Here is a 51,782-nt window from a genome sequence, read left to right as displayed (position 1 = left end):
CCGTCACCGCACCCCGAAAGCCCCGCGCAGCGGACAACATCCCGCGCCGAAGGCGCAACGGCGAGCAACCCCCACGGCGTCGCACCCGACAACGTGGGAAGCAACCGCTAAGCGGACTGGTAGCCCTCGATAGAGCGCGGGCTGCGCGGTCCCGGGCCCACGTAGCGGGCCGACGGCCGGACCAGTCGGCCCGTCCGCTTCTGCTCCAGGATGTGCGCGCTCCAGCCGGCCGTACGGGCGCAGGTGAACATGGAGGTGAACATGTGCGCCGGGACCTCGGCGAAGTCCAGGACGATCGCGGCCCAGAACTCGACGTTGGTGGCCAGCACCCGGTCCGGGCGGCGGTTGTGCAGTTCCTCCAGCGCGGCCTTCTCCAGTGCCTCGGCGACCTCGAAGCGCGGCGCGCCCAGTTCCTTGGCGGTGCGCCGCAGCACGCGGGCCCGCGGGTCCTCGGCGCGGTAGACGCGGTGGCCGAAGCCCATCAGCCGCTCGCCGTTGTCCAGCGCCTGCCGGACGTAGGCCGCCGCGTCGCCGGTCCGCTCGATCTCCTCGATCATGCCGAGGACCCGGGACGGCGCGCCGCCGTGCAGCGGGCCGGACATGGCGCCGACCGCGCCGGAGAGCGAGGCGGCCACGTCCGCGCCGGTGGAGGCGATGACCCGGGCGGTGAAGGTGGAGGCGTTCATGCCGTGCTCGGCGGCCGACGTCCAGTAGGCGTCGACGGCCTTGACGTGCTTGGGGTCGGGCTCGCCGCGCCAGCGCTTCATGAAGCGCTCCACGACCGTCTCGGCCTTGTCGATCTCCCGCTGCGGCACCATCGGCAGGCCCTGCCCGCGGGCCGACTGGGCGACGTAGGACAGTGCCATGACGGCGGCGCGGGCGAGGTTGTCGCGGGCGGTCCGCTCGTCGATGTCGAGCAGCGGTTTCAGGCCCCATACGGGCGCGAGCATGGCGAGGGCGGACTGCACGTCGACCCGGATGTCACCCGAGTGCACCGGGATCGGGAAGGGCTCGGCGGGCGGCAGCCCCGGCGTGAACGCCCCGTCGACCAGCAGCCCCCAGACGTTCTCGAAGGACACGTGCCCGACGAGGTCTTCGATGTCCACCCCGCGGTAACGGAGGGCGCCGCCTTCCTTATCGGGTTCGGCGATCTCCGTCTCGAACGCGACGACTCCCTCAAGCCCGGGAACGAAGTCGGACATCAGGCGGCTCCTCAAGATGGGGACGGCAGACGGGCGGAACCGGCTGCCGTGCGGTCGAGTCAAGTTCGGCGCCGGTGCGGTTACGCGGCTGTGTCGGGCAGCTCGCGGTCCGTACCGGTCACCCCGGTGATGCCCCGCCGGGGCAGGGGCCACGCGGCGGTTCTGTCCGCGGGGGGTCGGTCCGCGGACGGGGCCGCCGCGAGTGGTGCGCCGCAGCGGCCTGAGGACGGACACGATAACTCCCGATGTCCGGAGGCCACAGTGGGCCGGGCCATGATTTTGGCGGGTTCATCACCTGCGAGGAAGGGTGACGTCCGGCACACTGGTCAATTCGCCGACGGGAGGGTTACGCACCGGCGACGAGGGGCAGACTTCCAGCCCACCCGGCTGCCCGGCGTGGCGCGGATGCTGCAAGATGAGGCCGTGCATCCCGCCGACATGCCTTCCGCCGAGACCCCCGATCCGTCTTCCATGCGCGCGCATTACCGCCGTGAGGGACTTGCCGAGTCCGACCTCGCCGCGAGCCCTTACGACGAGTTCGCGCGCTGGTTCAAGGACGCGGCAGCAGCCGGTCTGCACGAGCCGAACGCGATGGTCGTCTCGACGGCTGACGCGGCCGGCCGGCCCAGCTCAAGGACCGTGCTCCTCAAGGCATTCGACGAGCGCGGCTTTGTGTTCTTCACCAACTACACCAGCCGAAAAGGCCGCGAACTGGCCGAAAACCCCTATGTTTCGCTGCTGTTCCCCTGGCACCCGCTCGCCCGCCAGGTCATCGTGACCGGCACCGCCGAGCGCATCGGCCGCGACGAGACCGCCGCCTACTTCCGCACCCGCCCGCACGGCTCCCAACTGGGCGCCTGGGCCAGCGACCAGTCCGCACCGGTCGCCTCGCGCGACGAACTGGAGCGGGCCTACGAGGAGTTGGCGGCCCGCTATCCCGAGGGCGAGCAGGTCCCGGCGCCGCCGCACTGGGGCGGCTACCGGATCACCGCCGAGACGATCGAGTTCTGGCAGGGCCGGCTCAACCGCCTCCACGACCGGCTGCGGTACGTCCGCGAGGGAGCGCTCGAGGCCGGGCAGTGGCGGGTGGAGCGCCTGGCGCCCTGACGGCGGCGGGGGCGGTCCATACCGGTCGGCCCCCGCGGCTCGGGCCGCCCGTACCCGCGGTCCGGGCCGGGAACGCAGACGACCCGCGGGCTGTTTCCTCCGCGCTCGGTGGCGCGAAGGGCCGGTCGGACGAACCGGCAGCCCGCGGGTCGGGTGACTGCTGGGAATTGGCCGGCTGCGCATCTGCAGTATGCGCTGGTCCGGCGCTGCACTTCGGTGAAGCGACGGGCCGCTAGCCCGCAGCCACCTCACGCGTCCGGTGCGAAATCATCTGCCGAACCACCTCCCTTCTCGTGTACCCCACACGTTAGGAAGCCGCCGGCCGCCGCACAACCGAATTTTCCGGTGGCCTGTGCCAGGGTCGGCGATTTCCTCGAATCGGGTGTGGGCCACGTCACGTTCCAGTTGAATGCTCCCAGGTGGAGCACGTGCGACCGCGTTCGTAAGGGGTACCAGTGACTGCCTCGTCCGCTTCTTCTGCCTCGTCGGCCTCCTCGTCACGGCGGCACGCCGCGACCGGGCCGGACGGCTCCCAGGGGGCAGCCGCCGCATATCCGCCGGCCGGCGCGCAGGGCGCCCCCGACCGGCCTCCGGACCACGACGACTCCGCTCTGCTCGCCGCCCTCCTGGACGGTATGGACGCCGCCCTGGTGGCCTTCACCGAGGACGGCACGGTCACCCACTGGAACCACGAGGCCGAGTGCATCCTGGGCTGGACCGCCGACGAGGCGGTCGGCCGTAGGGGGCTGGCGGGCTGGGCGGTCCGCAAGGAGGACGCCGACGGGATCGAGGCGGCGCTGGCCGCCGCGATGCGCTCCCCGGGCCGCCAGGTCCACGAGTTCGCCCTGCTGACCAAGGACGGCCACCGCGTCCTGGTCCGCACCCAGTCGTCCGCGGTCCGTCGCCCCGACGGCGGGGTCGCCGGGGCCTACTGCGCGTTCAGCGAGGTGCACGCCCAGATAGACCTGGAGCGGGCGATCGCGCTCAGCGAGGCGCTCTTCGAGGAGGCGTCCTGGGGCGTGGTGCTGATCGACGCCGATCTGCGGCCGGCGGTCGTCAACGCGCACGCCGCCCGCACCCTGGGAGTGGGACGTACCGCGCTGCTGGGCCGCCCGCTGGGCGATCTGCTGGTGCAGGGCGTCGAGGAGCTGGAGAGCGCGCTGCAGCACGTTCTCGCCGAGGGCGCGCCGCCGGCCGTCGCCGAACTGTGGGTGACGCTGCGCGAGGGGGAGGCCGAACTCCCGCGGCGGTGCTGGCGCAGCGGCTTCGTCCGGCTGGCCTCGCCGCTGGCGGAGGAGCCGGTTCCGCTGGGCGTCGCCTGGCTCTTCCAGGACGTCACGGACACCAAGCGGGCCGAACAGGACAACTCCCTGCTGCGCTTCCGCGCCCACCAGCTCCACCGGGCGGGGCGGGCCGCCGCGGAGTGCCCCGACCCGGCCGAGGCTGCCGCCGTCCACCTCGATTTCGCCCTGGCGGGCTTCGCCGACCACGCCCTGGTCGACCTCGCCAGGACACCGGCGCCGGCCCCGTACGGCGCGGTGGACGCGGACGCCGAGTGGGACGCGGACCGGGCACCCCTGGAGGAGGGCGCGGGCGCGGGGGAGTCCCACCCGGGCGGTACGGGCGGCCCGCCGCGGCTGGTGCGGGCGCTGGCCTCCCCGGCCGGTTCGCCCGGCCCCTCGGAGGCGGTCCCGCCGACCGGCATCCCGGTGGCCTACGTACCGGGCCACCCGGCCCTCCAGGCGTACGCGCGGCGCGGCTCGGTGCGGACCAGCGCCGGCCCGGCCCCCGCCGAGGGCTGGGCCGCCGCCCGCAACTGGCCGGACGGCACGGTGCACGGCCTGTGCGTGGTGCTCCGCAGCAGGGGCCGCACCCTCGGCGTCGCGACGTTCCTGCGGGTGCCGTCGCGGCGCCCGTTCGACCGCGCCGACGCGGACTACGCCGAGGAGGTCGCCTCACGTGTCGCCGCCGCACTGGACCTGGCGGGCGCCGCGGGGGCCTAGGGGCGGCTGTCCGATGGGTCAGGGCCGGAAGGGTCCTAGGGTCTCGACGGGCACTGAAGGCGTGGGCGGCGCCCGGGTCCGCTCAGTGCCGGTAGAAGATCCGGTCCGCGTACTCCCGCATCACCCGGCCGTTCCACTCGTGCCCGCCGTCGACGTTCCCGGAGCGCAGCAGCGGCGGCTCGACGCCCCGCTCGGCGAGGGTGCCGGCGGCCGTCGCCACCACCGCCTGCATGATCGCGCTGGTGACGACCGTGGAGGCCGGCGCGAACGGCGCCTCGATGCCGGGCAGGGTCAGCTCCGCGTCGCCGACCGGGATCCGGCTGTCCAGGACGATGTCGCAGTGGTCCTTGAGGTACGTCCCCGAGGAGTGCCGGGACTTGGTCTCCTCCGCATACGCCACCGACGTCAGGCCGACGACCTTGATGCCGAGCGCCCGCGCGTTGATCGCCATCTCGACCGGGAGCGCGTTGCGCCCCGAGAGCGAGATGATCACCAGTACGTCGCCGGCCTCCAACGGGCTGGTGTCCAGGACGGCCGCGGCCAGCCCGTCCACCCGCTCCAGCGCGCTGCCGAGCGTCGCGGGCCGTACGTCCACCCCGACGACGCCCGGTACGGACAGCAGGTTCATGACCGCCAGGCCGCCCGCCCGGTAGACGGTGTCCTGGGCGGGCAGCGAGGAGTGGCCGGCTCCGAAGGAGAAGATCCGGCCGCCCGCCTCCACGGTGTCGGCGATCAGCCGCCCGGCCGCGGTGATCCGGTCCCCCTCCGCGTCGCGGACCTGCCGCAGCAGATCGATGGCGGCGTCGAAGTACCTGTCGGCCAGCCCCTCGCTCCGGTCGCTCTCAGCCATTCCAGCCGGCCCCTCTCGTCGGTCGTCGTCGCGTCTTCGCCGGTTTTGCCGGGTCGTTCGCCGGGTTGTTCGCCGCATCGCGGATCAGTGGCGCGGATCACGTTGCGGTCTGGACCAGTGCGCTGTCAATACGCCGGTCAGTGCACCGGTTCCCCGTCCGGCACGGTCCGCTGCGCGGACGGGGAGGCACCGATGTCGGTGGGATGCGTCAGAATTGGATGCAGGGCCACCGCACGACATATCGAGGGGCACGCATGTCCGGATTGATCGACACCACGGAGATGTATCTCCGCACCATCCTCGAACTGGAAGAGGAGGGTGTGGTCCCCATGCGCGCCCGCATCGCGGAGCGGCTCGAACAGAGCGGCCCGACGGTCAGCCAGACGGTGGCGCGCATGGAGCGAGACGGCCTGCTGACGGTTGCGGGCGACCGGCATCTGGAGCTGACGGAGGAGGGCCGGCGGCTGGCGACGCGGGTGATGCGCAAGCACCGCCTCGCCGAGTGCCTGCTCGTCGACGTCATCGGGCTGGAGTGGGAGCAGGTGCACGCCGAGGCGTGCCGCTGGGAGCACGTGATGAGCGAGGCGGTCGAGCGCCGCGTCGTGGAGCTGCTGCGGCACCCGACGGAGTCCCCGTACGGCAACCCCATCCCGGGGCTGGAGGAGCTGGGCGAGAAGGCCGAGGCCGACCCGTTCCTGGACGCGGGCATGGTGAGCCTGATGGACCTGGACGCCGGGGCCGACGGCAAGACGGTCGTGGTGCGCCGGATCGGCGAGCCCATCCAGGCCGACGCCCAGCTGATGTACACCCTGCGGCGGGCCGGTGTGCAGCCGGGCGCGGTGGTCAGCGTGACGGAGTCCCCGGCCGGTGTGCTGGTCGGCAGCAGCGGCGAGGCCGCCGAGTTGGACGCCGAGATCGCAGGCCACGTCTTCGTCGCCAAGCGCTGACCGATCGGCCGGGCGGCCGGCGCGCTGGGTGGACCGGCGCTTTTCCGCTTTTTCGCACGCCCTTCCGAAGATCCCCGCGAGCCCGCTGAGCTGCGCCGATGCGCGGTTCGGCGGGCTCGTCAACGTCCGGCGCGATGAATGAAGTTGTGCGAATCAGTGCGGTACGGCCGGTCTCGTGTCACCCTGGCGCAGACGCATGGCCATGCGTCGTCACTCACGCGTGATGCGCTGACGGCCTAGGGGGCTCGGATGCGTCCACTGAGTCCGATCGGGGACGGTCAGGGCCCCGGCGCTGCGAGCAGCCGGGGCCCTGCCTCCCCATGTCCCCCCGCCAAGACCCGGAGCCCCGAGCTCCCAGGGTCTTTCCCCACGGGCCCCCTTCCCGGTAGGGCCCGCCTCCCGGCAGATGTCTCCCCGTGGTGGGCGCGGCCAATCCCTGAGCAAGGTCACTCGAAAGTGGGGTATTGGGCGCGACAGCGGTCCGTTCGAATAGAGGTTCGATAGTGTGAGGCGTACGGGGCTGGCCAGGGGACGATTGGGGGTGCCAGGACAGATGGTGCGGCGTATCAACGTGACGGGGTCCGGCGGCGTGCGGCTCGCCGCCTGGGAGTTCACCGACCCGCCCAAGAGCGGTGGCGGGTCGGAGGGGAGCGAGCGCGGCCCGGGGGTGCTGCTGCTCCACGGTCTGATGGGGCGGGCGTCCCATTGGGCGGAGACCGCGCGCCGGCTGAGCGCGGGGCACCGCCCGGTCGCCCTGGACCAGCGCGGCCACGGCCGCAGCGAGAAGCCCGCCGAGGGCCCGTTCGACCGCGGGGCGTATGTCGACGACGCCATCGCCGCCGTTGAGCAGTTGGGACTGGCCCCGGTCGCCCTGGTCGGCCATGCCATGGGTGCGCTGACGGCGTGGCAGTTGGCGGCCCGGCGCCCCGATCTGGTCAGTGCGCTGGTGATCTGCGATATGCGCGCCTCGGCGCTGGGCGCGGCCTCGCAGCGGGAGTGGATGGAGTGGTTCCGCTCCTGGCCGGTGCCGTTCGCGACCCTCGCGGACGTTCGGCGGTGGTTCGGCGAGGACGACCCGATCCTGGAGCGGCCCCGGCCGGCCCGGGGGGAGTTCTTCGCCGAGGTGATGGCCGAGCGCGCCGACGGCTGGCGTCCGGTCTTCTCCCGCCGCCAGATGCTCAGCGCCCGCGAGACCTGGGTGCATGACGCGCACTGGGAGGAGCTCGCGCAGGTGCAGTGCCCCGCCCTCGTGGTGCGCGGCCTGGACGCCGAGCTGGGCCGCGCCGAGGCCCAGGAGATGGTCCGAGTCCTGCCGTGCGGGGAGTACGCCGAAATCCCCGACGCCGGGCATCTGCTGCCCTGGGAGCAGCCGGACGCCTGGTGTCGCGTGATCGAGCCGTTTCTGCGGACGGCGGCGGCCCGTTCCTGACCCGGCGGACCGGCCCCGGCCCGGCTGCGGCGCCCCGAAGGGCGCGGCCCGTGTGGCAGGGCTCCCCGGGGGCCCTGCCGCACAGGCGAGCGGTATCGGTAACCGCCGTACCGTCAGCCGGCGTTGTCGAACTTCCAGATGAGCGGGTGGGGGGCGCCCTCGTCGCCCCAGTGGACCACCAGGGCCTTGGCGCCCTTGGGGATCATGTAGGTCGTGCAGATGACGTGGCTCTGGCCGACCTTCCAGTTGTCGATGTCCACCGGGTCCTCGCAGCCGGGCAGCTTGTGCGGGGCGCCGATGAGCACGCCGCCGCGCTGGCCGTCCGCATAGATTTGCGCGCCGACGTCCGCCTTCGCCAGGCCCTTGATGACGCCGGGCCCCTTGTTCGTGTATTTCACGTACGCGGTGGCGGCGACCAGGCCCTTGGCGCCCTTCGGGTCCTGGACCATTTTCTGCGCCTCGGCCTCGGTTCCGACGTGAACCTTCTGCGCCGCTACCTCATAAGTGGCCTTTCCGGACTCTTCCTTGTACTGTCCGGTGCCGCTCTGGCCCGGCTTCAGCGCATTCCCGGCAGCCGGAGCGGTCGCGCTCTTATCCGACTTCGTCGCGGAATCGGCGGAACTCTTCTGCTGGTCCGGGCTCGGGCCGGCCGCGCCGTTCGAGGCGCCCTTGTGGCCGCCGCAGGCGGTCAGTGTCAGGGCCAGTACGGCAACGGGCGTGGCGGCGCGCAGCCATGCGGTCTTGGTGTGCAGCAAAACGTACCCCTAACCGGTGCTCTCCCCCGTTGCGCAGCACAGTTGCCCGGTGCCCGCGAACGGCTGTGTGAACGGAGCATGAGAGCGCCGTTCGCGCCATGCCGAAACGCAGAACCAGCAAGTCAGCTGGATTTTCAGGGGGATACACAGGGGGATTCGCCGCAATATTTGCGAAACACCCGCGGCGGTACGGATGTACCGCCGCCCAATTGTGCATGGATTCAGCAGTATTGCCGCAGGCGCGGCGCCGTAAAGGTAATTCCTCGCTAAAGACTGCGCCCGACTGCTCTCCAGCGACGCTCGCGCCGCCTCCCGACATGCCAGAGGATCGGCACGGTGAGCTGTCGCCGTCCGGGTGCGGGGAGTTGCGCCGGACGTCAGTCCAACGTCCGGGTGAAGTCGCCCCGTTGGACATGCGCGGCCAGCGAGTCCCCTGACAGCAGCGACCCGTAACCCGTCGCCGCCCAGAGACTCTTCTCGGCGGGCACCTCGAAGTACGGGACGAGGTGGCCATCCAGACGCTGCGTCAGTACCTCGGGCGCGCGGCGGGCTCGTACGGCGCGGAGGCAGGTGTCGCAGGCGGCGACCCGGAGCTGCTCGCGGCGGCCCAGGGGGCGCCAGGGTATGCGGCGCACGGCGGGGCCGTGCAGCGGATGGAAGAAGCACAGCGGGAGGGTGGCCGGAGCAGCGGAGAGCGCCGCGCGGCCCTCGGCGATCAGCGCGAACACGCCTGCCAGGTCCGTGACTCCGCGGGCGCGGTCCAGGACCGTGCCGGCCGCGGAGTAGGCGTCCAGGGCCCGCTCGACCCCCGCCGGATCGCCCTCGGCGGCGCGCGCCTCCTCGCCGAACCGCACCACCTCCTCGGTGGCCCGGTCGCGGAGCCCGTCCTCGTCCGCCTTGTGGGCGGCGGCGAAGACGGACCGCGGCATCGCGAACGGAGTGGCGAGATCGCGCAGCCGCGAGCGGCGCCGCAGCAGCAGCCAGGCCGCGGCCAGCACCAGCAGCGGACCGGCGACCAGGGCCACGATCCGTACCACCGGCGAACCGCCGTGCGCGGCGGGCTTCTTCGCCGTCCCGCCGCCCGACGACGTGCCGTAGCGGGCGGTGAGCCGGTCGTAGACCTCGTCGCCGTCGCCGGCCTTGATGATGTCTATCGCACGGGAGACGCGCTTCGTCAGCCCCGCGCCCTTCATGGCATCGTCGAAGAACACCGAGGCGGCGGCGCGCCCCGCCTGGTGGGCGTTGGAGGGCCACTCGTCGGCGGCGATGTCGTCCGGATAGCTCCCGGGCGTGATGAGGATGGCCGGCCCGCCGCCCATCCTGTCGTGCACCACCTGGGCGAGCTGCTCCGACTTGCCACCCCAGCTGTCGCCCTCGACCAGCGGCACCAGCACGACCTCGATCGGCAGACGGGTCTGCTGGATCTGGGTCACCAGCCTGCGCTGATCGTCCGGCCCGACCGCCGACGAGAGGGACGGGTCGACATAGACGGGAGAGGTGCGCAGCGCGTCGGCGATCTTCTGCCCGGGGCTCTCGGCGGCCGTCCCCGGCGCCGCGGCGCAGAACAGCAGCGCGACGGACGCGGCACCGACGGCGAGGGCGGACCGCAGCGGACGGCGGCAACGAGGGTCACTGGACACCGAAGTACTCCCGTACGTCGCGGGTGAGTTGATCTATTCGGGCGCCGTCGGCGAGCGTGGCCAACGGGCCCGGAAGGGTGGAGTACGGGGCGTAGCCCTGGCGCCCGTGTCCGTCGGAACCGCGCAGCCGCAGCACCGCACCGGGCTTCTCCCGGCACGCCGCGCACACCGGCAGCGACACCGGCCTGCCGCCGCCGGCCGGGCGCTTCTGCTCCCGCTCGGTGGCCGCACCGTGCAGCGGATTGCGGTGGCAGACGTACTCCGCGGCGGCCGGGTCCTGGACGGCGGCCCGGCCGACCCGCGCCAGCGTGATCGCACAGGCGAGCCCGACCGGAGTGGCATCGGCGTCGATCCGGCCGTCGCTGTCGCCGTCTATCAGCAGCGCGGCGGCATCCAGGCACTCCCACGCGCGGCGCCGGGACTCCTCCGCCATCGCGGTCGGTTCCAGGGCGGTGGTGAGGGCGGCGACCTCCTGCTGGGCCGTACGCCGCAACCACGCCGACGTGGGCTCCGCCGGCGCCTCGGACGGCACGCCGGAACCCGCCGGCCGGCGTAGCCCGGTCAGCCACCGGACGATCACCCACACCGCCACCACCAGACCGAAGAACAGCAGGGCGGCGAGGGAGCCGCTGAACAGCCCCGGAGCGAAGTCGCTGGTGAACAGTCCGGGCAGCTTCTGCGCAGCCACCGGATCGGCCGCCGGTGACGGCGCGTCCGGAGAGCCCGCGGTCGTGGACACCGGGGCCTTGTCGAGGTACGTGAGCAGCTTGCTCAGCCGCGGGCCGAGCGTCGAGCCGTCGCCCCCGCTGTACTGGAGGTCGTGCGGGCGGTCGAAGAGGTATGCGGCGTCTACGTGGGTGCCGTAGTTGACGATGTCGATGGAGCCGGACGTCGGGTTGGCGAACACGAAGAGGGCGTTGCGCCGCAGCCGGTCGTGCAGCGACTTCGCCAGCAGTTCGGTACGGCCGCCGGACTCGTCGTCCATGGACGTGGGCAGGGCGGTGACCAGCGTCGGGACATGTAGTGCGCCCAACTGGTCGCGCAGTAGGCTGCGTTGGGCAGTGTCGAGGGGGGACGGGCTCTCGGGGTCGACATAGAGCGGGTCGTGCCGCAGACCGTCGGCCACCCGGTCTGCGCGGGCCCGCATATCGGCGGCCGTGGGAACGGAGCCGTCGCCCGAGGTCGTGTCGTGGAACACCAGCGACGCGCCGAAGGCCAGCAGCCCGGCCAGCACCAGCGCACCCAGCCCGAGAGGGAACGACCGTTCAGGTGCGAACGACCGCTTGCCGGGGCCGGGGCCGGGGCGGGAGGCGGTGCGGCCGGGGCGACTGACGGCCTTGGGGGCGCCGGGTTTCCTACTGCTGGGTTTCGTGCTGATGGGTTTTGTGCCGATGGGTTTTGTGTGACTCGCCTTCGTATTGCCCGGTTTCGTGCTGCCGGTCGTGGCGGCGCCTGGTTTCGTAGCGCCGGCCTTGGCCCCACCGGCCTTCTTCGGCTCGCCCTCCTTGGCGAAACTCACCTTCGCGTCGGGCGACTTGGTGGTGGCGTTCTTCTTCCCGCGGTCGGAGCCGCCGGAACTGCCGGAGCCGCTGGAACTATTGGATCCACCGGGTCCGGTCGGACCGTCGGCGCGGCGGGCGCGGCGGCGACGCATCGCGTAGTTCGTGATCAGCAGCGCGGCGAGCGGTACTCCGGCGACCACGGTGCCGGTGAGAAAGCTCTGGTTCTGACGGTCGACCGAGTCGGTGTGCAACTTGGGCGGCTCGTGCGAGTTGTACGCCCCGCCGTATTCGTCCCGGCCCTGCTCGGCGCGCTGATGCGCCTGCCCCGAGGTGAGCACGTCGACGAAGCGCTGGAACGATTCGCGGGGCGTGGCGTCGTGAGGCATTTCGTACATGGTGGCCGTGCGGGCGTCGTCGGCGCCCGGCACGCTCACGCCGTACGCCTGGACGTTGTCCAAACCCAGCTCGGACAGGGAGACATACAGCCCCTTGCGCCCCAGCCGGTCGTGGACCTGGGCGAGCAGACCGGAATCCAGGCCGCCGACGGAGGTGTAGGGGAGGATGACCACGTACGTGGGAACGCCGAGCCGCCGGGCTTCCTTGGCGAAGGCGGGTGCCGTCGAACGTGGCACCACGCGGGGCAGTTCGTCGCTGATATAGACCGGATTGTCCCGAAGCTGCTCGGCGAGATACGCGGCCTGGGTCGGGGTGTCCGGCGCAACGGGCGCGGCGTGCACCGCCCCGGCGGCGAAGAGCACCGCCAACCAGCCCGTCACCAGCACGATTCCGGCGCGCAGCACCGCCCCCACCACCCCTCGTTCGTGTTGTCGCCACGACGCTACAGCTCCCGCACGCCGGCCGGTGAACCCTGTGGATAACTTCCCGGCAAAGCCCGTGAGCTGGGGGTTGGCGAGGCAGCGGCCGGGACGGGCGCTTCCCCCGCCCCCTCCCCCTCTCCCCCTTCGGGGGAGGGGGCGGGGGGTGGGTTCGGGGGTGGGGGGAGAGCCGTACCACGTACGGGGGTCAGGCAGATCAACAGCGCGAGGCTCAGGGAGAGGGCCAGCAGACCGGGCACGTCTGGTCGGCGGGTGGGCTGCGGGGTGTCCCGCGGGAAGCGGCGGGCGCCCAGGAGGAGGGCGGTCAGGCCGATCGGGACGTTGATGAGGAAGACCCAGCGCCAGCAGACCTGACCGAAGTTCCGGGACGCGGGCGGATGGGGTGCCGGCCGGGGCGGCCGGCCGACACCCCGAACCCCAGGGGCCTCAACCAAACTTGATGTCAGGGAGAACGAAGGACAACAAGCAGAACAAGGAAGAACAAGGAAGAACGAGGAGAGTAAGGAGAACGGGGAGAACGGGGAGAACGGGGAGAGCAAGGAAAACGAGGAGCGGGCGCCCGAGCGCCCGCAGCCTCACCCCTTGCTGACCGCCGCCAGGATCTCCGGGAGCCGGGCCACCACCCGGGGAGCGGCCAGGCGCAGCCCCAGGGCCGCGATGCCGAGCCCGTATACCGCGCCGGCCGGCAGCAGGACCCACAACAGGCTCTGCATGCCCGCTATATGGAGCCAGACGGTCAGCGCGATCAACGGGAGGCACAGCGCGGCGGCCGTCAGGAAGCCGCCGAAGAGGCTGATCCAGGCGATGCCGGCCTGGCCGGGCGCGACGTTCTTGTTGCCCTCCGAGGGGATCGAGTACGGGAAGAGCGCCGAGGCCATCGCTCCCGTGGCCAGCAGAGCGCCCAGGAGGGCCAGCGAGAGGCCGTAGACCTGCGGGAAGGCCGACCACGGGCCGACGAGGGCCGCGGTGCCGAGCACGACCAGGGTGACGTACGGGACGGCCACCAGCGCCAACGTCACCGCGCGGGCTCGCAGTTCCTGATGGGCGTCCCGCGCGCTGGAGATCGTCGAGGCCACCATCCAGAACGCCGAGGTGTCCTGCCCGAACTGGTTGTACATCATCATTCCGAGCAGCGCGGACGACGAGAAGGCGGTGTAGATGCTGCCGTTGCCCTGGACGGCCGAGATGATGGGGACCAGCAGGCCGAAGCCGAGCGCCGACGCCCAGGACATCTTCGACTTCGGGTCGCGCCAGGCGTAGCGCAGCGAACGCAGCATGACCGTGCCCGTACGGCCGCCGGGCAGCAGTCGCGCGAGGCCGCGCTCCCCGCTGCCGGAGCGGCGGGCGCCGTCCTTGTCCGCGGTCTGGAGCGTGGAGGAGTCCGGCGCCGTCATCAGGGTCGTCAGCATGCGCTGCCACCACCACAGGAGCAGGGCCAGGGCCGCCGCGGTCAGGGCGAGGCCGGCCGCCGCGCGCCCGTAGGCGGCGTGGCCGGCGTCGTCGACCGCGCTGATCGCGGAGGCGGGCGGCACCCAGCGCAGGACGTTGCGCAGCGGTTCCAGCATGGACAGGCCGTCCGGGCTGCCCAGCCGGCGGGCGGCGAGGTTGACGGCCTGGGCGCCGATCGCGATGAACAGGCCGCTGAGCACGGCGAGATCGCGGCCCCGGCGGCTGGTCAGCAGCCGCACCGAGGCGGTGGCGACGGCCCGCGCCAGGGTGACGCAGACCAGTACCACCAGGACGACGGCCAGTACGCCGACGGTCGCGCCCGCCGCGCCGTGCGCGACCGAGATGACCGAGCCGGTGACCAGCGTGAGCGTGAAGAGCGGGCCGATGCCGACCAGGGACGCCACCAGCAGCGAGCGGACCAGAGGGCGCGGTCGCAGCGGCAGCATGACCAGCCGGGTCGGGTCGAGGGTCTCGTCACCCGCGGGGAAGAACAGCGGCATCACCGCCCAGGCGAGGGTGAGGATCCCGGTGAGCAGGACGGTGAGCGCGCCGGCATGGGCGTTGCCGCGCAGCGCGATCAGCCCGACCACGAGACCGGCGGCGAACACCAGCGCGCCGACGAAGGAGATGACGTACGCGGCGGTGCGCCCGGCGGACTGGCGCAGGCCGTTGCGCAGCAGCGTCAGCTTGAGCCGTATGAAGACGGCGGTCGGTGACGCGGGGGCGGGGGCGGCTGCGGTGCTCATCGGGCGCCGCCGCCGAGCCAGTCGAGGTTCTTCCCGGCGCCGCGGTTCGCGCCGACCAGCTCCAGGAAGGCGTTCTGCAACGAGGGTGCGTCGCCGCGCACTTCGGCGATGGAACCCTGTGCCCGGATGCGCCCGGCGGCCATCACCGCGACCCAGTCACACAGGGACTCGACCAGCTCCATCACATGGCTGGAGAAGATCACCGTCGCCCCGGAGGAGGTGTAGCGCTCCAGGACGCCGCGGATGGTCTGCGCCGACACCGGGTCGACACCCTCGAACGGCTCGTCCAGGAAGAGGATTTCGGGGTTGTGCAGCAGCGCGGCGGCCAGCCCGATCTTCTTGCGCATACCCGTGGAGTAGTCCACGACGAGCTTGTGCTGCGCGCCGGACAGGTCGAGGACGTCGAGCAGCTGGTCGGCCCGCTTGTCCACCTCGCTCCCCGCAAGACCGCGCAACCTGCCTATGTAGCCGAGGAGTTCGCGTCCCGACAACCGCTCGAAGAGGCGCAGCCCCTCGGGCAGGACGCCGATCCGGGACTTCACGGCCACCGGGTCGCGCCAGACGTCGTGCCCGCCGATCTCGACCAGCCCGGCGTCCGGCCGCAGCAGGCCGGTCACCATGGACAGGGTGGTGGTCTTGCCCGCGCCGTTGGGGCCGACCAGACCGATGAAGTGGCCCGCCGGCAGCGTCAGATCGATGCCGTGGACGGCGGTCTGCTCGCCGAACTTCTTCCACAGGCCCTCGATGCGGACGGCGGGCGGGCCGCCTGCGGCGCTGCCCGGGGTCGTGACCGACCCGTCCCGTTCGTGCATTTCTTCCGGTTCGCTGGCCACGGCCTGCCCTTCGACGTCCCCGCGCAGGGGCCCGGTCGTGACCCCCGTCCGTGTCCACGATACGGGCAGGCGCCGACACCCCGACGGGGGCTGTGGATCAGCGGCTCCGGGCGGCCGCCGCGTCCCGCGCGCAGGCGTACGCCAGCGGGCTGATCAGCTCCTCCGCGTCGGGCAGCCAGCGGTTGCTGGCGGTGGGGCGGCGCGCCCACTGCACCGAGCCGTGCGGCCCCATGCGGGTCGGCGGGGCTGCGATGTACTCGCCCTCGCCGCGGCAGATCAGGTCCAGGGCGGCCGGCGCCCAGCCCAGGTTCCGCACCATGTCGGGCACCTTCGCCGCGGCGCCGGGCAGTACGAGGAAGAGCATCCGGCGATCGGGGGTGCGGGTCACCGGGCCGAGGGTCAGCCCCATCCGCTCCATACGGGCCAGCGCCAGGCACCCGGCGGTCTCGGGAACGTCGAGCGCCTCGAACGTCCGGCCCGTGGGCAGCAGGATCGACGCGTGCGGCTGCTTGCTCCACATCCGGCGGACGGCGGACGCGGTGCCGCTGGCCAGACCGGCCCAGCCGGGCGCGGTCGGATGGGCGCCGGGCGAGCTGCAACCGGCGGCGTCGCACGAGCAGCGCGGCCGCTCGCCGTCGTGCTCCAGCCATGCGCCGGGGAACACGTCCCAGTGGCGTTCTTCCGCGTAACGCACCGCAGTGTCGAGCAGCTGCTCGCCGCGCTGCTTGGGGATCTGCGAGGCTCCTGTGACTCCGATGGTCTCTTCCACGCAGAGGACAACTGCCCCTGTCACCAACGGTTACGGCCGAACGGGTGACAGCCCCGGCGCATCGTTCTCGCACGTGGGGCGCATGGATGCATCGATGGGGGCGCGTATGCGGCCGGGGGCCGGGGAGCGGGTAGCCACCTGCATGACGGGCGGAGAGGCCGCCCGGCGGCAGCCCGCGGGCAAAAGGGGAGCTCTGCGCCGCGGCGCCGCGACCGGTGCACGGACACCGCACGCCTTCCCCTCTCGTGGATCAGCGCTTCGCACCTCGGACTTCGGCCGTGGGACTTCGCTCGACGGCGCACGGGCTTCGTGCAATTCGCCTCGTATCCCGTGCATCCGCTGCAAAGCGCACGGCCCTGGTTCGTACCCCGCATATCCAGGATGTCTCGGATATCCGGGATATGTACGGGGAATTGATCGCGGGGAACGGCGTTCGCCGGTGAACGCGCAGCAGTAACAGCAGTACAGGGGGTACCACATGGCCGCCAGGCCACTCGTCGCGCGCCAGCCCAATGAGCGGCTGCAAGCGCTCATCCAGGAAGCCGCCTGCTCCAACGCGGGGCTGGCCCGTCGCGTCAACATGTGCGGCGCGGAGCACGGTCTCGATCTGCGCTACGACAAGACCTCCGTGGCCCGTTGGCTGCGCGGGCAACAGCCACGGGGCCGCGCCCCGGCCGTCATCGCGGAGGCACTCGGCCGCAAACTGGGACGTACGGTCACCATCGACGAGATTGGGATGGCCGACGGCAAGAACCTCGCGTCCGGGGTGGGGCTTCAGTTCTCGCCGACCGTCCTCGGGGCCATCGAGCAGGTCTGCGAGCTGTGGCGCAGCGACGTCGGGCGCCGGGACTTCCTCAGCGGCTCGACGGTCGCGGCCTCCGCGCTCGTGGAGCCCAGCCGGGACTGGCTGATCACCGGGGCGGACACCCAGGTCGCCCGCAACGCCGGTGCCAGAGTGGGCATTTCGGACGTCGCCGCGGTGCGTGCCATGACCACGGCGCTCAGTGAGCTCGACCACCGCTTCGGCGCCGGGCACGTCCGCCCGGTCGTCGTGCACTACCTCAACAGCGTCGTCTCCGGCCTGCTGGCGGGCTCGTATCGCGAGGCGGTCGGTCGGGAACTCTTCGCCGCCGTCGCGCGGTTGACGGAACTGGGCGGCTACATGGCCGTCGACACCGGCCAACCGGGCCTGGCGCAGCGCTACTACATCCAGGCGCTGCGGCTGGCGCAGGCGGCCGGCGACCGCGGCTACGGCGGCTATGTGCTCGCCGCCAGCATGAGTCATCTGGCCGCGTCGCTGGGTAATCCGCGGGAGATCGCACAGCTCGCGCGGGCCGCCCAGGAGGGCGCGCGGGGGCAGGTCACCCCCCGGGCGGAGGCGATGTTCTGCGCGGCCGAGGCTCGCGGGCACGCCCTGCTGGGCGACGGCCGGGCCTTCCAGACGGTGGCCGGCCGGGCGCTGTCCGCGATGGAGCGCGCCGAGGCGACCGCCGGCACGGGCGACGACCCGGACTGGATCGGGCACTTCGACCGGGCGTATCTGGCCGACGAACTGGCGCACTGCCACCGTGACTTGGGGCAGCCGGGACCCGCCGGGCAGCGGGCCAAGGAGGCGCTGGACGGCCATCCGACGGACCGCGCGCGGCGGCGGGCCATCGGGATGGTGCTGCTGGCCAGCGCCCAGGTGCAGCAGCGCGAGATCGAGCAGGCATGTCACACGGGCACGCAGGCGGTGGAGCTGCTGACCGGGCTGCGCTCGGACCGGGGCACGGAATATCTGGACGACTTCCAGCAGCGACTGGAGCCGTATCAGGACGAACCCGTCGTAAGGGAATTCGCCGCACGAATGGAGCTGCGCGCCGCGGCGGCGTGAGCAACGCCTCAGGAGCGCCGCGGAAGAGAGCGGAGACACGAGGAACAGGACAGAGAGGAGGAGGGGGCGCGAGGCGCGTTCGGCCCTCCGCTGCCGGGGCGGACCGGGATTCCGGCCCGCCCCGTATGCGGACGGCGCGCCCGGGCGGCGCCCGTGGGGGCCGAGGGGGTGGTGACCTGGACACATGGTCGAATGTCGCTGCGAACCGGTAGCGTGCAGCCGACGATCCCGTAGGTCTGCACGATGGTAGGAGTCCCGGTGACGCAGAGCGGACAGGGTCACGACCCGCAGAATCCTGCGGCCGGCCCGGCCAGAGAGGGCGTAGTGCTGCCCGCGAGCGGCGGCGACGGATGGGCGCCCGACCAGCAGGCCGCGCCGCCGGCCGGACAGCCGTGGGGCCAGCCCTGGGGCCCCGGCCAGCAGCCGCCCGCGCAGCAACCGGGATACGAGCAGGGGCAGCCGCAGCCGTACGGGCAGGCGCCGGGTCACGGCTTCCCCTCCGCCCCGTCCCCGGGACTGCACCCGGCCGCCCCGGCGCCGGCCCCGCTCCCGGAGGCGCAGCAGCAGCCCGCCGCCTCCCTGCCGCCGCAGAACCAGGGCTTCCCGCAGGGGCAGCAGTCGCTGCCGCCCATGCCGAGCGCGCCGCCCGCGACGCCGCCGCAGGCGCCCGGGCAGCAGGCCCCGGCGCCCGCCGCCCAGCACGCCGGCGCGCCGCTGCCGCCCGCCGCCGCGGACGCCGAGGCGACCGCCCTCATACCCTTCGGCGCGCAGGACTCGCAGCAGGCGTTCGCCGACCAGGGCGCGCCCGGCGCTCCCGCGGCCCCGTTCGGCGCCCTGCCGCCCGAGAGCGGACCGCCCGCCGCCCAGTCCCCGGCCCAGCAGTACCCGCAGCATCCGGACCCGTTCGGGCCGCGGGCCGCGGACCCGTCGGCCGCCTCCGGTGAGCTGGTCCGCGCGACCCGGCAGACCGGTGCGCCGCTGCCGCCCGCCGCCAACGAGGCGACCACCGTCCTTCCCCCCGTCACCGGCGGCCCCTCCGGTGCTGCCGCGCTGCCGCCCGAGGCGGCCGGCGAGTCCACCCAGCTGCTGCGGCCGGTCCGGCAGAACCAGCGCCCGGCGCAGGGGCAGCCGCTGCCGCAGTTCCAGCCGATGCCCGGCGCGGCGCCAACGGACGCTGCCGAAGCCACCCAGCTGCTCCCGCCGGTCGGCGGCGGCATGCCCGCCCCGCAGCCCGGTGCCGCCCCGTACGCCGCCGCTCCCGGTGCCCCCGGCGCCCGCGTGACGCCCGCCGAGTTCGAGGGCCTGTTCCGCGCCGAGCCGGCCGCGCCGGGCGCCGTCCCCGCGTCGGACTCCACCGCGCAGCTGCCGCGCTTCGAGGACCCCGGCCGCCCGGCGTACGGCCAACAGGGGGGTTACGGGCAGCAGTTCCCGCCCGGTGGCGGCCTCGACCAGCCCGCCGCCTACGAGGACGGTGGCGGCCGGGGACGTGGCAAGCTCCCCCCTGCCGTGATCATCGGCGTGATCGTCGTGGCGCTCGCGGGCGCCGGACTCGGCCTCGGCTGGGCGCTCAGCGGCAGCGGCGGCGACGACCCCGGCAAGAAGCAGGACCCCGGCACGAGCACCGCCAAGTCGGCGAAGGACAACGGGTCCAAGGCGACCGGCGACCCGGCCGAGGCCCAGGCCAAGGGGCTGGACGCGCTCCTCGGTGACAGCAACAACAGCCGCTCCTCGGTGATCGGCGCGGTGCAGAACATCAAGAGCTGCACGAATCTCGACGGTGCGGCCAAGGACCTGCGGTCCGCCGCCGGCCAGCGCAACGACCTGGTCACCCGCCTCCAGCAGCTCCCCGTCGACAAGATCCCGAACAGCGCCCAGCTGACCGCCGCGCTCACCAAGGCATGGCAGTCCTCGGCCGCCGCGGACAACCACTACGCGGCCTGGGCCGACGAGGCGGCCGGCAAGAAGGGCTGCGACGACGGCCACCCCAAGGGCGGCAAGGAAGCCGGGCAGGGCAACGCGGCCAGCGGCGACGCGACCAAGGCCAAGCAGGAGGCGGCGGGCATCTGGAACCCGATCGCCCAGAAGTACGGCCTGACGCAGCATCAGCCCGAGCAGCTGTGAACCACCGTACGGACGGGGCGGCTTAGGGGTCGCCCGGCCGGATGGAACCGCCCGGCCGGATGGAACCGCCCGCCCCGGTGGGCCCGTCCGGCCGACTGTCAGGCGCCGTCGTCCGTGCGCCGCCGCTCCAGCGTCAAGGTGACGTTCACGAAGCCGTCCTGGGCCGCGACCAGTTCGCCGTTGCGGACGACCTGATACGTCACCATGCCGTTGACGATGCGCGGGTAGTCCGTGACGGCCAGCATGTCGTCGTTGCGCCAGCGCAGCTTCGGCGTGAGACCGCCGGTGTCGATGGCGCGGTCGCCGCGGTCCAGAGTGGTCTGGAGGGCGTGCCCGGTGATGTCCTCGACGCCCGCCTCGTCGAGCTGCCGGATCACCGCGCTCAGCACCGTGTAGGCGATCCAGGTCGTCTGGACGCCCTGGTCGGCCGGGTCGATGCGGCTGTCGTCGAAGGCTTCCTCGTTGATGACCCGGCGCATCGGCAGCCAGCGCGGATCGCCGGCGACCGGGTACCAGCCGGTGATGTCCGCGCCCTCCAGTGGGCCGGAGGCGCCGCCCGTGCGGTTCACCGTCGACTGGTCGACGCTGCCCAGTACGGATGCCACCCGCACCTTCGGGCTCTGCTCCTGGAGCCGCCGGAAGGAGTCGAAGAAGGTGTCCGTGTGGTCGCCCAGGGAGGCGGAGACACAGGAACCGGTCGCCTCGCCGCCCGCGTCGGCCGTCCCGTAGACGGCCGGGTCCGCGCCCACCGCCTTCAGGGCGGCGGTCACCTGGGGCGAGTAGTCGGTGCCGTCCTCGGGCGCCTTGACGTCCTTGGCCGGGGCGCGGCTGCCGCTCTGCAGCCCGGCGTCCAGCAGCGACGGCATCTGGTCGCCCTGGATGCTGTCCGGGCGGACCAGCGCCACCCGCTTGCAGTCGCCGGCCAACTGGCGCCCGTTCCCGGCCAGTAGGGCGGCCTGGCCGCCGTTGATCGGATACGAGAGCGGGCTGGCGAACTCCTCGTCGGAGGCGCCGTACCCGCCGATGAACGGGATGCCCGCGACCTCCAGCGGGGACATGAACGAGCGGCCGTACTGGCTGTACGAGCCGACGACCGCCACCGCCCCCGCGTCCACCGCGCGCTGGGCGCACCGGGTGGCCTGCGCCGAGTCGTTGTGCTCGTTGCAGGTGAGGACCTTTAAGGGGTGGCCGGCTATCCCGCCGTGCGAGTTGACCCAGCGGGCGTACGCCTCCGCCATGCCCGGCATGCCCGGCATGTTGGTCGTCTTGGTGCCCTCGGGGGCCCAGGTCATCACCGTGACCGGCTCCTTGTCCCCGGAGCCCCCTCCGAGGACGGAGCCGCAGCCCGAGAGCAGCGACCCGACGACCGCCGTGCACACCGCTGCGGAGGCGACCGCGGAGGTGTGGGGGAAGGGGCGGGGGGAGGGGCGTCGCCGACCGGTCATGACTCGGCAGCCTGCCGCTTTGCCCGGAACGTGCGAGTGACGTCCGGGTAACGGGCAGTGACGGAGAGGTGAACTCCGGGGGGCCGCTTGAGATCATTGGGGCGGAACGTACGATCGAATGCTGTGCAAGGTTCGGAGAAGTCTTCCCGTCGCGGGCACCGCTCGACCACCATGGGCGGTATGCCACTCACTGACATGCCGTGGTGGCGCTGGCGCAGCAATGTGCGCTCCGCGCTGCACATGCTCTCCGACCCCGTCTTCCAGCAGCAGACCTGGCTGCCCGGTCGGCCCGGGTACGGAGACGTCACCGACGCCGTCTACCGGCTCGTCGAGGACACCTGGCTGGACAACTGGTCCGCCGACAAGTACGTCGGCACGATCTTCCGCGATGCCCAGGAGGCGCAGCTGGTCGACGCCGCCGTGCTGCGGGTGCTGCGGATCATGCACCAGGTGGGGGCCGACGCCCCGGTCACCGCGTACATGGAGCACCCCGGCTGGCCCGACGCCGTACGGGCCGCCCGCGAGGCGCATGTGCACCTGGCGGTGGCGGACGGCGAGAATCCGGACACCGTCCCGCACTCCCTCGAAGCGCTGGCCCTCATGACCGGCGCTCTTCAGGCCCCGGCGTGACCGCGCTCAGGACGCCCCGGTCCGGCCGGGTCCGCGGATATGCGACCCTATGAGGTCATGAGCGAGTCGCAGCCCACCCAGCCCGGTCAGCACGATCGAAACGACCAGTACGTCCTCACCCTGTCCTGCCCGGACAAGCAGGGGATCGTGCACGCCGTGTCCAGCTATCTCTTCATCACCGGCTGCAACATCGAGGACAGCCAGCAGTTCGGCGACCGGGACACCGGGCTGTTCTTCATGCGGGTCCACTTCAGCGCGGAGTCGCCGGTCACCGTCGACAAGCTGCGGGCCAGCTTCGCGGCGGTCGGCGACTCCTTCGCGATGGACTGGCAGATCCACCGGGCCGACGAGAAGATGCGGGTCGTCCTGTTGGTGTCCAAGTTCGGGCACTGCCTGAACGACCTGCTGTTCCGCTCCCGGATCGGCGCGCTGCCGGTCGAGATCGCGGCCGTGGTCTCCAACCACACCGACTTCGCCGAGCTGGTCGGCTCGTACGACGTCCCCTTCCACCACATCCCGGTCACCCGCGACACCAAGCCGGCGGCCGAGGCACAGCTCCTGGAGCTGGTGCGCAAGGAGGGCGTCGAGCTGGTCGTGCTCGCCCGCTACATGCAGGTCCTCTCCGACGACCTCTGCAAGGCCCTGTCCGGCCGCATCATCAACATCCACCACTCCTTCCTCCCGAGCTTCAAGGGCGCCCGCCCCTACCACCAGGCGCACGCCCGCGGGGTCAAGCTCATCGGGGCCACCGCGCACTACGTCACCGCGGACCTCGACGAGGGCCCGATCATCGAGCAGGAGGTCGAGCGCGTCGGCCACGAGGTCACGCCGGACCAGCTCGTGGCGATCGGCCGGGACGTCGAGTGCCAGGCGCTGGCGCGCGCCGTGAAGTGGCACAGCGAGCGGCGCGTGCTGCTCAACGGNCCACGAGGTCACGCCGGACCAGCTCGTGGCGATCGGCCGGGACGTCGAGTGCCAGGCGCTGGCGCGCGCCGTGAAGTGGCACAGCGAGCGGCGCGTGCTGCTCAACGGAAGCCGCACGGTCGTCTTCGCCTGACGCACCCCCTCGCGACGGCGCGGCCCGTCCCCAGGCCCGGGAACACCCGGCCAGGGGACGGGCCGCGCCACGTGTGGACCGCGGCCGGCCGCTCAGAGGCGGGACAGCGCCGCCGTCGCGAACAGCACGTCGCGGATCGCCTCGCGCTCGCCGTCCTGTCCCACCGCGGTCTCCTCGGGGGAGATGTGCCCGGCGGCCAGCTGGCAGAACTCGTCGCTGTCCAGGGCGATATGGGCGACGGTGCACTCCGGCGAACCCAGCGCCGCCGGGGAGTCCAGGGCTATGTACCAGTGGCCGCCGCCGTTGCCCTCGACCTCCAGATGGAGCGTGCGGCCCGGGGCGCCGGCCGCCACCAGCCCCTGCGCCGGCGCCGCGAGCCCGGCCCGCCGGCGGTCGGCCAGCGTGACCGGCAGCAGCCGGGCGGCGAGGTCCACCAGCAGGTGCAGATGCCCGGCGGCCGGCGGCTCGTACGGATAGTCCACCGCCTCCGCGATGTCCCCGGCGTGCACCCAGCACTCGAAGGCGCGGTCCAGGAAGGAGTCGCGCAGGGCGAGGCTGAACCTGCCGTAGGGCACGTTCAGTTCGGCGGCGCCGCCGCCGGCGAAGGAGACCGTTCTTATCAGGGCCTGGCTCTGCTCGCGCCACGGATCGTGGACGCCGAGCGGGCCCGTCTCCTCGCCCGCGCTGCGCCAGTACGCCTCGGTGCGGCGCCGCGGGCTCGGGGTGTCCGGCGGGGCCGCGGCGCCCAGCGGATCGGGCAGTCCGAGGGCCGTCGCGACCAGCCCGTCCACCGCCATCAGATGCCCGATGACCCCGCCGACCGTGGTCTCGCGCTCGACCGGCCGCTCACCGTCGAACCAGCGCAGCCGCACCGGCGCCCGCCACTCCGACTCGCCCATGTCCCGCAGCAGCGCGTCCAGTTTGGCGGTCTCCGCGTCGTACGGTGTCGCCCACTCGGGCACCGGAATGCGCGCCGGACGGCGGCCCAGGCAGCCCTCCAGCACCCGCGAGCGCAGCAGCGGATCGAGATCGAGGCTGTCCGCGGGGTGCAGCAGCCCCACCGCGTCGCGCAGCCGCAGCGCCTCCTCCGCGCAGGCGGCGCAGTCGGTCAGATGCCCCTCGACCGCGGCCGTCTCCTCCGGCGAGCAGGCGGCCAGTGCCCAGGCGCCGAGCAGCGACTTGAGCACCTTGTGCGGCGGGGCGCTGCCCGGAGCAGGGAGGGGCGGGTGGTGGTGCGGGTCCCGGTCGTCGTCGGTCACGGGGTCGTCATCGCTCTCGTACTCCGGATCGACGTCGTGGGGCGGGGCGGGGTCCGGCTCCGGGGCGGCACCGGGGTCCGGGGCGGGGTGGGGCTCCGGCAGTCCGTGCGGCAGGCCCGTGGTGGCGTCGCCGAGCATCTCGGCGAACGACGCGGGCGGGCCCGGCGGGGTGTCCGGCAGCGGGCCGCGGTCCTCCGCGGCGGGCCGCGGTGACGGTATCCGCGGCCGTTCACCGTGCTCTTCGGGGTGCTCCCGGTCGTCCCACTCGTCCGGGCCCCTCACAGCGACCGCCCAGGGCCCGGACCGGGCGGTGAGTACGGGCCGTGCGAGGGGCGGGCGGGATGCGCCCCCCGGGAGGCGGGGCGGCCGAGCGGGACCGCCGGCAGGGCCTGGTGGTTGTGCGCGGTGGACAGCAGCTGGAGGCCCAGGCGGAGCCGGCGCCGCGCCTCGTCCTCCGTGACGCCCAGGTCGGCGGCGGTCTGGCGGTAGTCCCGGCGCTGGAAGTACGCGAGCTCCAGGGCGTCCCGGAGCGGGGCGGGCATGGACGTGACGATGTAGTCGGCGCGGGCGGCGGTGGAGGCTTCGTGGATCTTCCGCTCCATCTCGGCGGGCGCCGGGGCGTCCTCGCCGCAGTCGCGTGCCGAGGCGGCCTCCGTCTGGCGCAGCCGCTGGACGGCCTGCTGGCGGGTGACCCCGGCCACCCAGGAGCGCAGCGAGCCCTGCTTGGGGTCGTAGGCGTCCGGGTGCTCCCAGATATAGCCGAACACCTCGCGGGTGATGCGGTCGGCGGCGTCCCCGTCGTCCAGGACGCGGTGGGCGAGGCTGTGCACGAGCGAGGCGAAGCGGTCGTAGAGCTCACCGAGCGCGGCCGCCTCGCCGCGGGCCAGCCGCTGCTGCATCCGCCTGTCCCAGCGCGGTGGTGCGTCGTGTCCCATGGGACCCCCATCCCTGCCCGTCGCGGCCGGGCTCACACCTCGGCCGCCGCCTTTCACCGTGACCTGTTGCGTCACTCCCGCTCACTCTCGTACCCGCCAGGGGCCCTCCGCGCACGATCGACCGTGCCCCACCCGAACCGGCGAGCCGCCGACCCCGTCAGCCTGTCCGGCGGCCGCCGGACCCCGTCCGTCCGCCGAATACGGTGCGTACGCACGCCGTGACACCGCATCGTGACACCGAATGTAGTGCGCGGATCCGACACCGCATGCGCCTTTGCGGCAAAGCCCGCCCGCAAGGGCGATGCGGATGGTAAGGGCGTGATGACGGTGTGGTGGTGATTCTCGATCGCCCGCAACCGAACCGAGACGGGATCCGATGGAAGCCGGTTGAAACGGAATGATGCGGACTGTTTGTGCGCGTTTCAACCCATGTGTTATGCGTGTGTGACCGGTTCCGGGCGAAAACCCGTCGCCCCGTGGGCATAGCCTTATGAGGGAACGGCCTGCCGCGCCAAGGATCCGGAAGAGTTTCGGGGGAGAGAGGCCGGGCAGTCGAGCCGGGGAAGGGTGGGTTCCGAGTGCAACGGGGGCGCATCCGGTCCGAAAGCGAGCGAAAGGCTTCGAGCGCGTGTCGTTGAAGGTGGCAGAGGACGAGAAGGGCCCCTGGGCCGTACTCCAGGTCTCCGGCGAGATGGACCTGGTCACGTCGCCTGCGGTGCGCCAGCATGTGCACGACGCGGTGGCCGACGGCCGGCGGTCCCTCGTGCTCGATCTCTCCGAGGTCCGGTTCTGTGATTCCAGCGGTGTCGGCGTGCTGATCGCCGCCCGCCGCCTGATGCGCTCCTGTCAGGGGCGGCTGCGGCTGATCCTGCCCGCCCAGGGGGCCGTCGACGGCTCCCACGTCAACCGCGTCCTCGCCGCGCTCGGCGTCCGCCGGCTCTTCGAGGTCTACCCCGACCTGCGCACCGCGGTCGACGAGACCGCGGCACCGCTGTCCGCCTGAGGGCCGCCCGGCTGTCCGCCTGAGGGCCGCCCGCGCCGCGGCCCCGGAAGGCCCCGCGGCCCCCTCGCCTTGGCCGTCACCCTCTCCCGTACGGGAGTTGTGCCCGTACGACGAAGCCGCCGTCGGACGTGGGGCGCGCCTCCAGCGTCCCGCCCAGGCTCTGCGCGCGCTCCCGCAGCCCCACCAGGCCGTGGCCGCCCCCGGGCAGCGCGGGCGCCGTCGCGGTGGCGTCCGGCGGCCCGTTGCGGATCTCCACCAGCAGCCCCGCTTCCGCCCCCTGCGCCGCGTCCGCCGGCCCCACCGCGTCGATCCGGACCCGCACCCGGGCCCCGGGCGCGTGCTTGCGGACATTGGTCAGCGCCTCCTGGACGGTGCGGTACGCGGCCCGCTCCACCGTCCCCGCGCCGCTGGGCCGGCCCGCCCCCGCCACGGCACCGCCCTCGTACGTGACGTCCAGCGCGCTCATCTCGATCAGTCGCGGCAGCTCGTCCAGGTTCGGCTGCGGCGCCAGCCCGCGCGCCTCCTGCGTGTCGCCGCCGGCCGCCCGCAGGACGCCGACCATGTGCCGCAGCTCCTCCAGCGTCCGGATCGACAGCTCGCGGATGGTCCGCGCGCCCGTACGGGCCACCTCGTCCGCCGTGCTGACCTGCACGGCGCCCGCCTGGAGGCTGATCAGGCTGACCTGATGGGCCACCACGTCGTGCATCTCGCGGGCGAGCCGGGCGCGTTCGGTGGCCTTCACCCGCTCCGCCAGCAGCCGGTCCTCGCGGCGCATGCTGCGGGTCAACTCCTCTATACGGGAGGCCAGTTCGCGGCGGGTGCGGACGAGCAGGCCGAGCGCGATCGGCGCTGCGGAGGAGACCGTCGCGTCGATCAGGACCTGGGTGTTCTCGCGGTACGCGGTCGGTTCGAAGTCGGAGATCGGGTACGGGAGGAAGTGCGCGGCGATCAGCAGCAGCGCGCAGCCGACGAGCCGCACGCGGCCGGGCCGGCGCACGGCGAGGGTGTAGAGGGCGATCATCGGCGCGAACCAGATGTAGCCGATGTACAGGCCCGGCAGGGTGACCAGGAACACCGGCAGCGGCCAGCGCCGGCGCAGCAGCAGCGCCGCCGCGGCGGTCACCGAGACACCCAGTTCCAGGGCCATCCCCAGCCCGTTGACCAGCAGTGCGTCGGCGATCGAGAGCAGCACCGGCACGACGACCGGGCCGATCCGGAGCAGCCACCGGGCCACCCGGCCGCGGGCGAGCGCCCGCACGCGGTCCCGCAGGCCCCGCCCGCCGCGTATCCGGGACGCACCGTCCCCGGAACTCACCACGCCCCCCGCGGATCCCCCGCCACCAGCCCCGCGCGGTCGGCGACGACGGCCGCCTGGATGCGGTTGATCCCGCCCAACTTGCCCAGCAGCGCGCGCACATGGTCCTTGACGGTGCTCGGCGCCAGCCCCATCCGGTCCGCGATCTGCGCATTGCCCAGCCCCTCGCCGAGCAGCGCCAGCACCTGCGACTCCCGCGGCGTCAGCCCGCTGACCGCACGGGCCGCCGCGGCCTGGTCCTCGGCCGTCAGATAGCCGCCGATCACCGCCCGGGTCACCCCCGGGTCCAGCACACTGCCGCCCGCCGCCAGCGTCCGCACCGCCCGCACCAGCTGCTCCGGATCCGAGTCCTTCAGCAGGAAGCCGGCCGCGCCCTCGCGCAGCGCCGCCGTCAGGTACTCCTGCGCGTCGAAGGTCGTCAGCATCGCCACCGCGGGCGGGTCGGGGGCGGCGCGCAGCCGGCGCAGCACGGTCAGCCCGTCCACGTCCGGCATCCGGATGTCGAGCAGGACCACTTCCGCGCCGCAGCGCAGCACCGTCTCCACGGCCTCCGCTCCACCGCAGTCCGCGACCATCTCGATGTCCGGGGCGGTCCCCAGAATCATTCGCAGTCCGGACCTGACGAGCCGCTCGTCATCCACCACAGCGACACGGATCACCGGCCGCCCCTTTCTCCTCCGCACCCATCCGAGCCCCCGGAACCGCCCGGCGCTGCGCGACTCCGTCCCCCTGCCGACGGGTCCCCCTCACGACGGCCCCGCACCCCCGCCGACCGGCGGGGGTGATCCCGCGACCTGTGGAGGATGCCGCGGGGAGCACCCGCGGGCAGAGTGGTTCTCATGCTGCACCACTGAAGAGGCCACAAGCCCAGGACGCGTTGCAGCTCACATCGACGGCCGCCGCGGCCCCCACACGCGGCGGCCGTTCCCGGCGTGCGGGGGCGGCCCGGAGGGGGACCTCTCCCGCACGGCCACGGGGGCTCAGGAGGCCCGGTGGCCGCCGTCTCCGCCGCCGTCCTCGTCCTCGGCGTCCGCCAGCCGCTCCCCTCGGCTCTCCGCGACGCGTACGGCGTCGTGCAGTGCCGTGCTGAGCTGCGCCGACAGGAACCGCAGCTGCCGCGCGTCGGCCGCCGGATCGTCGATCATCGCCCGCGCGTGCGCCAGCAGCCCGGCCCCCATCCGCAGTTGCAGTGCCTCGACCTCGTCGGCACGGCGGGAGACGAACCCGCCGCCCGCGCGGTCGGTGAGCAGATAGCAGCGCTGGCCGTCGGGCCCGCTCCAGGGGAGCAGGCGGGGGGTGCACGGCGTGGGCATGGGCGGCCTCCATCTACGTACTCGACAGGCCGGCAACGCTAGGCAGCCAGGCCCGGCGCGAACAGTGACGCCCGGTGCCACTTCACGCGGGCACTAGGACGCCATGTCCTGGTTGCGCCCGGAGCTGAACCGACCCACGTGCTACGCGTGCAGGTCGAGCCGGTCGGCGAGCTCCGCGAGGGGGGAGGCGCGGCGCCGTTCCCGGCCGCGGAGGTCGGCCACGAGACGGAGGCTTGTGGAGTGGTAGCGCATCCACTCCGGGGCCGTGCGCTCTGCGGTGAGCAGTGCCGTTACCGCGGCGTCGTCCTTGTCCAGGTCCGCGTAGGCCAGGGCGCGGTCGACATGGAACCGCGCGCGCCACGTCGGAGGCAGCGTGTGCAGCTCGGGTACCGTGCGCGCGGCGCGCAGGGCCGCGGCGCTCTCCTCCATCTCCACCAGGAAGTTGACCTTGGCCACGCCTGCGTTGGTCGGGCCGAACGGTGTCGCGTAGTCGAGCCGGTCCACGCTGATCCTGGCCGCTGCTGCGGTGGCTATGGCGAGCAGTTCGTGCACCGTGTCCCGTCGTTCCAGGCGGACGGCCGCGGTGGCCGCGCGGAGCAGCAGGATTCCCCACAGCGCCAACTCGACCGGCGGGGAGCGAAAGCCCGGCTCGATGCGCTCCGCCGCCTTCAGCGCGACGCGTTCGGCGTCGGCCAGCCGTCCCTGCTTCGTCAGGACCCAGGCGAGGCTGGAGAAGCCGACGGTCTCCAGGTGCGGGTCGTCCCCTTTGGCTGCTGCCGCCATCGCCCGTTCGAGGGCCGTGAACGCGGCGTCTTCCTTGCCCAGCGCCGTCAGGGTCGTCGCGGCGACCTGATACGCCTCGGCCAGTACCGACTGCGCCGCAGCCGCCTCGCTGCCCGTGGCGGCGTGGGCCACCGCCTTGGCGTCCTTGATCAACTGCGGTAGCAGCGCGCCGATTTCCGCCATCCGCCCCTCCCGGCGGATGCGTTCCGTCGACCGCAGCGCATCCTGCAACGCCGCGATGCCCGGCGGGTCCTCGGGGTCCGGTTCCTCACCCAGCAGCTCGGACACCGGGGAGACGGCCTGACGCAGCGCCAGGACGGATGGCTGGTCCCCCTCGCCGCGCACCTCGAACGTGGCGGGCTTGCCGACGAGCGCGGAGGGCTCCACGTCCAGAGCCTTGGCCAGCGCGTTGAGCGTGCTCAGCCGAGCCGTCTGCCGTACGCCCTGTTCGAGCTTGCGCACGATGTCGACGGACAACCCGGCCCGCTCGGCAAGCCCTTCCTGCGTCAGCTTGCGCCGTGAGCGCAAGCGGGCGATGCGGTCCCCGATGCCGGGTTCCTCGTGGAACAACTCCATGGCCACCCCCGCGAGACGGACGTACCGTCCACGCTACGCCTGCGCGGCGTGGGGGAACGAGTCACTCGGTGGTGGGAGGCGCGGCCTCGCCGTACGCCTCCGGGGCGCCGAACCCCCGTCCCGTGGCCAGGACGACGACCGAGGTCATGGCGGCCAGGCCGTAGGCGGTCGCGGTCATGGAGAGGGCGCCCTCGGGGGTTTCGAAGGACTGGTTGAAGAAGTCCGTCACGGTCAGCCAGACGACCGTGCGGACGGTGAGGTAGAGCTGCATCGCGGCGAAGACGAGGAGTGCGCCGCGCACGTCGCGGCGGGCGCGGAAGGCCAGCACGCCGAGGACGAGGAGGACGACCACCGAGCCCACGGTGGTGAATTCGCTGGACGCGGCCACGTTGAGGGTGCCGGGGACCGAGCCGTCGACGACACCGCGGAGGTAGCGGGCGGTGTCCATCTCGGGCGTCGTCAGGTTGCTTACGGTCAGGGCGAGGCGGGCCAGGCCCATGAGGAGGAAGAGGACGCCGCAGATGCGCGAGAGGCGGCGGGGGCGCCCCCTGGACGGCGGCGCGGCTCGGTGGCCGGCCCGCCACTGCTCCGTCGCGGGGAACATGGCGGCCAGTACGGTCACCGCGACCACCAGGCCCAGCACCCGGGTCGCCAGCGCCCAGCCGCCCAGGGGATCGGTGCCGTACCGGTCGCGGTAGGCGGCGTCGAAGAGACCGACGCCCTCGCGTACGGAGAGGGCGAGGAGCAGGAACCCGCACAGGAGGGCGGCGGTGCGGGCCAGGCGGCGGTGGGTGAGCGCGAGGGCGGCGGTCGCGAGGAGGGCGGCGGTGCACGCCCATTCCCAGGGGCCGACCAGTTGGGAGGCGGGGGAGGCGCCGGGGTTGAAGAGGCCCTCGATGAAGTCCCGGACCGTGCCGTCCCCTTGGATGATGCCGTAGACGGTCCAGCCGATCAGGGCGGTCGCGTAGAGGGACAGGAAGAGGGCGGTGGTGTGGTAGGCACCGTGGTGCTCCGGCGCGGCGCGGGCCGGGTCGGGGCCCGGACGGACGTCCAGCGCTGCGCCGTCCTGCATCGCCATGGCCGATCCCCGTTTCCGTGCTGCCTGTTGCCGTGCCGCGGTGTCCGCCGCCTCACTTTGTCAAGGACGGCCGGAGGGGCGGGGGAGGTTCCACCCCGTGTGTCGTGAGTTGATCATGGCGTATCGGGAGGCGGTCGGGTAAGGGCGGGGGCGGGTCGGGCTGCCGGGTCCGTGCACCGCGTGCGGCGGGCCGCCGCCGCTGCCGGGGCGCGGTTGCCACGGCGGACCGTGGCGCGCGGCCCGCCGGGTGGCGACAGTGGATCATGGCGGGCGCAGGTCAGGCGGGCCTTGCGGCGAACCCGGGGTAACCGGGGGGCCGTTCGGGGGGCGCCGGCCTCCGCCCGGCCCCGCCCGCCCCGGCTCCGTGCGGCAAGATAAGGCCATGGGGATCTTCGGGGGCGAAGGCCGGCTGATCGGTGGACGGTACCGCCTGGGCATACGGCTGGGCCGCGGAGGCATGGGGACGGTCTGGCGCGCCACGGACGAACTGCTGGGCCGTCAAGTGGCGGTCAAAGAACTTCACTTGGACGAGGACGCGGCGGAGCCCGAGGCGCGGGCGCAGCGGGACCGGGCGATGCGGGAGGCGCGTACGGTCGCCCAGGTCAAGCACCCGAACGTGATCGTGGTGCACGACGTGGTCGAGCAGGGCGGCCGGCCGTGGATCGTGATGGAGCTGGTGGAGGGCCCGTCCCTGGCCGACCGGCTGGCCGGCGGCGGCCCGCTGGCGCCCCGCGAGGCGGCCCGGATCGGGATCGCGCTGCTGGGCGCGCTGCGCGCCGCGCACACCCGGGGCGTGCTGCACCGCGACATCAAGCCGGCGAACGTCCTCATGGAGAACGGCACCGCGCGGGTCGTGCTGACCGACTTCGGGGTCGCCCAGGTCCCCGGCGTGACCACGCTGACCGACGTCAACGGCTTCGTCGGCTCGCCCGAATACACCGCGCCCGAGCGGATGTCCGGCCGCGGCGCGGGGCCGGAGGCCGACCTCTGGTCGCTCGGGGCGCTGCTGTGCGCCGTACTGAGCGGGGTGACGCCGTTCCACCGGGACTCGATGGCCGGTGTGCTGCACGCCGTCGTGTACGACGAGATCGAACTCCCCGAGGAGGCCCGGCCGTTGCGCGCGGTGGTCGGCGGCCTCCTGGAGCGCGATCCGCGGCGCCGGCTGGACGTCACCGAGACGGAGCGGCTGCTGCGCGGCTACCTCCGCACGGGGCGGGCGCCGGAGCGCGGCGGCACGGGCGGGCACTGGGGGTTCGGGCACGGCGCGGGGCGGGGCGGCGGGCCCGCCGGGGAGGGGGCCGCGGGGCCGGCCGCGGCGGCTGCGGCCGGGGCCGCCCCGCCACCGGGGCCCGGAGCGCCGCGCGACCCGTTCCACGACGGACCCGGCGGCGGCCGGCCCAGCGAGCACCCGCCCAGCGAGGACCCGTTCCACCCCGTGGGGGAGGACCCCTTCCGGCCCGGCAGCACGCCGGTGCTGCCCGGTCCGGACGACGCGGCGCCGCCGACCGGCGCCCGACCCGGGGACACGGCCCCCGACCGGCCGCCCGCCCGCGCTCCCGCCCGCCGGACCCCCGGTGTGCCCATCCCGGCGGTCCTCGACGACCGGGCGCTGGCCGCCGCCGCCCGCCCGCACACCGGCCGCACCCGCCTCGCGCTGCTGATCGCGGGCGCCGTGGTCGTCGTCGCCGGTGTCACCGCGGGCGTCATCGCCCTGGTGGTGAACGGGACCGGCGGTGGCGGGACCGGTACCGGCCCGCACCCCGGTGGCTCCGCGCAGGCGACCGGCCGGAAGGGGGCCACGAGCCCGGCGGCCACCGCCTCGCAGCCCGGCCCCCCGGTCACGGGCACCACCGTGCCCTCCTCGGGGGACGGCGACACCGTCCCGGCGGGCTACCGGATGATCGAGGACCCGGACGGCTTCGCGCTGGCCGTCCCGGTGGGCTTCACCCGCTCCTACGAGAACTCGCGGGTTTACTACTACTCCGAGGGCAAGCGCTTCCGGATCGGCGTCCAGCTCCAGAAGACGGTGCCGGAGGGGCCGCTCGGCGCGATGCGCACCGCGGACGCCAAGGGCCCCGCCGACTACCCCGGTTACCGCGACGGCCAGGTCACCGAGACCACCCACAACGGCTTCCGGGCCGGGCTCTGGGAGTTCGCCTGGGACGGCAGCGCCCACGACGCCGGCGCGCGCTATACGTACGACCTCAGCTGGAACGAGGACGGCAGGATGATGGACGTCTGGATCTCCTCGCCGATCGCCTCGCGCATCGAGGCCAGGCGGCACTTCGACGCCGCGGTCGCCACGTTCCGGCTGAGTGGCCGGTGAGCGGACGGCCGGTGAGCGGCCGGGCGGCACGGCCCGGGGGCCCGGGTACGCGGGGACGTGGGGCGGCGGGCCGGCCGCACCGTATCCCCCCAGCCCAGCACCATTGCGGCCAGCGAACACTGGCGCGATGGTGTGTGCGCCGTGAAAACCTGTTACTGCCGGGTACACAAAGCGTCCCCGGAGGCATACGCTCGCCCGCATGACGGACTCGCAGGACGCCGGATCGTCCCCCCTTCCCGACTCTGCTGGTACGGGAGGTGCCCCCGCCGCCACCGCCGAGGCCCCGCAGGAGACCTCCCCCGAGGCCCCCGCCGCGCCCGCCGGAGGCAACCCGGTCGCGGTCGCCGCACCCGGCACCCGTACGGCGGCCGACGTGGTCACCCCGGAGGTGGCCGCCCGGCTCACCCGCGACGTGGTGGCCGGGGGAGGGCGGACCGCGAACCACGCCCCGTTCACCGGCGAGAAGCTGGCCGACCTGCCCGAGTCCAGCCCCGAGGACGTCGCCCGCGCCTTCGAGCGGGCCCGCGCCGCCCAGGAGCGCTGGGCGAAGGTCCCGGTCAAGCAGCGCGCCGCGGTCCTGCTGCGCTTCCACGACCTGGTCCTGCGCCGCCAGGCCGAGGTGCTCGACCTGATACAGCTGGAGACCGGCAAGGCGCGGCTGCACGCCCATGAGGAGGTGCAGGCGGTCGCCGTCGCCGCCCGCCACTACGGTCGCAAGGCCCCCGCCTACCTCCGCCCCAAGGGCCACACCGGTGTCGTGCCGACCCTCACCAAGGTCACCGAACTCCGCCAGCCGCGCGGCGTCGTCGGGCAGATCGCCCCCTGGAACTACCCCTTCGAGCTGACCGTCGGCGACGCCCTGCCGGCCTTCGTCGCGGGCAACGCCGTCGTCATGAAGCCCGACACGGAGACCGCGCTGACCGCCCTGTGGGCCCGTGAGCAGCTCATCGAGGCCGGGCTCCCGGAGGACGTCTGGCAGGTGGTGATCGGCGAGGGCCCGGTCGTCGGCCCCGCGGTCGTCGCGCACGCCGACTACGTCTCGTTCACCGGCTCGACCCGGACGGGCCGCGAGGTCGCCCAGGGCGCCGCCGCCCGCCTGGTCGGCGTCTCCCTCGAACTCGGCGGCAAGAACGCCATGTTGGTACTGGACGACGCCGACGTGGAGAAGGCCGCCGCCGGCGCCGTCCGCGGCTGCTTCTCCTCCGCGGGCCAGCTGTGCATCTCCATCGAGCGGCTCTACGTCCACGAGTCGATCGCCGACGCCTTCGTCGAGCGGTTCGCCGCCCGTACGAAGGCGATGCGGCTGGGCAACGCCCTCGCGTACGGCGCCGACATGGGTTCGCTGGTCGGCGAGCGCCAGCTGGAGACCGTCACCCGCCATGTCGACGAGGCCGTCGCCAAGGGCGCCCGGCTGGTCGCCGGCGGCCGGCCCCGCCCCGACATCGGCCCGCTCTTCTACGAGCCGACCATCCTGGACGGCGTCGAGGCGCCGATGGCCGTCTGCGCCGAGGAGACCTTCGGCCCGGTCGTCTCCCTCTACCGCTTCCACGACGAGGACGAGGCGGTCGCGCTCGCCAACGCCACGCCGTACGGCCTGAATTCCAGCGTCTGGACCAAGGACGGCCGGCGCGGGCGAGCGGTCGCGGCCCGGCTCCGCACCGGCACGGTCAACGTCAACGAGTCGTACGCCGCGGGCTACGGCAGCGTGCAGTCGCCGATGGGCGGTATGGGCGACTCGGGGCTGGGCCGCCGGCACGGCTCCGAGGGCATCCTCAAGTACACCGAGGCGCAGACCGTCGCCCAGCAGCGACTGATGCCGCTGGCGCCGGCCTTCGGGATGGACGACGAGAAGTACGCGCGGTTCATGACCCGCAGCCTGCGCGCGATGAAGGCGTTCCGGTTGCGCTGACGCGGACGATCAGCCCCTCGTCACCAGCCCCTCCGGCGGGAAAATCCAACCCCTCCGGTGGGTAATTCCAGCCCCTCCGGCGACTGAGGAGCGGGGTCCGGGGCGGAGCCCCGAATACGGATACGGAGGTACCGGTGCCACAGGAGAACGCTGCTCAACACCAGGAAGCCGGCGAGGAGCACGCCGGCTACGACTACGACGTCCTCGTCATAGGCTCCGGCTTCGGCGGCTCCGTCTCCGCACTCCGCCTGACCGAGAAGGGCTACCGCGTCGGCGTCCTCGAAGCCGGCCGGCGCTTCACCCGCGAGACGCTGCCGAAGAACTCCTGGGACCTCAGGAACTACCTGTGGGCGCCGGCCCTCGGCCTCTACGGCATCCAGCGCATCCATCTCCTCGGCAACGTCATGGTGCTGGCGGGCGCCGGGGTCGGCGGCGGCTCGCTGAACTACGCCAACACCCTTTACGTACCGCCCAAACCGTTCTTCGACGACCCCCAGTGGAAGGACATCACCGACTGGCAGGCGGAGCTGAAGCCGTACTACGACCAGGCCCGGCGGATGCTCGGCGTACGGCTCAACCCGACGATGACCCCGTCCGACGTCCATCTGAAGGCGACCGCCGAGGCCATGGGCGTCGGCGACTCCTTCCACATGGCGCCGGTCGGGGTGTTCTTCGGGGACGGCAGGGACGCCTGCGACGGGGACGGGGCAGACGGGGACGGAGCCGGCGGGGACGCGGCGGTGCAGGCGCCGCCCGGCGGCGAGGTCGCCGACCCGTACTTCGGCGGCGCCGGCCCCTCCCGCAGGGCGTGCACGGAGTGCGGCGAGTGCATGACCGGCTGCCGGCACGGCGCGAAGAACACCCTCAACGAGAACTACCTCCACCTCGCCGAGCGGGCCGGGGCCGTCATCCACCCGATGACCTCGGTCGTCGCGGTCACCGAGGACTCCCGCGGCGGCTTCGCGGTCCGTACTGTGCCGACCGACAACAAGAAGAAGGGCGCCGGCCAGACGTTCACCGCCCGCCGGGTGGTCATGGCGGCCGGGACCTACGGCACCCAGACGCTGCTGCACCGGATGAAGGACTGCGGTCTGCTGCCGTACCTCTCGCACCGCCTCGGCGCGCTGACCCGCACCAACTCCGAGGCCCTGGTGGGCGCCCAGACCGACGACCGCCGCTATCGCAGGCAACACGGCGCGGACCGGGTCGACTTCACCAGAGGCGTGGCGATCACCTCGTCGATCCACCCCGACGAGAACACCCACATCGAGCCGGTCCGGTACGGCAAGGGCTCCAACTCCATGGGCAGCCTGACGATCCTCCAGGTCCCCTACCGGCCCGCCGGCCGCGTCCTCGGATGGCTCGGCAACATGGCCCGCCACCCACTGCTCGCCCTCCGCTCGCTCTCCAACCGCCGCTGGTCCGAGCGCACCATCATCGGCCTGGTGATGCAGTCCCTGGACAACTCCCTGACGACCTACCGCAAGCCGAGCGGCATCGGAAAGGGCCTGCTCACCGCCCGCCAGGGCCACGGCGCCCCAAATCCCAACCAGATCCCCGAGGCCACCGAGGCCGCCACCCTGCTCGCCCAGGAGATCAACGGCTTCGCGGGCAGCAACGTCGGTGAGCTGATGGGCACTCCGCTCACCGCCCACTTCCTCGGCGGCTGCCCCATCGGCGCGGACGCCGACCACGGCGTCATCGACCCGTACCACCGCCTCTACGGACACCCGGGCATATCGGTCGTAGACGGCGCCGCGGTCTCCGCCAACCTCGGCGTCAACCCGTCGCTGACCATCACCGCGCAGGCCGAACGCGCCATGTCCCTCTGGCCCAACAAGGGCGAACCGGACCGCCGCCCGGCCCCCGGCCGCCCGTACGCACGCCTGGCCCCGGTCGCGCCGGTCCGCCCCGCGGTCCCCGAGAAGGCGTTCGGCGCCCTCAGGCTGCCGTTCCTGTCCGTACCGCCGGTGCCGCCCAAGAAGTAGCCCGCACAGCAGGCCCATAGCGAAGGGCCCCGGGGATCCATCCGCGAGGGGGGGATGCGGACGGCCACGGGGCCCTTGGCTTTCGGTGCCGGCGTCAGGGCAGCGCCGGCACCGACGGGCGGCGCTGGGGGGGGTAGCGCCGCTGGCTTGTCGGTGGTGCGGGGTGAAGCGGGGGTGCGAGGTGTTCCGGGCGCGAGCTGGTCGGACCAATGGCAGGCGAGGCAAAGGCCCGTACCGGACGCGGTAAGCGGTTCGTCAAGCATCGTCCTGGATGCGCCTCACCCGGCGCAACCGTTTCGACCGGATGCGGTCGGTCCCGGGCGTCCCCAGGACCGACCACCCCATCGGTGTGACCGGGCTGCTGTCCCCTGCTGACCGGCCACGGCACCGGAACGAGGTCCCACGACACGGACCGCTGCCAGCGGCCGGCGTCTCATCGCTCCGGCTTTCCGCCCGTGGGGCGGCGTCTACGCGTAGTCCTGCAGGCCGCGCCTGGCTGGCGTGGCACCGGGAACAACGACCCCTCTCGGCGGCCGGTCACGCGCCGTACGGGTGAGTCGGCAACCGAACTCAGATGCGGCAGCTGCGCCGGGCGCACACCCGCGTGGCCCGCGCCGCGGCCCGCTTCCCGGACGCCTCCCGCACCCCCGCGCACCGCTCGAATCCGGCCACGCCCGACCGGCGTCGTCGATCAGATCCGGCCGCGGGAGAGCTCCAGCAGGGTCATCGCCAGCGCGGTGCCCGGCTTGCCGAGCTGATCGCGGTAGTGGGCCAGGATCTCCATCTCGCGGGAGAGGCTCACCCGGCGGCCGCCGGAGGCGAGCCGCTCGCGCTGGACGAGCGTCGAGACGGCCATCCGTTCCTGTACGAGCCCGATGATCCGCCCGTCGAGATCGTCGATCCGCCGGCGCGCGTCGGTGATCACGCCGACCGGTTCCGGGGTGTGCGCGTCGGTGCCGGGGGTGACCGGGGCGGTGGCGGTGGCGTTCGTGGTCTCGCTGCTCATTTCCGTGTCTCCTGAGGTCGGGGTTCGAGAGCCCCCGGGAGCTGCGGGCCGGTAGACGGTCCCGGACACGGACAGGCGCCCCGGACCTTGCGGCCCGGGGCGCCTGGGGAAGTCGCTTGTCAGTCGATCAAGCAGCACGACCATGGCAGCCGGACGGGCCGGTGCCATAGGTAAAAGCGAAGGTCAGCTGCTGGGACATGGCCCTCAGTATGAGCCCGTTAGAATCGAAAGTCCAACCCTTGCTCCACACCGCCGGAAGGCCGCCGAAGTGCCATCAGCGCCCCCTGCCGCTGCCCCGGACGTCGTCCTCGTAGTCGACTTCGGCGCACAGTACGCCCAGCTCATCGCCCGTCGGGTCCGCGAGGCCCGGGTCTACAGCGAGATCGTGCCGTCCACCATGCCGGTGGCCGAGATGCTCGCCAAGAACCCGAAGGCGATCATCCTCTCCGGCGGTCCCTCGTCGGTCTACGCCGAATCCGCCCCCAGCCTGGACCGCTCGCTCTTCGACGCCGGCGTCCCGGTCTTCGGGATGTGCTACGGCTTCCAGCTCATGGCCACCACCCTCGGTGGCACGGTCGACAACACCGGAGCCCGTGAGTACGGCCGCACCCCGCTGGCCGTCACCAAGCCCTCCTCGACCCTCTTCGAGGGCACCCCGGCCGAGCAGTCCGTCTGGATGTCGCACGGCGACGCCTGCTCCGCCGCCCCCGAGGGCTTCACGGTCACCGCGTCCACCGACGTCGTCCCGGTCGCCGCCTTCGAGAACGACGAGAAGAAGCTCTACGGCGTCCAGTACCACCCCGAGGTGCTGCACTCCACGCACGGCCAGCAGGTCCTGGAGCACTTCCTCTACCGCGGCGCGGGCATCGAGCCGAGCTGGACCACCCACAGCGTGGTCGAGGAGCAGATCGCCGCGATCCGCGCCCAGGTCGGCACCAAGCGCGCGATCTGCGGGCTGTCCGGCGGCGTCGACTCCGCGGTGGCCGCGGCCCTCGTCCAGCGGGCCATCGGCGACCAGCTGACCTGCGTCTACGTCGACCACGGCCTGATGCGCAAGGGCGAGTCCGAGCAGGTCGAGAAGGACTTCGTGGCCGCCACCGGCGTCCAGCTGAAGGTCGTCGAAGCCGAGGAGCGCTTCCTGAACGCGCTGGCCGGGGTCAGCGAACCCGAGCAGAAGCGGAAGATCATCGGCCGGGAGTTCATCCGCGTCTTCGAGCAGGCGCAGGCCGAGCTGGTCGCCGAGGCGGGCGCCGAGGGCGAGGAAGTGGCCTTCCTGGTCCAGGGCACGCTCTACCCGGACATCGTCGAGTCCGGCGGCGGCACCGGCACCGCGAACATCAAGTCGCACCACAACGTCGGCGGACTGCCCGACGACATCGAGTTCGAGCTCGTCGAGCCGCTGCGCCAGCTCTTCAAGGACGAGGTCCGGATGGTCGGCACCGAGCTGGGCCTGCCGGACGAGATCGTCCAGCGCCAGCCGTTCCCCGGCCCCGGCCTGGGCATCCGCATCGTCGGCGAGGTCACCAAGGACCGCCTCGACCTGCTGCGCGAGGCCGACGCGATCGCCCGCGAGGAGCTGACCGCGGCCGGCCTGGACCGCGAGATCTGGCAGTGCCCGGTGGTCCTGCTCGCCGACGTCCGCTCGGTCGGCGTCCAGGGCGACGGCCGCACGTACGGCCACCCGATCGTGCTGCGCCCGGTCTCCTCCGAGGACGCCATGACCGCGGACTGGACCCGGATGCCGTACGACGTCCTGGCCCGGATCTCGACCCGGATCACCAACGAGGTCGCGGACGTGAACCGCGTCGTCCTGGACGTCACCAGCAAGCCCCCGGGCACCATCGAGTGGGAGTGAGTTCCCGCCGACGTCGATGACATGCGCCGCCGCCCGCTCGTTCGGGTGGCGGCGTTGTCGTTCCCGCTCGGTACGCTGGCTGCACAGGCGAGACTCCGTCGCATGGCAATGGGAGCGATCGTGAGCGCCGCACCCGAGTACGAGCCGGACGAGCGGTACAACTACCCCGTCCCGCCCCCGCGCGGCTCGACCGCGGACGACCTCGACCGGCTTCCGGACCTTCCTCGGCCCTGGTCTCCGCAGGAACCGGAGGGTAGCTTCCGCCCGAGCGCTGTGAGCCGTACGCGCCAGGAGGAGAACCGCGATGCCCGAGCCGACGCCGATACCCACCGAGCAGCTGCAGTTCGCGATGCCGCCGACGCACGAGAGCGTCGAGGAGGAGCGCAGACACCGCAAGGAACGCCTGGTGGCGGCGCTGCGCCTCTTCGGGCGCCTGGGGTTCGAAGAGGGCGTCACGGGCCATATCACCGCGCGTGACCCGGAGTTCACCGACTGCTTCTGGGGCAACCCCTTCGGGATGTCGTTCTCCCTCCTGACACTGAGCGATCTGATCCTGGTCAACAGCGAGGGGCAGGTCGTCGAGGGCCGCCACCACGTCAACCAGGCCGCGTTCGCCATCCACGCGCAGATCCACCGGGCCCGCCCGGACGTCGTGGCCGCCGCGCACAGCCACTCCACATACGGCCGGGCCCTCGCCGCCCTCGGTGAACCGCTGGACCCGATCAGCCAGGACGTCTGCGCGTTCTACGAGTCGCACGCCTTCTACGACGCCTACAGCGGCGTCGTCGTGGACGAGGAGGAGAGCCGCCGGATCGCCGCCGCGCTCGGCCCGCACAAGGCCGTGATCCTGCGCAACCACGGGCTGCTGACGGTGGGCGACTCGGTCGACGCGGCCGCCTGGTGGTTCCTCACGATGGAGCGGTGCTGCCAGGTGCAGCTGACGGCGAAGGCGGCCGGAAAGCCGGTACTGATCAGCCACCACGACGCCGTCCGCACCCGGGAGCAGCTGGGCAGCGACCTGGTCGCGTGGATCAACTACCAGCCGCTGTACCAGCAGATCGCGCGCAGTGAGCCGGACATGTTCGGCTAGCCCCGCTCGACCTGGGAGCCGGAGGGCGGCGCCCGGCGAGGCGCCGCCCTGCGCCTCAGACGTGCGGGAACAGCGCGAAGAAGGGGTCGGCGGCGGTGGCCAGACCTCGGCTGAAGGGCGCGTCGAAGTCCCACACCAGGAACAGCAGGAAGGCGATCAGCGCACTGAAGACGCCGGCCATCAGCAACTCCCGCCCCGAGCGCCGGATCTGGAGCGTGAACATCACGCCGATGGAGATCACGCCCCCGGCGATCAGCCCGAACCACACCACACCCGGGAGCGTCGGTTCGACCGCGTCGGCACGGGCGCTGCGGGCCCCGTTCGCCACCCCGACCTGGTCGACGACGGGCTGGTAGGACTCCCGCTCGTAGTCGTCGCGCGGGTGGTAGTCGATGACATCGGCCCGCACCCTGTCCAGCAGGTCCGCGCTGTGCTGCGTCAGCTCGCCGCGGTCGGCCATCACCGGCCATTCCTTGTGGACGACGTCGCCGACGTAGGAGTTGACGTCGGTGCGGATCCGGTCCCGTACGGGCGCCGGCCAGGCCCGCACCCGTTCGCTGACCTCGTGCAGCGCCTGGGCCTCGGTCCGTACGGTGTCCTCGGCGGAGCTCTTGGTCTCCCAGACGCCGGCGATGGCGAGGCCCAGCACGATCGCGTAGACGACCCCCACCATCATCGTCAGGTACTCGATGACATCGGGTGTTTCGTTCGGGTCGTCGTCCTTGCCGACCCGGCGCTCCTTGAGGACGGTGATGGTCAGGACGACGCCGCAGACCGCGGCCATGGCGATGGTCAGTACCAGCCATTGCGACATGGAGACCTCCTACGAGGAACTGCGCCCGGCGGAACGGGACGCGGAGCGCGAACGGGGACGGAGGGCGGCGGCGGCCAGCAGCGCCGGCGTGGTGACCAGCAGCGTCCTGGTCACCACGGAGTGCCCGTGGGGCGGTTGGGGGCGCACCGGCGAGTAGCTGCGCGGCATGGCCGGGACGGGCGCTGCCAGCTGCCGGGCCGGGGTCGGGGTGGCCGGCGGCGGGTCCGCGGGGGTGGGCCGCCGGTACGGAGTGGGCGGCGCTGGCCGCGGCGTGCCGGCGGGCGCCGGAGTGCGCAGCGGGCGCGGTCGGGGAGCCGGGGCGCGGCTCGGCGCCGGGGGCGGTGCGGGTGTGAACGTCGGGGCGGGCCTGGGTCTGGGCGTCGGCTTGGTGCAGGGGATGTGCCAGCCGGGCGGCACCGGGAGATCGGTCGGCAGCCGGACCGGCGGCGCGGTCCCGGCGAACGCGCAGTTGTCCCCCGGCGGTTGACGGAGCGGTCCCGGACGCGCGGCGGCAGCGGGCGCTGCCCCGAGGTTCAGCACCGCGGCGAAGCCGGCGGCCGTGGCGAGGCCGGTGAGCACGGCCCCCGCCAACACGAGCGCCCCCTTCCTCCCCGGCTCTCCGCCGCGCCGACCGCCATCGGCACCCGTACCGGCTCCGCTCACTGCGTCGATTTCGTGAGATTCGTGTATCTCGCGCACGGCGGGAAGTTTGCGCAGCTCTCGGCCCGGCCAGCCTTCGAGCGACGCCGATTCGCCCGAACGGGGGAAGCGTCGGGAATGCGCGTCCGGGTGGGCACCGCACCCCGTGTCCCGCCGAACGGGCCGTTGTACGTCAACCCGCCGCCGCCCGCCGCACCGTCCGCCACCTGGACGATGAGGGGTCGGACCCCGTATCTGAGGCACAATTCGCCGTCTAGGTAGAGAAGTTGGGACGAGCGGCGGCGGGGCGGTACGGACGTGTCGGTGGATTCGGCGAGGAGGGTGGCCGGAATGGTCGGGCCGGGGGGTGGCGGACGGCCCGGTGACGGCGGTGTGTGCCGGTGCGGACGGTGCCCGCACGGTGCCCGTGAGGGGCACCGGCAGGCGGTCGCCGCCTTTGCCGCGCTCCGCGAGGACTTCGCCGCCGGGCGCGGGGTGCCGGCCGGACTGGCGCACTCCGCCGGCGCCGCCCGCCAGTGGGTCTCGGACGAACTGACCCTGTCGGCCCGCGCGTTGGCCGAGCGCGCCGCGGCCGAGGGAGCCGGCTGGCCGGGGGCCGTCCAGGGGCGCACCCTGATGGCGGTGTGGGCCGCGGTGGTGGCCCTGTTGCTCGGGCAGGCGCTGACCGCCATCGGGACGGGCTGGACGACGTCCCGGACGGCCGGACTCACCGCGGCCGTCGTGCTCGCGCTCGGGGCGACCGCCGCGGCCTGGCGGCACCGCGCGCACGGCGGCGCACTGGCGCCGGTGATCGGCGAGGACCGCCGGTTCTCCACCTCCCGCGCGGTCGCCGCCGGGTGGGTGCTGGCGGTGCTCTACGCCGTACTGATGCTCGCCGTCCAGCTCGCCGCGGCATCCGGCCCGCACCAGCGGCGCCGTCTCCTCTCCGGACTCGAACTCAACTCATCCGGCGGGCTGTTGTCCCTGCTCGCCGTCGGGTGCGGGGTGGCGGTACTGGCGTACGGCCTGACCGCCGGGCGGATCCGCTCCGGACGCGTGCAGAAGGTGCCCGCCGAGCGCCCGCGGGCCGCGGACCTGCTGGCGGACGACGCGGGGCGCGGCAGCCTCACCGATGCGCAGTACGCGCTGCTGAACGCGTCCCTGCTGGCCCTCACCCTGGTACGCCTGGCCACAAACCCCGATCAACTGCCCTCCGTCCCCTGGGGGTTGGTCATCCTGGCCGTCCTCTCCGGTGTGACATACCTGGCCGGGAAGAGCGTCGCCGGCGGCCGGCCGGTCATCCTGTCGGTCGTACGCTCCAGGGAGGTCGGCGATCTCGCCGCGCCGATCCGCACCGGCGACGACATCGAGATCCGCGGCACCGGCTTCGTCCCGCCCGGCGCCGGCGCCCCCGACCGGCTGGCCCGCACCGTCGTACGGATCGGCGCGGTCCACGTACCCGTCCCGCTGGTTCCCGTGGCCGGCGGCTTCGCCAACCCCACCGACGGGGTGCTGACCGTGCCGGTGCCGGTGGACGTGGAGCCGGGCACCGTGGAGGTCCGCGTCATCACCGCCGCCGGTGTGGAAACGGCCGGTTACCGTATCGACGTCCTGGACTGATCGATGCCCAGGACCGGGAAGCCGTAGCGGCTGAGGACAGGCACCACGGGCAACCACCGGACCCACACCGCGACGGCGGGTCCGGCAGCCGCCGCGACCCGCTCCGCGGAACATCTCGTCGCGCACATGTACGTACACATCTCGCCATGCGGTGCGGACGACGGCACAATCGGCTCCTCCCGGTGGCAACGGAGAGGCGGACGTCATGGTGCACGCGAATCGCACACGCGGTTCCGACTTGGGAGGCGCGGACCTGGGCAGCGCCGGACTGCGCGGGCGGTGGGCACGCCACGCGCTGTGCCCGCTGCGGATCTTCCTGGGCGCGACCTTCCTCTACGCAGGGCTCGACAAGCTGACGGATCGGGCGTTCCTGGCCGCGAGCGGCTCCGGATCGCTCGGCGCACTGCTGCGGCAGGTCCATTCCACGGCCGCACTGCCGCAGCTCGTGGCGCTGGCCCAGAAGAGCCCCGTGGCCGTCGGCTATGCGATCGCCGGTGGTGAGCTACTGGTCGGCGTCGGCATCCTCGTCGGGCTGCTGGGACGCCTGGCCGCACTCGGCGGCGCGCTGATCTCGCTGACCCTGTGGCTCACCGTGAGCTGGCAGACCCACCCGTACTACTACGGCAACGACCTCGCCTACCTGATGGCCTGGACCCCGCTCATCCTGGCCGGCACCCCGAGATTCTCCCTGGACGCGGCCCTCACCAACCGCCGCAACCGGCACGGGGCACAGCTGTACGGCTAGGTGGGCCTGCGCAGGGGCCACCACCCCTGCGGCAGCGGTCGCGAAATGCCGTTTGCCCGCCCCGGCCGGTGGGGGCTGGCGTGGCCTCGGTTGCTGTCCGGTGGGTGGGGCCGGAGGGCTGCACCGGAGTTCTCCCCCAGCCTCCGGCCGGGTGGGGGTCCCCCCGGCGGTAGCTGGGGGAGTGCCCCCACGGCGCGGGCGCATCTGGTGTGTGGATGAGGACTGCCCCGGCGTTCGCTCCAGGTTCTGCGGGCGCACTCCGGTACCTCCCTCCGGCCCTGCGCCGTCGCCGACCGGCGGCCGGTGGCTCTGGCCGGTGGCTCCGGCCTGTGGTGGTGTCGGTCCGGGGCCCGGCCGGCGTCCCTGTGGTTTCCGCGCGAGCCGCGCCCCCGCCCGGCGGCAAGCGACACCGAACCGGCTTACGAGAACCGGCTTACGAGAACCGGCTTACGAGAACCGGCTTACGAGAACCGGCTTACGAGAACCGGCTTACGAGAACCGGCTTACGAGAACCGGCTTACGAGAACCGGCTTACGAGAACCGGCTTACGAGAACCGGCTTACGAGAACCGGCTTACGAGAACCGGCTTACGAGAACCGGCTTACGAGAACCGGCTTACGAGAACCGGCTTACGAGAACCGGCTTACGAGAACCGGCTTACGAGAACCGGCTTACGAGAACCGGCTTACGAGAACCGGCTTACGAGAACCGGCTTACGAGAACCGGCTTACGAGAACCGGCTTACGAGAACCGGCTTACGAGAACCGGCTTACGAGAACCGGCTTACGAGAACCGGCTTACGAGAACCGGCTTACGAGAACCGGCTTACGAGAACCGGCTTACGAGAACCGGCTTACGAGAACCGGCTTACGAGAACCGGCTTACGAGAACCGGCTTACGAGAACCGGCTTACGAGAACCGGCTTACGAGAACCGGCTTACGAGAACCGGCTTACGAGAACCGGCTTACGAGAACCGGCTTACGAGAACCGGCTTACGAGAACCGGCTTACGAGAACCGGCTTACGAGAACCGGCTTACGAGAACCGGCTTACGAGAACCGGCTTACGAGAACCGGCTTACGAGAACCGGCTTACGAGAACCGGCTTACGAGAACCGGCTTACGAGAACCGGCTCACGACACCCCACCCGGCGGCGAATGCGGCCGATGGCGGCGGACCGTGGCCCAGACGGCGGAGGTGACGCCGGAGAGCACCAGCCCGGCCGGCACGGCGAGGAACAGCCAGAGGCCCGGCGCATGCCAGACGCCGAGGGCGTCGAGGCCGTATCCGGTGCCGACGGCGAGAGCCGCGGCGCCGGAGACCAGCCGGCCAGGTTCGAAGGGGTGGCGCTTCACTGGGGGGCTCCCTGGGGGGTCGGGGCCGACGAGGGGGCGGGCGCGGCATCGGGGACGGCCTGCTCGACGGCGACCTGACCGGCACCGACCTTGAGGGTCAACTCCAGCGCGCCGCGCGGCTTCTCACCCTTCTTGAGGCCGTCCGCGGGCAGTGTGACCGTCCGCTGCGGGCCGCCCGCGGAGAAGTGCACGTCATGGGGGCCGTCGCCGGGCAGATGGGTGTCGCCGACGCCGAGCCGGATGTGGAGCGTGGCGGTGACGCCTCGCGGGAGCGTCACCTGGAGGCGGCCGGCGCCCACTTCCGCGCTGGTGCGGACCGTGGCGCCGTTCTCGACGGGCAGCCGGCTGAGGTCCAGACGACCGTCCCCGGAGCCGAGGGCGTAGTGCGGCTGGACGGCGGCGACTTCGGCCGGGGCCCAGACGCGCTCGCGCCAGTCGGTGGTGATGTTGGCGGGCAGCATCGTCGCGCCCGCCAGCAGCGCGGCCGTCAGCACCATCATGAAGACCGTGCCGCCGCCCGTACGGCCCAGCCAGGCGCTGAGCACCAGCCCCAGGCCGAAGACGGCCAGCGCGCAGGCCAGGCCCGCCTGCAGGGACGGGGCGAGCGCGGCGTGTTGGTGAACGGCGAGGGTGGCGCCGGTGCCGGCCAGTGCCGCCAGCAGGAACGTCCAGCCGCCGATGGGGCGCCCGGCGCGCGCGGGCCTGCGCGGGGCGGCGGAGTCCGGGGCGGGCGGGGGAGTCCACGGGGCGGGCCGCCCGGCGCCGGTCCAACTGCCGTGTGGCCGGGGGCCGGTGGCCGCGCCGTGCACGGACTCGTAGCGGATGTCGAGCCGGGTGTCCTCCGGTCCCCAGAGATAGCCGGCGCCACCCGCCGCTTCCCGGCCGCGCGGATCGCGCCACCAGGACGGGGTGTTCGGCGCCGGGGGAGCCTGGGTCTCCGGCGGGGCGTCGGCGACGGCCTGGGCCGTGGCGGCGTCCATGGTCTCCAGGCCCTCGGCCTCCGCGCGGCGGCGCTGCCGCGACCAGTAGGCGGAACCGGCCACGGCCAGCGACAGCATGATGGCGAAGGACATCATGCTGCCCTTGCCGAGGGTGGTCAGGAACAGCGCGCAGCCGACCAGCGCGAACAGCAGCGCCGTCAGCGCGGAGCCCTCGACGCGGCCGGAGAGCAGCCTGCGGCCCTCGTTCTCCTCCTCGCCGTCGAGGGGGATGATCAGCCAGGCGAAGCCGTAGAAGATCAAGCCGAGGCCGCCGACTGACAGCACGGCGAGCACGATGCGGAAGATGACCGGATCGAGATCCCACTGCCTGCCGAGCCCGGCGCACACGCCCGCGACGACCTTGTGCCGCCTGCTGCGGCGCAGCGTGGCGGCCAGCCCGGCAGGCGGCGGGGTGGGACCGGCGGGGTCGGAGGCCGCTGGCTCCGCGACAGGGGGTGCATCGTTCATGGAGCCATGGTGACAAGGCCCGCGCCCCGACGGTATCGGTGAAAACCCTGGCTGATCCCTGAGATCCCCTGACCGATCCCCGATGCCCCCTACGGGGCGCGCGGGCCCACCCCGCCGGACGCGCGGCGACGCGCGTCTCGCACCTCGCGTCTCGCCCCTCGCGTCTCGCGCAGAATCTCCGTGCGGTATCCCCGCGCACAGGAGACCTGAGTCTGTGCGCATACGAGACCTGGGTCATCCGTGCGCATACGAGACGTCGGTCCATGCGCAAAGGAAAAACTGCGTCTCGCGCATTGCGATCTGTGCGCATATGCGCCACGCACCGCGCACCCTGCGCCTCCGGAGGGGAACCCGCCGCGGTTCCGGCGGGAAAAAGGGCGGGTCGCGCGGTGGCCGGAGGGCTGTTCGCCGACGTCGGAGACTATCGTTGCGCCCTGGATACGTACGGGTTTCCGGAGGGGCGTGCGGTGGCGGAGACGGCGTCGGTGGACGAGGGGCGACTGGTCGCCGGGCGGTATCGCCTGGTCGAACGGATAGGCCGGGGCGGTATGGGCACCGTCTGGCGGGCCCGGGACGAAGTCCTCGGGCGACAGGTCGCGGTGAAGCGCCTGCATGTGTCGCCGCAACTCGACGCGGACGAACTCGCCACCCGCCACGAGCGCACCACCCGGGAGGCGCAGGCCGCGGCGCGGATCAACCATCCCAACGTGGTGGGCGTGCACGACGTCGTCGACGACGCCGGGCTGCCGTGCATCGTCATGGAGTACGTCCCCTCGACGACGCTGGGCGACGCGATCAAGGCGGCCGCCCAGTCCGACACCTTCCTCACGCCGCGGGAGGCCGCACGGATCGGCCGCGGCATGATCGCCGCGCTGCGTGCCGCACACTCCGCCGGTGTGCTGCACCGCGACGTCAAGCCGGGCAACGTACTGCTCGGTGAGGACGGCCGGGTCGTCCTCACCGACTTCGGGATCGCCGTCGCCACCGGCACCTCCACGCTCACCAAGACCGGCGAACTGGTCGGCTCCATCGACTACCTGGCGCCCGAGCGCGTCAAGGGCGGCACCCCCGGCCCCGCTTCGGACCTGTGGGCCCTGGGGGCGACGCTCTATCAGGCGGTGGAGGGACGGCCCCCGTTCCGGAAGAACACCGCGGTCGAGACGGCGTACGCGATCGCCGTCGACCCGCTGGAGCCGCCGCGCAACGCCGGGCAGTTGGCGCCGCTGATCGAGGCGCTGCTCGCCAAGGAGCCGGCGGAGCGGCCGACCGCCGCGGTCGTCGAGCAGGCACTGCGAACGGCCGAGGCCGAGGCGGAGACCGCGCTGATCGGCTGGCCGACGCTGGCCCTGGGGACGGTCGGCCGCGGGCGTCCCGACACGGGCGAGCAGCCCGAGGCGCCCACGCGGCCGGTGGACCATACGGGCGGGGCGGGCGCCGCCCAGGACACGGGACGCGGCACCGGGGTGCCCGCGGATGCCGGCACGGGTGCGGGCTCCGTGACCGGCGGCCACACGGGGCCGGCCGTCGGCGCGGGCGCCGTGGCAGCGGTGGCCGCCAGTGGCGGGACCGGTGGCGGGACGGCCGTCGGCGCCGACGAGACCGGACGGGTGGCGCTGCCCGGCGACGCGGCCGGCGGAGCGCCCGCCGATGTCCGCACGGACGTGCCCGGCTCCGGCCCGGCGCCCCGCAAGCGGCGCGGCCGGGCCGTGGCCTGGAGCGTCGTCGGGGTGCTGGTCGTCGGGGGCGGCGCGGGCGCGGCCTGGTATATGACGCACCGCAGTGACTCCGGTGTGTCCAGTGCGTCCGGTGAGTCCAGTGCGTCAGATGCGTCGGCCGGCGCCCGCACCCCCGTACTGCCGAGCGCGCCGAAGAGCAGCATCGGGCCGCCCCCGCCCCTCCCCAAGGGCTACCGCCGGGCCGACGAGAAGGCGCTCGGCGTGTCCTTCCCCGTACCGCCCGGCTGGAAGCGGGAGCTACAGGACGGCGGCCGGCAGATCGTCTACAAAAACGACGCCGAGCTGGCCCAGCTGACCGTCAGCGTCCTCGACTTCTCCTCCGCGGACCAGGTGCAGCACTTCAAGGACGTCGAGGCCGACTTCAAGGCCAAGTACCCCATCTACAACCGGCTGCGGCTCCAGGACACCGTCTTCCAGGGCGACCCCGCCGCCATCTGGGAATGGTCCTTCCAGGGCAAGGCCCGCGAGTACCGGGGGATCGACCTCGGCTTCGGCCGCGAGGGCATGAAGGAGTACGCGATCTACGTGTCCGCGCCGTCCGCGAACTGGTCGAAGTTCGAAGCGATCTTCTCGAACGTGAAGGACGGATTCCGGAGGACCGCGACGTCGGGCTGAGCCGGAGGCAGGGGTTCCCTGAGCAAGGTCAGGGACGGGTTCAGGGTCGACCCTGATGTCTTCGGCCCGCCGGCGTGTGACGATCTGGGACATGACCACAGCGCCACCCCGCGCCGAGACGATCTACGCCCCGGCACCGGACCCCGACGACCCGCCCGTGCGCAAGCTCTACCGCAGCGCCGACGGGCGGCTGCTCGGTGGTGTCGCGCGCGGCCTCGCGGGGCACCTCGGCCTCCCGGTCTCCTGGGTGCGGGTCGTCTTCCTCGCGCTCTTCATGGCCGACGGCATGGGGGCCCTGCTCTATGCCGCGTTCTGGTTCTTCGTGCCGCTGGGCGTCGGCGGTGTCGAGACCCGGCAGCCCGCGCCGGGTGAGGAGAAGCGGCGGATCCTGGGCCGCCGGCCGGACAGGAGCCAGGTCCTCGCGCTGATCGCGCTGCTGGTGGGTGCCTCGATCGTGGCGTCCAGGTTCCAGCTGGGCCGGGCCAACGGCTATCTCTGGCCGGTGCTGCTGATCGGCGCGGGCGTGGCGCTCGTCTGGCGCCAGGCGGACAACTCCCGCCGCGCCCAGTGGCTGGAACTCGGCCGCCGCAAGGCCCTGTTCCCGGTGCTGCGCGGCGCGGCCGGCGTGCTGCTCGTCGGCGTCGGCGTGACCGGCATCGTCGTGCTCCAGGGTTCCGTGCAGAACCTGGGCTCGGTGCTGCAGGCCGCGCTCGCCGTCGTCGTCGGCATCGCCCTGCTGGCAGGCCCCTATCTGGTGCGGATCACGCAGGACCTCTCGGAGGAGCGGCTGATGCGCATCCGCGCCCAGGAGCGCGCCGAGGTGGCAGCGCACGTCCATGACTCCGTGCTGCACACCCTCACCCTGATCCAGCGCAACGCCGACGACCCCAGGGAAGTGGCGCGGCTGGCCCGTGCCCAGGAGCGCGAGCTGCGCGCCTGGCTCTACAAGCCCGAGGGCCGCGGCAAGGACGAGGACGAGGAGCCGGCGACGCTGGCGGAGGCGGTGCGCGCGTCCGCCGCCGAGGTCGAGGACCACCACGGCGTCCCCATCGAGGTCGTGATCGTCGGCGACTGCCCGCTGGACGAGCCGCTCGGCGCCCAGATGCAGGCCGCGCGCGAAGCGATGGTCAATGCCGCCAAGTACGGTGGCGAGGGCGGTGCGGTGCAGGTGTTCGCCGAG

Annotated in this window: 38 protein-coding genes and 2 pseudogenes (1 of these 40 cut by a window edge); 19 read left to right on the top strand and 21 right to left on the bottom strand. The window is 73.0% G+C overall.

Features of this window, described 5'->3' with window-relative positions:
• Positions 1–107: 107 nt before the first annotated feature.
• Positions 108–1,202 carry a citrate synthase 2 gene (locus ACO1BR_RS11460; protein ID WP_426794925.1) on the bottom strand — a complete coding sequence of 365 codons (1,095 nt, stop codon included), beginning with the start codon at positions 1,200–1,202 and terminating at the stop codon, positions 108–110.
• Between the two features lie 471 nt (positions 1,203–1,673).
• Between ACO1BR_RS11460 and pdxH the strand changes: the two genes are divergently transcribed.
• Both pdxH and ACO1BR_RS11450 read left to right on the top strand, forming a co-directional pair.
• Complete coding sequence (gene pdxH / locus ACO1BR_RS11455) at positions 1,674–2,309, top strand: pyridoxamine 5'-phosphate oxidase (RefSeq protein ID WP_426794924.1); 636 nt, start codon at positions 1,674–1,676, stop codon at positions 2,307–2,309.
• Positions 2,310–2,944: 635 nt separating this feature from the next.
• Positions 2,945–4,312, top strand: coding sequence for a PAS domain-containing protein (locus ACO1BR_RS11450; RefSeq protein WP_426794938.1), 1,368 nt, complete (start codon positions 2,945–2,947; stop codon positions 4,310–4,312).
• A gap of 82 nt (positions 4,313–4,394) precedes the next feature.
• Here the strand turns inward: ACO1BR_RS11450 and ACO1BR_RS11445 are convergent, their stop codons facing one another.
• Complete coding sequence (locus ACO1BR_RS11445; RefSeq protein WP_426794923.1) at positions 4,395–5,162, bottom strand: SIS domain-containing protein; 768 nt, start codon at positions 5,160–5,162, stop codon at positions 4,395–4,397.
• Positions 5,163–5,416: 254 nt separating this feature from the next.
• On the opposite strand from ACO1BR_RS11445, the gene ACO1BR_RS11440 reads away from it, so the two are divergent.
• Positions 5,417–6,109, top strand: a complete 693-nt coding sequence (locus ACO1BR_RS11440; protein ID WP_043265676.1) for a metal-dependent transcriptional regulator — start codon at positions 5,417–5,419, stop codon at positions 6,107–6,109.
• Between the two features lie 553 nt (positions 6,110–6,662).
• Positions 6,663–7,538, top strand: coding sequence for an alpha/beta fold hydrolase (locus ACO1BR_RS11435; RefSeq protein WP_426794922.1), 876 nt, complete (start codon positions 6,663–6,665; stop codon positions 7,536–7,538).
• 113 nt (positions 7,539–7,651) lie between these two features.
• On the opposite strand, the gene ACO1BR_RS11430 is transcribed toward ACO1BR_RS11435, so the two are convergent.
• The 6 genes from ACO1BR_RS11430 to ACO1BR_RS11405 form a co-directional block, all read right to left on the bottom strand.
• Positions 7,652–8,293, bottom strand: a complete 642-nt coding sequence (locus ACO1BR_RS11430) for a hypothetical protein (RefSeq protein WP_426794921.1) — start codon at positions 8,291–8,293, stop codon at positions 7,652–7,654.
• Between the two features lie 377 nt (positions 8,294–8,670).
• On the bottom strand, positions 8,671–9,933 hold the full coding sequence (locus tag ACO1BR_RS11425) for a hypothetical protein (protein WP_426794920.1): 1,263 nt from the start codon (positions 9,931–9,933) through the stop codon (positions 8,671–8,673).
• On the bottom strand, positions 9,923–12,235 hold the full coding sequence (locus ACO1BR_RS11420; RefSeq protein ID WP_426794919.1) for a hypothetical protein: 2,313 nt from the start codon (positions 12,233–12,235) through the stop codon (positions 9,923–9,925). The genes ACO1BR_RS11425 and ACO1BR_RS11420 overlap by 11 nt, the downstream gene beginning before the upstream one ends.
• Before the next feature lie 611 nt (positions 12,236–12,846).
• Complete coding sequence (locus ACO1BR_RS11415) at positions 12,847–14,466, bottom strand: transporter (protein ID WP_426794918.1); 1,620 nt, start codon at positions 14,464–14,466, stop codon at positions 12,847–12,849.
• Positions 14,463–15,278 (bottom strand): ABC transporter ATP-binding protein, encoded by an 816-nt coding sequence (locus tag ACO1BR_RS11410; RefSeq protein WP_426794937.1) that lies wholly within the window; start codon positions 15,276–15,278, stop codon positions 14,463–14,465. The genes ACO1BR_RS11415 and ACO1BR_RS11410 overlap by 4 nt, the downstream gene beginning before the upstream one ends.
• 118 nt (positions 15,279–15,396) lie before the next feature.
• Positions 15,397–16,068: a bifunctional DNA primase/polymerase gene (locus ACO1BR_RS11405; RefSeq protein ID WP_426794917.1), complete on the bottom strand. Its 672-nt coding sequence runs from the start codon at positions 16,066–16,068 to the stop codon at positions 15,397–15,399.
• A 478-nt stretch (positions 16,069–16,546) separates the two neighbouring features.
• On the opposite strand from ACO1BR_RS11405, the gene ACO1BR_RS11400 reads away from it, so the two are divergent.
• Positions 16,547–17,941 (top strand): transcriptional regulator, encoded by a 1,395-nt coding sequence (locus ACO1BR_RS11400; RefSeq protein ID WP_426794916.1) that lies wholly within the window; start codon positions 16,547–16,549, stop codon positions 17,939–17,941.
• 258 nt (positions 17,942–18,199) lie between these two features.
• Entirely contained in the window at positions 18,200–20,062 is a 1,863-nt protein-coding gene (locus ACO1BR_RS11395) for a hypothetical protein (RefSeq protein WP_426794915.1), read from the top strand.
• A 98-nt stretch (positions 20,063–20,160) separates the two neighbouring features.
• On the opposite strand, the gene ACO1BR_RS11390 is transcribed toward ACO1BR_RS11395, so the two are convergent.
• Positions 20,161–21,507 (bottom strand): ABC transporter substrate-binding protein, encoded by a 1,347-nt coding sequence (locus tag ACO1BR_RS11390; RefSeq protein ID WP_426794914.1) that lies wholly within the window; start codon positions 21,505–21,507, stop codon positions 20,161–20,163.
• Positions 21,508–21,678: 171 nt separating this feature from the next.
• Between ACO1BR_RS11390 and ACO1BR_RS11385 the strand changes: the two genes are divergently transcribed.
• From ACO1BR_RS11385 to purU (ACO1BR_RS11375), 3 genes and pseudogenes are all read left to right on the top strand, one after another.
• Positions 21,679–22,137 (top strand): SCO4402 family protein, encoded by a 459-nt coding sequence (locus ACO1BR_RS11385; RefSeq protein ID WP_426794936.1) that lies wholly within the window; start codon positions 21,679–21,681, stop codon positions 22,135–22,137.
• Positions 22,138–22,194: 57 nt separating this feature from the next.
• Positions 22,195–23,067, top strand: a pseudogene (gene purU / locus ACO1BR_RS11380) (formyltetrahydrofolate deformylase); the annotation flags it as partial.
• Positions 23,063–23,194, top strand: a pseudogene (gene purU / locus ACO1BR_RS11375) (formyltetrahydrofolate deformylase); the annotation flags it as partial. The pseudogenes purU (ACO1BR_RS11380) and purU (ACO1BR_RS11375), both read left to right, overlap by 5 nt.
• 92 nt (positions 23,195–23,286) lie before the next feature.
• Here the strand turns inward: purU (ACO1BR_RS11375) and ACO1BR_RS11370 are convergent.
• Positions 23,287–24,735 carry a zf-HC2 domain-containing protein gene (locus ACO1BR_RS11370; RefSeq protein WP_426794913.1) on the bottom strand — a complete coding sequence of 483 codons (1,449 nt, stop codon included), beginning with the start codon at positions 24,733–24,735 and terminating at the stop codon, positions 23,287–23,289.
• Positions 24,732–25,388, bottom strand: a complete 657-nt coding sequence (locus tag ACO1BR_RS11365; RefSeq protein ID WP_426794912.1) for a sigma-70 family RNA polymerase sigma factor — start codon at positions 25,386–25,388, stop codon at positions 24,732–24,734. Before ACO1BR_RS11365 ends, ACO1BR_RS11370 begins: the two co-directional genes overlap by 4 nt.
• A 628-nt stretch (positions 25,389–26,016) precedes the next feature.
• On the opposite strand from ACO1BR_RS11365, the gene ACO1BR_RS11360 reads away from it, so the two are divergent.
• Complete coding sequence (locus ACO1BR_RS11360; protein ID WP_159508500.1) at positions 26,017–26,391, top strand: STAS domain-containing protein; 375 nt, start codon at positions 26,017–26,019, stop codon at positions 26,389–26,391.
• Positions 26,392–26,467: 76 nt separating this feature from the next.
• On the opposite strand, the gene ACO1BR_RS11355 is transcribed toward ACO1BR_RS11360, so the two are convergent.
• The 5 genes from ACO1BR_RS11355 to ACO1BR_RS11335 all read right to left on the bottom strand — a co-directional run bounded on the left by ACO1BR_RS11355 (position 26,468) and on the right by ACO1BR_RS11335 (position 31,456).
• Entirely contained in the window at positions 26,468–27,613 is a 1,146-nt protein-coding gene (locus ACO1BR_RS11355; RefSeq protein ID WP_426794935.1) for a sensor histidine kinase, read from the bottom strand.
• 89 nt (positions 27,614–27,702) lie between these two features.
• The gene (locus tag ACO1BR_RS11350; RefSeq protein WP_426794911.1) at positions 27,703–28,365 is read right to left on the bottom strand and encodes a response regulator; all 663 of its coding nucleotides are present in this window, start codon (positions 28,363–28,365) and stop codon (positions 27,703–27,705) included.
• Between the two features lie 321 nt (positions 28,366–28,686).
• Positions 28,687–29,019, bottom strand: a complete 333-nt coding sequence (locus ACO1BR_RS11345; protein WP_426794910.1) for a hypothetical protein — start codon at positions 29,017–29,019, stop codon at positions 28,687–28,689.
• Between the two features lie 141 nt (positions 29,020–29,160).
• Positions 29,161–30,378, bottom strand: coding sequence for a helix-turn-helix domain-containing protein (locus tag ACO1BR_RS11340; RefSeq protein WP_426794909.1), 1,218 nt, complete (start codon positions 30,376–30,378; stop codon positions 29,161–29,163).
• A gap of 61 nt (positions 30,379–30,439) precedes the next feature.
• Positions 30,440–31,456 (bottom strand): hypothetical protein, encoded by a 1,017-nt coding sequence (locus ACO1BR_RS11335; protein WP_426794908.1) that lies wholly within the window; start codon positions 31,454–31,456, stop codon positions 30,440–30,442.
• A gap of 382 nt (positions 31,457–31,838) precedes the next feature.
• On the opposite strand from ACO1BR_RS11335, the gene ACO1BR_RS11330 reads away from it, so the two are divergent.
• From ACO1BR_RS11330 to ACO1BR_RS11320, 3 genes are all read left to right on the top strand, one after another.
• Positions 31,839–33,782 (top strand): serine/threonine-protein kinase, encoded by a 1,944-nt coding sequence (locus ACO1BR_RS11330; protein WP_426794907.1) that lies wholly within the window; start codon positions 31,839–31,841, stop codon positions 33,780–33,782.
• 199 nt (positions 33,783–33,981) lie between these two features.
• Complete coding sequence (locus ACO1BR_RS11325) at positions 33,982–35,691, top strand: succinic semialdehyde dehydrogenase (RefSeq protein WP_426794906.1); 1,710 nt, start codon at positions 33,982–33,984, stop codon at positions 35,689–35,691.
• Positions 35,692–35,825: 134 nt separating this feature from the next.
• Entirely contained in the window at positions 35,826–37,679 is a 1,854-nt protein-coding gene (locus ACO1BR_RS11320) for a GMC oxidoreductase (RefSeq protein WP_426794905.1), read from the top strand.
• Between the two features lie 691 nt (positions 37,680–38,370).
• Here the strand turns inward: ACO1BR_RS11320 and ACO1BR_RS11315 are convergent.
• Positions 38,371–38,685 carry a chorismate mutase gene (locus tag ACO1BR_RS11315; RefSeq protein ID WP_426794904.1) on the bottom strand — a complete coding sequence of 105 codons (315 nt, stop codon included), beginning with the start codon at positions 38,683–38,685 and terminating at the stop codon, positions 38,371–38,373.
• Positions 38,686–38,953: 268 nt separating this feature from the next.
• Between ACO1BR_RS11315 and guaA the strand changes: the two genes are divergently transcribed.
• Both guaA and ACO1BR_RS11305 read left to right on the top strand, forming a co-directional pair.
• On the top strand, positions 38,954–40,540 hold the full coding sequence (gene guaA / locus ACO1BR_RS11310) for a glutamine-hydrolyzing GMP synthase (RefSeq protein ID WP_426794903.1): 1,587 nt from the start codon (positions 38,954–38,956) through the stop codon (positions 40,538–40,540).
• 304 nt (positions 40,541–40,844) lie between these two features.
• Positions 40,845–41,630 carry a class II aldolase/adducin family protein gene (locus ACO1BR_RS11305; RefSeq protein ID WP_426794902.1) on the top strand — a complete coding sequence of 262 codons (786 nt, stop codon included), beginning with the start codon at positions 40,845–40,847 and terminating at the stop codon, positions 41,628–41,630.
• A gap of 55 nt (positions 41,631–41,685) precedes the next feature.
• Here the strand turns inward: ACO1BR_RS11305 and ACO1BR_RS11300 are convergent, their stop codons facing one another.
• Both ACO1BR_RS11300 and ACO1BR_RS11295 read right to left on the bottom strand, forming a co-directional pair.
• The gene (locus ACO1BR_RS11300) at positions 41,686–42,444 is read right to left on the bottom strand and encodes a DUF4239 domain-containing protein (protein ID WP_426794901.1); all 759 of its coding nucleotides are present in this window, start codon (positions 42,442–42,444) and stop codon (positions 41,686–41,688) included.
• 9 nt (positions 42,445–42,453) lie between these two features.
• On the bottom strand, positions 42,454–43,038 hold the full coding sequence (locus ACO1BR_RS11295) for a hypothetical protein (RefSeq protein WP_426794900.1): 585 nt from the start codon (positions 43,036–43,038) through the stop codon (positions 42,454–42,456).
• 396 nt (positions 43,039–43,434) lie between these two features.
• On the opposite strand from ACO1BR_RS11295, the gene ACO1BR_RS11290 reads away from it, so the two are divergent.
• The gene (locus ACO1BR_RS11290) at positions 43,435–44,703 is read left to right on the top strand and encodes a hypothetical protein (protein ID WP_426794899.1); all 1,269 of its coding nucleotides are present in this window, start codon (positions 43,435–43,437) and stop codon (positions 44,701–44,703) included.
• Positions 44,704–44,908: 205 nt separating this feature from the next.
• Positions 44,909–45,448: a DoxX family protein gene (locus ACO1BR_RS11285; RefSeq protein ID WP_426794898.1), complete on the top strand. Its 540-nt coding sequence runs from the start codon at positions 44,909–44,911 to the stop codon at positions 45,446–45,448.
• A gap of 1,133 nt (positions 45,449–46,581) precedes the next feature.
• On the opposite strand, the gene ACO1BR_RS11280 is transcribed toward ACO1BR_RS11285, so the two are convergent.
• Positions 46,582–46,803, bottom strand: coding sequence for a hypothetical protein (locus tag ACO1BR_RS11280; protein WP_426794897.1), 222 nt, complete (start codon positions 46,801–46,803; stop codon positions 46,582–46,584).
• Complete coding sequence (locus ACO1BR_RS11275) at positions 46,800–48,251, bottom strand: PspC domain-containing protein (RefSeq protein ID WP_426794896.1); 1,452 nt, start codon at positions 48,249–48,251, stop codon at positions 46,800–46,802. The genes ACO1BR_RS11280 and ACO1BR_RS11275 overlap by 4 nt, the downstream gene beginning before the upstream one ends.
• 467 nt (positions 48,252–48,718) lie before the next feature.
• Here ACO1BR_RS11275 and ACO1BR_RS11270 point away from each other — a divergent pair, with 467 nt between their 5' ends.
• Together ACO1BR_RS11270 and ACO1BR_RS11265 are read left to right on the top strand one after the other, a co-directional pair.
• Positions 48,719–50,602, top strand: coding sequence for a serine/threonine-protein kinase (locus tag ACO1BR_RS11270; RefSeq protein ID WP_426794895.1), 1,884 nt, complete (start codon positions 48,719–48,721; stop codon positions 50,600–50,602).
• A 91-nt stretch (positions 50,603–50,693) separates the two neighbouring features.
• Positions 50,694–51,782, top strand: the 5' portion of a protein-coding gene (locus ACO1BR_RS11265; RefSeq protein ID WP_426794894.1) for a PspC domain-containing protein. The gene runs 237 nt beyond the window's last position; 1,089 of the gene's 1,326 nt are visible here — the first part of the coding sequence; its start codon is at positions 50,694–50,696; the stop codon falls past the right edge of the window.

The organism is Streptomyces sp. YGL11-2, from assembly GCF_050054615.1.
In the GTDB taxonomy this organism is placed as follows: Bacteria; Actinomycetota; Actinomycetes; order Streptomycetales; family Streptomycetaceae; genus Streptomyces.
Note: the sequence above shows the minus strand (reverse complement) of the source record. Positions and strands in the feature narration are given on the sequence as shown.

Bases quoted from the DNA above. Each gene is read 5' to 3' on its own strand.
- pdxH (WP_426794924.1), top strand. From the start codon at position 1,674: ATGCGCGCGCATTACCGCCGTGAGGGACTTGCCGAGTCCGACCTCGCC.
- ACO1BR_RS11415 (WP_426794918.1), bottom strand. From the start codon at position 14,466: ATGAGCACCGCAGCCGCCCCCGCCCCCGCGTCACCGACCGCCGTCTTC.
- ACO1BR_RS11445 (WP_426794923.1), bottom strand. From the start codon at position 5,162: ATGGCTGAGAGCGACCGGAGCGAGGGGCTGGCCGACAGGTACTTCGAC.
- ACO1BR_RS11365 (WP_426794912.1), bottom strand. From the start codon at position 25,388: ATGGGACACGACGCACCACCGCGCTGGGACAGGCGGATGCAGCAGCGG.
- ACO1BR_RS11330 (WP_426794907.1), top strand. From the start codon at position 31,839: ATGGGGATCTTCGGGGGCGAAGGCCGGCTGATCGGTGGACGGTACCGC.
- ACO1BR_RS11410 (WP_426794937.1), bottom strand. From the start codon at position 15,278: ATGCACGAACGGGACGGGTCGGTCACGACCCCGGGCAGCGCCGCAGGC.
- ACO1BR_RS11275 (WP_426794896.1), bottom strand. From the start codon at position 48,251: ATGAACGATGCACCCCCTGTCGCGGAGCCAGCGGCCTCCGACCCCGCC.
- ACO1BR_RS11325 (WP_426794906.1), top strand. From the start codon at position 33,982: ATGACGGACTCGCAGGACGCCGGATCGTCCCCCCTTCCCGACTCTGCT.
- ACO1BR_RS11345 (WP_426794910.1), bottom strand. From the start codon at position 29,019: ATGCCCACGCCGTGCACCCCCCGCCTGCTCCCCTGGAGCGGGCCCGAC.
- ACO1BR_RS11450 (WP_426794938.1), top strand. From the start codon at position 2,945: ATGGACGCCGCCCTGGTGGCCTTCACCGAGGACGGCACGGTCACCCAC.
- ACO1BR_RS11300 (WP_426794901.1), bottom strand. From the start codon at position 42,444: ATGTCGCAATGGCTGGTACTGACCATCGCCATGGCCGCGGTCTGCGGC.
- ACO1BR_RS11460 (WP_426794925.1), bottom strand. From the start codon at position 1,202: ATGTCCGACTTCGTTCCCGGGCTTGAGGGAGTCGTCGCGTTCGAGACG.
- ACO1BR_RS11390 (WP_426794914.1), bottom strand. From the start codon at position 21,507: ATGACCGGTCGGCGACGCCCCTCCCCCCGCCCCTTCCCCCACACCTCC.
- ACO1BR_RS11385 (WP_426794936.1), top strand. From the start codon at position 21,679: ATGGGCGGTATGCCACTCACTGACATGCCGTGGTGGCGCTGGCGCAGC.
- ACO1BR_RS11440 (WP_043265676.1), top strand. From the start codon at position 5,417: ATGTCCGGATTGATCGACACCACGGAGATGTATCTCCGCACCATCCTC.
- ACO1BR_RS11335 (WP_426794908.1), bottom strand. From the start codon at position 31,456: ATGGCGATGCAGGACGGCGCAGCGCTGGACGTCCGTCCGGGCCCCGAC.
- ACO1BR_RS11400 (WP_426794916.1), top strand. From the start codon at position 16,547: ATGGCCGCCAGGCCACTCGTCGCGCGCCAGCCCAATGAGCGGCTGCAA.
- ACO1BR_RS11285 (WP_426794898.1), top strand. From the start codon at position 44,909: ATGGTGCACGCGAATCGCACACGCGGTTCCGACTTGGGAGGCGCGGAC.
- ACO1BR_RS11340 (WP_426794909.1), bottom strand. From the start codon at position 30,378: ATGGAGTTGTTCCACGAGGAACCCGGCATCGGGGACCGCATCGCCCGC.
- ACO1BR_RS11305 (WP_426794902.1), top strand. From the start codon at position 40,845: ATGCCCGAGCCGACGCCGATACCCACCGAGCAGCTGCAGTTCGCGATG.
- ACO1BR_RS11435 (WP_426794922.1), top strand. From the start codon at position 6,663: ATGGTGCGGCGTATCAACGTGACGGGGTCCGGCGGCGTGCGGCTCGCC.
- ACO1BR_RS11315 (WP_426794904.1), bottom strand. From the start codon at position 38,685: ATGAGCAGCGAGACCACGAACGCCACCGCCACCGCCCCGGTCACCCCC.
- ACO1BR_RS11290 (WP_426794899.1), top strand. From the start codon at position 43,435: ATGGTCGGGCCGGGGGGTGGCGGACGGCCCGGTGACGGCGGTGTGTGC.